This is a genomic window from Stenotrophomonas sp. YJH_SMC_46 (genome assembly GCF_059370315.1).
The window spans coordinates 337730-394220 of record NZ_JCAFTO010000001.1; the positions used below are offsets into that span (position 1 = coordinate 337730).

General features: G+C 66.3%; 52 protein-coding genes and 2 pseudogenes (2 of these 54 cut by a window edge). 23 read left to right on the top strand and 31 right to left on the bottom strand.

Annotation, left to right across the window (positions count from 1 at the left end):
• Positions 1-51: the end of a diflavin oxidoreductase gene (locus AC5P8C_RS01555; RefSeq protein WP_495218268.1), read on the top strand. Its footprint begins 1479 nt before the window's first position; 51 of the gene's 1530 nt are visible here — the last part of the coding sequence; its start codon lies off the left edge, out of view; its stop codon occupies positions 49-51.
• Positions 52-144: 93 nt separating this feature from the next.
• On the opposite strand, the gene AC5P8C_RS01560 is transcribed toward AC5P8C_RS01555, so the two are convergent.
• The 19 genes from AC5P8C_RS01560 to moaA all read right to left on the bottom strand — a co-directional run bounded on the left by AC5P8C_RS01560 (position 145) and on the right by moaA (position 19909).
• Positions 145-813 carry a sulfate/molybdate ABC transporter ATP-binding protein gene (locus AC5P8C_RS01560; protein WP_134729019.1) on the bottom strand — a complete coding sequence of 223 codons (669 nt, stop codon included), beginning with the start codon at positions 811-813 and terminating at the stop codon, positions 145-147.
• Positions 803-1486: a molybdate ABC transporter permease subunit gene (gene modB / locus AC5P8C_RS01565; protein ID WP_019659885.1), complete on the bottom strand. Its 684-nt coding sequence runs from the start codon at positions 1484-1486 to the stop codon at positions 803-805. Before modB ends, AC5P8C_RS01560 begins: the two co-directional genes overlap by 11 nt.
• Before the next feature lie 3 nt (positions 1487-1489).
• Entirely contained in the window at positions 1490-2233 is a 744-nt protein-coding gene (modA, locus tag AC5P8C_RS01570; protein WP_495218269.1) for a molybdate ABC transporter substrate-binding protein, read from the bottom strand.
• Positions 2234-2256: 23 nt separating this feature from the next.
• The gene (locus tag AC5P8C_RS01575; protein ID WP_495218270.1) at positions 2257-3033 is read right to left on the bottom strand and encodes a helix-turn-helix domain-containing protein; all 777 of its coding nucleotides are present in this window, start codon (positions 3031-3033) and stop codon (positions 2257-2259) included.
• An 11-nt stretch (positions 3034-3044) separates the two neighbouring features.
• Complete coding sequence (locus tag AC5P8C_RS01580) at positions 3045-4259, bottom strand: oxygen-independent coproporphyrinogen III oxidase (protein ID WP_010485316.1); 1215 nt, start codon at positions 4257-4259, stop codon at positions 3045-3047.
• A gap of 142 nt (positions 4260-4401) precedes the next feature.
• Positions 4402-5733: an MFS transporter gene (locus AC5P8C_RS01585; RefSeq protein WP_010485315.1), complete on the bottom strand. Its 1332-nt coding sequence runs from the start codon at positions 5731-5733 to the stop codon at positions 4402-4404.
• A gap of 23 nt (positions 5734-5756) precedes the next feature.
• Positions 5757-6656 (bottom strand): peptidylprolyl isomerase, encoded by a 900-nt coding sequence (locus AC5P8C_RS01590; RefSeq protein ID WP_495218271.1) that lies wholly within the window; start codon positions 6654-6656, stop codon positions 5757-5759.
• Between the two features lie 3 nt (positions 6657-6659).
• The gene (narI, locus tag AC5P8C_RS01595) at positions 6660-7367 is read right to left on the bottom strand and encodes a respiratory nitrate reductase subunit gamma (RefSeq protein WP_010485313.1); all 708 of its coding nucleotides are present in this window, start codon (positions 7365-7367) and stop codon (positions 6660-6662) included.
• Positions 7364-8044 carry a nitrate reductase molybdenum cofactor assembly chaperone gene (gene narJ, locus AC5P8C_RS01600; RefSeq protein WP_010485312.1) on the bottom strand — a complete coding sequence of 227 codons (681 nt, stop codon included), beginning with the start codon at positions 8042-8044 and terminating at the stop codon, positions 7364-7366. The genes narI and narJ overlap by 4 nt, the downstream gene beginning before the upstream one ends.
• Positions 8044-9588, bottom strand: a complete 1545-nt coding sequence (gene narH / locus AC5P8C_RS01605) for a nitrate reductase subunit beta (RefSeq protein WP_019659887.1) — start codon at positions 9586-9588, stop codon at positions 8044-8046. The genes narJ and narH overlap by 1 nt, the downstream gene beginning before the upstream one ends.
• Positions 9588-13331 (bottom strand): nitrate reductase subunit alpha, encoded by a 3744-nt coding sequence (locus tag AC5P8C_RS01610; RefSeq protein ID WP_329839574.1) that lies wholly within the window; start codon positions 13329-13331, stop codon positions 9588-9590. Before AC5P8C_RS01610 ends, narH begins: the two co-directional genes overlap by 1 nt.
• Positions 13332-13403: 72 nt before the next feature.
• Positions 13404-14822: a NarK family nitrate/nitrite MFS transporter gene (locus tag AC5P8C_RS01615; RefSeq protein ID WP_495218272.1), complete on the bottom strand. Its 1419-nt coding sequence runs from the start codon at positions 14820-14822 to the stop codon at positions 13404-13406.
• 144 nt (positions 14823-14966) lie between these two features.
• The gene (locus AC5P8C_RS01620) at positions 14967-15332 is read right to left on the bottom strand and encodes a DUF7009 family protein (protein WP_010485308.1); all 366 of its coding nucleotides are present in this window, start codon (positions 15330-15332) and stop codon (positions 14967-14969) included.
• Entirely contained in the window at positions 15329-15871 is a 543-nt protein-coding gene (gene mobA / locus AC5P8C_RS01625; RefSeq protein WP_019659889.1) for a molybdenum cofactor guanylyltransferase, read from the bottom strand. Before mobA ends, AC5P8C_RS01620 begins: the two co-directional genes overlap by 4 nt.
• A gap of 36 nt (positions 15872-15907) precedes the next feature.
• Positions 15908-16408, bottom strand: a complete 501-nt coding sequence (locus tag AC5P8C_RS01630) for a molybdenum cofactor biosynthesis protein MoaE (protein WP_019659890.1) — start codon at positions 16406-16408, stop codon at positions 15908-15910.
• A 3-nt stretch (positions 16409-16411) separates the two neighbouring features.
• The gene (locus AC5P8C_RS01635) at positions 16412-16672 is read right to left on the bottom strand and encodes a MoaD/ThiS family protein (RefSeq protein WP_019659891.1); all 261 of its coding nucleotides are present in this window, start codon (positions 16670-16672) and stop codon (positions 16412-16414) included.
• Positions 16672-17925, bottom strand: coding sequence for a molybdopterin molybdotransferase MoeA (locus AC5P8C_RS01640; protein WP_495218273.1), 1254 nt, complete (start codon positions 17923-17925; stop codon positions 16672-16674). Before AC5P8C_RS01640 ends, AC5P8C_RS01635 begins: the two co-directional genes overlap by 1 nt.
• Entirely contained in the window at positions 17922-18920 is a 999-nt protein-coding gene (gene moaCB, locus AC5P8C_RS01645; protein WP_054171908.1) for a bifunctional molybdenum cofactor biosynthesis protein MoaC/MoaB, read from the bottom strand. The genes AC5P8C_RS01640 and moaCB overlap by 4 nt, the downstream gene beginning before the upstream one ends.
• A gap of 8 nt (positions 18921-18928) precedes the next feature.
• Positions 18929-19909, bottom strand: coding sequence for a GTP 3',8-cyclase MoaA (gene moaA / locus AC5P8C_RS01650; protein WP_010485296.1), 981 nt, complete (start codon positions 19907-19909; stop codon positions 18929-18931).
• A gap of 194 nt (positions 19910-20103) precedes the next feature.
• On the opposite strand from moaA, the gene AC5P8C_RS01655 reads away from it, so the two are divergent.
• Complete coding sequence (locus AC5P8C_RS01655) at positions 20104-20508, top strand: hypothetical protein (RefSeq protein WP_019337817.1); 405 nt, start codon at positions 20104-20106, stop codon at positions 20506-20508.
• Here the strand turns inward: AC5P8C_RS01655 and AC5P8C_RS01660 are convergent.
• A complete protein-coding gene (locus AC5P8C_RS01660; protein ID WP_010485292.1) occupies positions 20502-20831 on the bottom strand; it encodes a hypothetical protein in 330 nt (109 codons plus the stop codon). The genes AC5P8C_RS01655 and AC5P8C_RS01660 overlap by 7 nt on opposite strands.
• Before the next feature lie 603 nt (positions 20832-21434).
• Here AC5P8C_RS01660 and AC5P8C_RS01665 point away from each other — a divergent pair.
• A complete protein-coding gene (locus AC5P8C_RS01665; protein ID WP_233652747.1) occupies positions 21435-21809 on the top strand; it encodes a hypothetical protein in 375 nt (124 codons plus the stop codon).
• Positions 21810-21854: 45 nt separating this feature from the next.
• Here the strand turns inward: AC5P8C_RS01665 and AC5P8C_RS01670 are convergent, their stop codons facing one another.
• Entirely contained in the window at positions 21855-22190 is a 336-nt protein-coding gene (locus AC5P8C_RS01670; RefSeq protein WP_197597706.1) for a DUF6984 family protein, read from the bottom strand.
• Positions 22191-22410: 220 nt separating this feature from the next.
• Here AC5P8C_RS01670 and AC5P8C_RS01675 point away from each other — a divergent pair.
• A pseudogene (locus tag AC5P8C_RS01675) lies at positions 22411-22672 on the top strand (IS3 family transposase); the annotation flags it as partial.
• 37 nt (positions 22673-22709) lie between these two features.
• Here AC5P8C_RS01675 and AC5P8C_RS01680 read toward each other — a convergent pair.
• Both AC5P8C_RS01680 and AC5P8C_RS01685 read right to left on the bottom strand, forming a co-directional pair.
• Positions 22710-23285 (bottom strand): hypothetical protein, encoded by a 576-nt coding sequence (locus AC5P8C_RS01680; protein ID WP_224328223.1) that lies wholly within the window; start codon positions 23283-23285, stop codon positions 22710-22712.
• 4 nt (positions 23286-23289) lie between these two features.
• The gene (locus AC5P8C_RS01685) at positions 23290-28032 is read right to left on the bottom strand and encodes an RHS repeat-associated core domain-containing protein (RefSeq protein ID WP_100445939.1); all 4743 of its coding nucleotides are present in this window, start codon (positions 28030-28032) and stop codon (positions 23290-23292) included.
• A gap of 271 nt (positions 28033-28303) precedes the next feature.
• On the opposite strand from AC5P8C_RS01685, the pseudogene AC5P8C_RS01690 reads away from it, so the two are divergent.
• A pseudogene (locus AC5P8C_RS01690) lies at positions 28304-28438 on the top strand (alpha/beta fold hydrolase); the annotation flags it as partial.
• A 35-nt stretch (positions 28439-28473) separates the two neighbouring features.
• Here the strand turns inward: AC5P8C_RS01690 and AC5P8C_RS01695 are convergent.
• Entirely contained in the window at positions 28474-29268 is a 795-nt protein-coding gene (locus AC5P8C_RS01695) for an AraC family transcriptional regulator (RefSeq protein ID WP_054171912.1), read from the bottom strand.
• Between the two features lie 79 nt (positions 29269-29347).
• Here AC5P8C_RS01695 and AC5P8C_RS01700 point away from each other — a divergent pair, with 79 nt between their 5' ends.
• From AC5P8C_RS01700 to AC5P8C_RS01720, 5 genes are all read left to right on the top strand, one after another.
• The gene (locus AC5P8C_RS01700) at positions 29348-31309 is read left to right on the top strand and encodes an FUSC family protein (protein WP_233652745.1); all 1962 of its coding nucleotides are present in this window, start codon (positions 29348-29350) and stop codon (positions 31307-31309) included.
• A gap of 4 nt (positions 31310-31313) precedes the next feature.
• On the top strand, positions 31314-31523 hold the full coding sequence (locus tag AC5P8C_RS01705; RefSeq protein WP_111098097.1) for a DUF1656 domain-containing protein: 210 nt from the start codon (positions 31314-31316) through the stop codon (positions 31521-31523).
• 1 nt (position 31524) lies between these two features.
• On the top strand, positions 31525-32409 hold the full coding sequence (locus tag AC5P8C_RS01710) for an HlyD family secretion protein (RefSeq protein WP_495218274.1): 885 nt from the start codon (positions 31525-31527) through the stop codon (positions 32407-32409).
• Entirely contained in the window at positions 32406-33842 is a 1437-nt protein-coding gene (locus tag AC5P8C_RS01715; protein WP_010485272.1) for an efflux transporter outer membrane subunit, read from the top strand. Before AC5P8C_RS01710 ends, AC5P8C_RS01715 begins: the two co-directional genes overlap by 4 nt.
• 133 nt (positions 33843-33975) lie before the next feature.
• Positions 33976-34323 carry an RcnB family protein gene (locus AC5P8C_RS01720; protein ID WP_019337825.1) on the top strand — a complete coding sequence of 116 codons (348 nt, stop codon included), beginning with the start codon at positions 33976-33978 and terminating at the stop codon, positions 34321-34323.
• A gap of 49 nt (positions 34324-34372) precedes the next feature.
• Here AC5P8C_RS01720 and AC5P8C_RS01725 read toward each other — a convergent pair whose 3' ends face one another.
• Positions 34373-34690, bottom strand: coding sequence for a hypothetical protein (locus tag AC5P8C_RS01725; RefSeq protein WP_423165906.1), 318 nt, complete (start codon positions 34688-34690; stop codon positions 34373-34375).
• 492 nt (positions 34691-35182) lie between these two features.
• Between AC5P8C_RS01725 and AC5P8C_RS01730 the strand changes: the two genes are divergently transcribed.
• The 7 genes from AC5P8C_RS01730 (at position 35183) to eptA (ending at position 40784) form a co-directional block, all read left to right on the top strand.
• Positions 35183-35377 (top strand): hypothetical protein, encoded by a 195-nt coding sequence (locus AC5P8C_RS01730; RefSeq protein ID WP_191863714.1) that lies wholly within the window; start codon positions 35183-35185, stop codon positions 35375-35377.
• Positions 35370-35816, top strand: a complete 447-nt coding sequence (locus tag AC5P8C_RS01735) for a YbbD-related protein (RefSeq protein WP_191863713.1) — start codon at positions 35370-35372, stop codon at positions 35814-35816. Before AC5P8C_RS01730 ends, AC5P8C_RS01735 begins: the two co-directional genes overlap by 8 nt.
• 35 nt (positions 35817-35851) lie before the next feature.
• Positions 35852-36382 (top strand): nuclear transport factor 2 family protein, encoded by a 531-nt coding sequence (locus AC5P8C_RS01740; RefSeq protein WP_191863712.1) that lies wholly within the window; start codon positions 35852-35854, stop codon positions 36380-36382.
• A gap of 167 nt (positions 36383-36549) precedes the next feature.
• The gene (locus AC5P8C_RS01745; protein WP_143994300.1) at positions 36550-37224 is read left to right on the top strand and encodes a response regulator transcription factor; all 675 of its coding nucleotides are present in this window, start codon (positions 36550-36552) and stop codon (positions 37222-37224) included.
• A complete protein-coding gene (locus AC5P8C_RS01750; RefSeq protein ID WP_423165907.1) occupies positions 37221-38453 on the top strand; it encodes a HAMP domain-containing sensor histidine kinase in 1233 nt (410 codons plus the stop codon). The genes AC5P8C_RS01745 and AC5P8C_RS01750 overlap by 4 nt, the downstream gene beginning before the upstream one ends.
• A gap of 59 nt (positions 38454-38512) precedes the next feature.
• Positions 38513-38899 carry a diacylglycerol kinase gene (locus tag AC5P8C_RS01755; RefSeq protein WP_019659912.1) on the top strand — a complete coding sequence of 129 codons (387 nt, stop codon included), beginning with the start codon at positions 38513-38515 and terminating at the stop codon, positions 38897-38899.
• Positions 38900-38972: 73 nt separating this feature from the next.
• Positions 38973-40784: a phosphoethanolamine transferase EptA gene (eptA, locus tag AC5P8C_RS01760; RefSeq protein ID WP_423165908.1), complete on the top strand. Its 1812-nt coding sequence runs from the start codon at positions 38973-38975 to the stop codon at positions 40782-40784.
• Here eptA and AC5P8C_RS01765 read toward each other — a convergent pair.
• Positions 40688-41608 (bottom strand): M14 family metallopeptidase, encoded by a 921-nt coding sequence (locus AC5P8C_RS01765; RefSeq protein WP_010485250.1) that lies wholly within the window; start codon positions 41606-41608, stop codon positions 40688-40690. The genes eptA and AC5P8C_RS01765 overlap by 97 nt on opposite strands.
• Before the next feature lie 146 nt (positions 41609-41754).
• Here AC5P8C_RS01765 and AC5P8C_RS01770 point away from each other — a divergent pair, with 146 nt between their 5' ends.
• The 6 genes from AC5P8C_RS01770 (at position 41755) to AC5P8C_RS01795 (ending at position 49767) form a co-directional block, all read left to right on the top strand.
• Positions 41755-42408, top strand: a complete 654-nt coding sequence (locus AC5P8C_RS01770; protein WP_010485248.1) for a DUF3348 family protein — start codon at positions 41755-41757, stop codon at positions 42406-42408.
• Between the two features lie 10 nt (positions 42409-42418).
• Positions 42419-44683, top strand: a complete 2265-nt coding sequence (locus tag AC5P8C_RS01775; protein WP_423165911.1) for a DUF802 domain-containing protein — start codon at positions 42419-42421, stop codon at positions 44681-44683.
• Complete coding sequence (locus AC5P8C_RS01780) at positions 44680-45318, top strand: OmpA family protein (protein WP_053443174.1); 639 nt, start codon at positions 44680-44682, stop codon at positions 45316-45318. The genes AC5P8C_RS01775 and AC5P8C_RS01780 overlap by 4 nt, the downstream gene beginning before the upstream one ends.
• On the top strand, positions 45308-45685 hold the full coding sequence (locus AC5P8C_RS01785) for a DUF2894 domain-containing protein (RefSeq protein ID WP_495218275.1): 378 nt from the start codon (positions 45308-45310) through the stop codon (positions 45683-45685). Before AC5P8C_RS01780 ends, AC5P8C_RS01785 begins: the two co-directional genes overlap by 11 nt.
• Before the next feature lie 284 nt (positions 45686-45969).
• On the top strand, positions 45970-48288 hold the full coding sequence (locus tag AC5P8C_RS01790; RefSeq protein ID WP_423165914.1) for a TonB-dependent receptor: 2319 nt from the start codon (positions 45970-45972) through the stop codon (positions 48286-48288).
• 21 nt (positions 48289-48309) lie between these two features.
• Entirely contained in the window at positions 48310-49767 is a 1458-nt protein-coding gene (locus tag AC5P8C_RS01795) for an esterase-like activity of phytase family protein (protein ID WP_495218276.1), read from the top strand.
• A gap of 138 nt (positions 49768-49905) precedes the next feature.
• Here the strand turns inward: AC5P8C_RS01795 and AC5P8C_RS01800 are convergent, their stop codons facing one another.
• The 5 genes in view from AC5P8C_RS01800 to AC5P8C_RS01820 are tightly spaced (each overlapping or abutting the next) and all read right to left on the bottom strand, a layout consistent with a single transcriptional unit that may run on beyond the window.
• Positions 49906-50664, bottom strand: coding sequence for a 2,3-dihydro-2,3-dihydroxybenzoate dehydrogenase (locus tag AC5P8C_RS01800; protein ID WP_049480895.1), 759 nt, complete (start codon positions 50662-50664; stop codon positions 49906-49908).
• Positions 50655-54545, bottom strand: coding sequence for an enterobactin synthase subunit F (locus AC5P8C_RS01805; protein ID WP_423165916.1), 3891 nt, complete (start codon positions 54543-54545; stop codon positions 50655-50657). Before AC5P8C_RS01805 ends, AC5P8C_RS01800 begins: the two co-directional genes overlap by 10 nt.
• Positions 54542-54799, bottom strand: a complete 258-nt coding sequence (locus tag AC5P8C_RS01810) for a phosphopantetheine-binding protein (protein WP_046986169.1) — start codon at positions 54797-54799, stop codon at positions 54542-54544. The genes AC5P8C_RS01805 and AC5P8C_RS01810 overlap by 4 nt, the downstream gene beginning before the upstream one ends.
• Entirely contained in the window at positions 54799-55431 is a 633-nt protein-coding gene (locus AC5P8C_RS01815) for an isochorismatase family protein (protein ID WP_197654706.1), read from the bottom strand. The genes AC5P8C_RS01810 and AC5P8C_RS01815 overlap by 1 nt, the downstream gene beginning before the upstream one ends.
• Positions 55431-56491, bottom strand: partial view of a (2,3-dihydroxybenzoyl)adenylate synthase gene (locus AC5P8C_RS01820; protein ID WP_495218277.1) — the 3' portion only. It continues 592 nt past the right edge of the window; the window shows 1061 of its 1653 coding nt (coding positions 593-1653); the start codon falls outside the window, past its right edge; the stop codon is at positions 55431-55433. The genes AC5P8C_RS01815 and AC5P8C_RS01820 overlap by 1 nt, the downstream gene beginning before the upstream one ends.

Below are 56491 nucleotides of genomic sequence, written 5' to 3' on the forward strand. Positions count from 1 at the left end.
CACTGGGACACACTGCGGGGCGAAGGCCGCACGCACTGCGAATTGTATTGATCCTTTGATCCTGTAGAGCCGAGCCCATGCTCGGCCGCTGTTGGCGGTGTCGCGCAGAGCAGCCGAGCATGGGCTCGGCTCTACAGGCGCCGGTCAATCGCCGACGATGCGGCCGTCCACCACGCGCGCCACCTGCTGGCCGAACATGGCCACATCCTGCGGGTCATGGCTGATCAACAGCAACGGGATGCCGGTCCGGTCCAGCACCGTTTCCAGCTCCTGACGCAGGTGCTGGCGCAGGTCATGGTCCAGTGCGGAGAACGGCTCATCCAGCAGCAGCGCCTGCGGCTGCGTCACCAGGGCGCGCGCCAATGCAGTGCGCTGGCGCTGGCCACCGGAGACCTGCGAGGGCAGCAGATCGCCCACCGTGTCGATGCGGAAGGCGTGCAACCACTGCTCCACCGCATCGAAACGCTGGCCGAGCCCCGGATTCAACCAGCCCTTCTGCAGCCCGAACGCCACGTTCTGGCGCACGCTCAGGTGTGGGAACAGCGCGTAGTCCTGGAACACATAGCCCAGCCGGCGGCGCTGCGGCGGCAGATCCACGCCGGTGGCCGCATCGAACAGGGTCTGCCCCTGCACGCGCACATGACCCTGGCCCGGCCGCAGCAGCCCGGCCACCGCCTTCAAGGTCAGGCTCTTGCCGGCGCCCGAGGGCCCGAACAACACCACTTGGCGCTGCGTGCACTGCAGCGATACGTCCAACACGAAATCCTGGCCGGCCGCCTGCAGGCGACGCTGCACCTGCAGGTCAAGCCACATCGCGCAGCTCCCGGCGACGCCCGCCCACCAGCCGCGCGGCCAGCAACAGGATCACGATGCAGACCACCGAGGTCAGGATCACCAGCGCATTGGCCTTGCCGTCCTGGCCGGCCTGCACCGCCTCGTAGATCGCGATCGACAGGGTCTGCGTGCGGCCCGGAATGCTGCCCGCAACCATCAGCGTGGCGCCGAACTCGCCCATCGCGCGCGCAAACGCCAGCAGCAGGCCGGCGAGGATGCCGCGCCAGGCCAGTGGCAGCGTGATGCGGAAGAAAACCGCCGCTTCGGATACACCCAGGGTGCGTGCGGCCTGCTCCAGCTGACCGTCCACTTCCTCGAACGCCGCGCGTGCCGGCTTGAACACCAGCGGCAACGAGGCCACCGCCGCCGCGATCACCGCAGCCTGCCAGGTGAACACCAGGTTGATGCCGAACCACGATTGCAGCCATGCGCCGACTGGGCCGTTGCGACCGATCAGTACCAGCAGGTAGTAGCCCAGCACCGTCGGCGGCAGCACCATCGGCAAGGTCAGCAGCGAATCCAGCAGCTCACGGCCGGGAAATCGCCGCCGCGCCAGCAATGCGCCCAGTGCCACGCCCAGCACCAGATTGATCGCGGTGGCCCAGCCGGCCACCTTCAGCGACAACCCCAGTGCGCTCCAGTCCAGATCCATGCCTCAGGGCTTGCCGAACCCGTGCCTGGCCAGGATCGCCTGGCCTTGCGGCGAACGCACGAAGGCAGCGAAGCGCCTGGCCTCCACCGGCTGCGTACTGGCCTTGGTCACCACCAGCGGATAGGCGATGCGCCCGGGCACCGGAACCGCGAAGGCACGGCGCACCCGGTCGGGCATTGCCTGTGCATCGGTGGCATAGACGAAGCCGGCATCCACTTCACCGCGCGCCACGTAATCCAGCGACTGGCGCACGTTCTGCGTCGTGATGATCCTGCCCTGCACCGACGGCCACAGGCCCGCCGCTTCCAGCGCACCCTTGGCATAGCGGCCGACCGGCACGCTGTCCGGGTTACCCAGTGCGATGCGCTGCACACCGGCACCGGCCAGGTCCTTCAAGGTACGCGGCGAGGCCTTGGCCTGCGGTGGCACCACCACCCACAGCGCATTCACCGCGAACACCTCGCGGGTACCGGCCGCCAGCAGGTCCTGCTGCTGGGCCTGGTCCATCGTGGTTTCGTCGGCCGAGGCGAACACATCCACCGGCGCGCCGCGGCTGATCTGCTGCAGCAGCACGCCGGACGCGGCGAAGTTGAAATCCACCTTGGTTCCCGGGTGTGCCTTTTCGTAGGCGGTGCCCAGTTCGCGAAAGCTCTCGGTCAGGCTCGATGCCGCCGACACCGTCAGCTCAGCCGCCCAGGCCGGCACTGCAGCCAGCATTCCCAGCACCAACAGCCCCGCTCGCATCATGGGTCGGCCCCTCGCCTGCCTGATCAGTCCAGTCCGGATTCCCGGGTCACGGCCAGTTCCGCCAGCCGCTCGGGTTGCAGCAACAGCATCTCACGTTGGTTCACCGCAATCACACCCTCGTCGCTCAACCGGCGCAGCACCCGGCTCACCGTCTCCGGCGCCATCCGCAGGTAGTTGGCAATCTCGGTACGGGCCATGCTCAGGTTGAAACGGGTGGCCGAGAAACCGCGCCGGGCATAGCGCTCGGAAAGATCCAGCAGGAACGCCGCCATGCGCTCCTCGGTGCGATGGTTGGCAGCCAGCGTGGCCACCTTGCCGATCTCGGCACTGAGCAGGCTGAACAGCCGTGCCTGCAACCCCGGCATGCGGGTGGCCAGCAGGCTCAATCGCGGGAAGGAAATGCGACACAGATAGACCGTGTCCAGCGCCACGGCATTGCAGGGGAAGCGCGCGCCATGGATGGCATTGAGCCCAATCACCTCACCGGGCAGGCTGAAACCCAGCACCTGCTCGTTGCCCTGGCTGTCATCGACGAAGGTCTTGACCATGCCCGCGCGGACCGCTGCGATCGAATCGAACGGATCGCCCGCACGGAAAATATAGTCTCCGGCCTGGAACGGGCCGACGTGGTCGACCAGCACATGAAGCTCGCCCAGCGCAGTCTTGTCGTAGCCCTGCGACATGCAGGCGTCCGAGAACGCACAGGTACTGCAGAAGTGCAGTGCGTCGCCATCATCGGCGGCGGCGGGGTTGGGTGTGGCCCGGCCGAGACGGCCCTGCGAAGGCGGAATTGAAGACATCGGGGCAAGACTCAAGCGATGGCGGCCGCCGGCCGGAAGCATGCGGCCATCATACGCCACAGCAGGCGCCCTTCTTCGGCCAGGCGCAGTACGCGCGCATCCCACTGCGCCCAGCCGCGTGCCAGCAACGGCGACAACGCGGGCAGCTGTTCGGCAAAACATTCCTCGAACGGTTCATCGTTGCGCCACTCGAAGGCAGCCGCATCGAGGGCGTGGTCACAGGCGATGCTCTGCGCCACTTCGGCCACCAACCGCTCGTCCTCGGACAGGATCAACCCGGCAGACACGCCCATGTGCCCGGCCTGCAGCCGCGCACGCCATTCGCCCAGTTCGTCCTCCAGCCGGTAGAACACCTCGCCGATCTGGCTGCAGGCGGACAGCCCAAGGCCGATGAAATCGCTGCGGTCGCGGCGTGGCACACCGGCAAGATCGCAATGGCGCTGGCCATCGCCCGGACCGTGCGGGTTCGGCAGATCGCCGCGCTGATAGTGATCGCCACCGATCGGTTCATAACCCGCAGCGCGCAGCAGGCGCCAGGCCTGCAGCCAATGGACGGCCGAGGGATGTTCCGGCAGCGCACACGGCGCCGGCAGCAGGATGCGCTCCGGCGCCTCGGCCAGCACCTCGTGCAGCCGTTCAATGAAGCCGGCGTCCTCGCTGCCGGGTACCCGCAACTGGTAGTAGCGCGCGGTGAAGCCCACCTGTCGCGCCTGTGCCAGCAGGGTCGGCCCCGGTGCATCGGCACGATCGATCACGTTCAAGCGGGTGCAGCCCACCGCACGCAGCTGCGCCGGCGCCAGCGCGCTGCCTGCGTCCAGCCGCACCTCCACCTGGGGCCGCGCCACGGTGCGCAGGTGCTGCGGCACCGCATCCAGCAGCTGGCCCAGCTGCGGCGGCGGCAACGTCTCGGCCAGCCCCAGCTGCAGCACCATCGCCACCACTTCACGGTCCTCGGCCAGCGCGTCGGCCTGCAGCCGCAGCGCCAGCAGCAGGGTATCCAGATACGCCTGCGGTGGCGCATCGCGTCCGCCACGGCCGGCCTGGAAGCCGAGCGTCAAGCCACGCGGAATCAGGTGCTCGTTGCTGGCGCGCACGGCGGCGCGCCACCCGCTTTCGCCAAAGCCGGTGCTGAACTGGTCAGCCGGCGGAAACAGCACGTGCCGGGGCTGCCGCAGCAATGCCGCCTGCAGCGCAGTGTCCTCGCTCTCGTCAACGTGGAAGCTCATGGCAGACATCTTCGGGCGTTCCTCTTCGCGTGGCCCTGATTGAAATCAAGCGCGGCGCATCTGATGGTGGCTGCCGGCCAGCGGCCGGCACTACCCCTTCACCCACCATTTGGTAGTGCCGGCCGCTGGCCGGCAAACACCTTCACCCGCCGCGCACCCGCTCGGCGGCGGCCGCATCGATGGCTTCGGGCAGATCGGTTTCGCGGTCGATCTGCGGGAAGTGGCGGCGTTCCATGCGACGGATCGCAAAGTGCATCCACGCCAGTGCAGCCGCCACCAGCACGAACAGCAGCATGAAGCAGCTGCTCCAGATGCCCACCGCGTCATTCAGCGCGCCAAACACGATCGGCAGGATGAAGCCACCCAGGCCACCGATCATGCCGACCACGCCGCCCACCGCACCCACGTGCCTGGGGTAGTACACCGGAATATGCTTGTAGACCGCGGCCTTGCCCAACGACATGAAGAAGCCCAGCACGAACACCAGCACGGTGAACATCACCACCCCGATGGCCAGATGGAAGTGGATCGGGCCATGGATGCCCTTCACCACATACTCGGTATCCGGGTAGGCCAGCAGGAAGGTGCAGATGGCCGACACGCCGAAGGTCCAGTACATCACCCGGCGCGCGCCCATCCGGTCCGACATCCAGCCACCGACCACGCGGAACAGGCTGGCCGGGATCGAATAGCACGCCGCCAACATGCCGGCGTGGCCCACGTCCATGCCATAGGCGCCCACCAGGTAGTGCGGCAGCCACAGCGCCAGCGCCACGAAGCCGCCGAACACGAAGAAGTAGTACAGCGAGAACCGCCAGACCTGGAGGTTCTTCAGCGGCGCCATCTGCTCGGCGAACGGGACCGGCTTCACGCCCTCGCGGCGGCGCTGCTCCAGCGACGGGTCTTCCTTGCTGAAGAGGAAGAACAGCACCGCGGTAACTGCCAGCGCAACGGCCCAGACCTTGGCGACCATGGTCCAGCCGGCCGCCACCATCACCAGCGGCGCCAGCAGCTTGGTCACCGCCGAGCCAATGTTGCCGGCACCGAAGATGCCCAGTGCGGTGCCCTGCTTGCTGGCCGGGAACCACTTCGAGACGTAGGCCACGCCCACCGAGAAGTTACCGCCGGCGATGCCCACGCACAGCGCGGCAATCAGGAACTGGGTGTAGGTCTGTGCGTAGGTCAGCATCCAGGTGGCCACTGCGCCACACAGCATCACCAGCACCATCACCTTGCGGCCACCGAACTGGTCGGACCAGATGCCGAGGAAGACGCGGCTGACCGAGCCGGTCAGCACCGGCGTGGCGATCAACAGGCCGAACTGGGTGTCATTCAATCCGAGCTGTTGACTGATCTGGATACCGATGATCGAAAAGATCATCCACACCGCGAAGCACACGGTGAAGGCGAACGTGCTCAGCCACAGCGCACGTTGCTGCTGCCCGGCACTGGCGGGGGCAAGGGCCTGGTTCATGAATTTTCCTCGTTCAAGGGGGTTCAGCCGATATCCGCTTCGGCTTCGATCTCATCCAGCCCGCGCACCGGGTAGCGCTCCTGCAGCTGCAGCAGGTAGGCCTGCACCTCGCGTTGCCGTACCTGTAGCTCCAGGTAGTCACGCAGCTGCGGCAGCACCGTTTCGAACGGCTGCGGGTGGCCTTGCTCGCGGGCATCGACGCAGACCACGTGGTAGCCCCAGCGCGATTCCACCAGGAAACCGGCCAGGCCCTCGCGCAGGCGGAACACCTGGCGGTCGAACTCCGGCGTGGTCTGCCCACGCTGCAACCAGCCCAGGTCGCCGCCCTCGCTGCTGGATGGGCATCGCGAATGGCGCAGGGCGAAATCGGCGAACAGGTGCGGCGACTCCTTCAGCAGCCCGACCAGTCGCTCGCCCTCGGTGCGTGCGGCAAAGCGCCCGGCCACATCATCGGCCGGCGCAGCCAGCAGGATATGGCGCAGGCGCACGCGGTCGGGGGAGCGGAAGCGCTCCGGGTTCTGCTCGAAGTAGCGCCGGCAGTCTTCATCGGTCGGCACGCGGTCTTCGATCGCATCTTCCAGCAGTTGCTGGATCAGCACTTCCTCGTCGCTTACCCGGTTGCCCTCCGGCGCCTGCAGCCCAAGCCGCTGCGCTTCCAGGCGCAGCAGCTCACGCACCACCAGTGCACGTGCCGCTTCAGCACGTGACTGCTCCGGGCGCATCGCCCGGTGGTGCTGCATCTCGCGGGCGATGTCAGCCTCGCTGATCGCGGTCTCGTCCACGAACAGCCGGCACGGTGCCGGCTGCCCGAGCGAGCGCGGCCCCTGCGCTGCCGCGTCATGGTGGTGCGAATGCGCCTCGGCGGGAACCGGCGCAGCGGAGTCGATCACGGTGATCGGCAGGAATTTCGGCAGGCTGCCCATGGCTTACTCCCGCGGACCGTAGCGCAGCGTGGCCTGGCGGCGGCGCACCACCTGGTAGGGCCTCCACAGGTAGCTGATCGGAATGCTCCACACGTGCACCAGGCGGGTGAACGGCGCGATCAGGAACAGGGTCAGGCCCAGGAAGATATGCATCTTGTAGACCCAGCTGACGCCTTCGATGTAATCAGCAGCACCGGCACGGAAGGTCACGATGTGCTGCGCCCACTCGGCCAGCTGCACCATCACCCCGCCGTCCAGGTGCCCGGACGAGATGCGGATGCTGTACAGGCCCAGGCACAGCTGCGCGAACAGCAGCACCAGTACCAGGGTGTCACCGAAGCTGCCGGTGGCCCGCACGCGCGCGTTGAACAGGCGGCGTACCAGCAGGATGCTGATGCCGATGAAGCACAGTGCGCCGAACACACCACCAACCACCATCGCCAGCATCTGCTTCTGCGAGGAGGTGATGAAGTGCTCGTACACCGCGTGCGGGGTCAGCAGGCCGACCAGATGGCCACCGAGGATGGCCAGGATGCCGATGTGGAAGCAGTTGCTGCCGATCCGCATGCCCTTGTCCGACAGCATCTGGCTGGAGCCGGTTCGCCAGGTGTACATGGCCTTGTCATAGCGGGCCCAGCTGCCGATCAGCAGCACCGCCACGGCGATGTACGGGTAGTACTGGAAGGCGAATTGATGCAGGGAGTAACTCATGGCTGGACCTCTCGATGCGAAGGACGGGCCGGCGAACGCACGGGCGGCTTGCAGTCTTCGGCGGGGGCTTCGGCGCCGAAGCGCACCGCCTCCTCCTCCCACAAGCGATCCATGGCCTCGGCGGTATCGTCGCGGACTTCCTCGCTGGCACGCTGGCGCAGCGCCTGCAGATCGGCCTTGCCGTCACCGGCTTCGACCAGGATCTCGAACAGCACCCGGTGCGGCAGCTCACGCTCGGCGGCACGCGCCGCCAGCATCCCGGCGATATGGCCGATGTGGTGCAGCCACTCGCGGGCCTCGCTGCCGGGGCGATGGGCCAGGAACTCCAACAGCAATGGCAGGTAGTCCGGCAGCTCCCGCGCATCCAGTTCGAAGCCGTTGCGGCGGTAGGTTTCGACCAGGTCGACCATGGCCTGGCCGCGGTCGCGCGACTCGCCATGGATGTGTTCGAACAGCAGCAGGCTCATCGAGCGGCCGCGATCGAAACTGGCCAGCCACGCCGCCTGCGCATCCAGCGCATCGGTGGCCAGCAGCTGCTGCACGAAGCTGCGCAGCTGCTGGCGGCGGGCGGCATTCAACGCCGGGGCGTCGCAGGCGGCGAGCAGTTCCTCGCCGTGCTGCCACAGTTCTTCACGGGGGTAGTCCAGCAGCACCCCGACCAGCTTGAGCACGCTCATCACACCACCTCCTTGCGGCGGTGGTTCGGGCCCTTGTCCACCACGAAGGTGGTGGTCTTGCGCTGGCCGAACAGGTCGGCCGGGCTGTCACCATTGCAGCCGTTGCCGAAGGTGAAGCCGCAGCCGCCGCGCTCGCCGAAGGCGTCGTTGGCGTACTCGCGGTGGCCGGTCGGAATCACGAAACGGTCCTCGTAGTTGGCGATGGCCAAGTAGCGGTACATCTCTTCCACCTGGGCGATGCTCAGCCCGGTCTGTTCCAGCACGGCGGTATCTTCCACGCCGTCCACGTTCTTGGCCCGGCGCCAGGCACGCATCGCCATCAGCCGCTCCAGCGCGCGTACCACCGGCGCCTCGTCACCGGCCGTCAGCAGGTTGGCCAGGTAGCGCATCGGAATGCGCAGCGACGCCACGTCCGGCAGCTCGCCGCTCATGCCCACGCGGCCACGCTCGGCGGCGGACTGGATCGGCGACAGCGGCGGCACGTACCAGACCATCGGCAGCGTGCGGTATTCCGGGTGCAGCGGCAGCGCCAGCTTCCAGTCGATCGCCAGCTTGTACACCGGCGACTGCTTGGCCGACTCCAGCCAGCTGTCCGGGATGCCCTCCTTGCGCGCGGCGGCGATCACCGCCGGATCGTTCGGGTCCAGGAAGATGTCCAGGTGGGCCTGGTACAGGTCCTTCTCGGCCGGCACCGAGGCGGCCTCGGCGATGCGATCGGCGTCGTACAGCATCACGCCCAGGTAGCGGATGCGGCCCACGCAGGTTTCCGAGCACACGGTCGGCTCACCCATCTCGATGCGCGGATAGCAGAAGATGCACTTCTCCGACTTGCCGCTCTTCCAGTTGTAGTAGATCTTCTTGTACGGGCAGGCCGACACGCACATGCGCCAGCCACGGCACTTGTCCTGGTCGATCAGCACGATGCCGTCTTCCTCGCGCTTGTAGATCGCGCCTGATGGGCACGCCGACACGCACGCCGGGTTCAGGCAGTGCTCGCACAGACGCGGAAGGTACATCATGAAGGTCTTCTCGAAGGCGCCGTAGATCTCCTTCTGCACCTGGTCGAAGTTGTAGTCGCGCGAGCGCTTGCTGAACTCCGAACCGAGGATCTCCTCCCAGTTGGGGCCCCACTCGATCTTCTGCATGCGCTCGCCACTGATCAGCGAACGCGGCCGCGCGGTCGGCTGGTGCTGGCTGTCCTTGGCGGTGTGCAGGTTCTGGTAGTCGAAGTCGAACGGCTCGTAGTAATCGTCGATCTGCGGCAGGTCCGGGTTGGCGAAGATCTTGGCCAGCATCCGCCAGCGACCGCCAGCGCGTGGCACCAGCTTGCCGCTGCCGGTACGCACCCAGCCGCCGTTCCACTTCTCCTGGTTCTCCCATTCCTTCGGATAGCCGATGCCCGGCTTGGTTTCAACGTTGTTGAACCAGGCGTACTCGACACCCTCGCGCGAGGTCCAGACGTTCTTGCAGGTGATCGAGCAGGTGTGGCAGCCGATGCACTTGTCCAGGTTCAGCACCATCGCGATCTGTGCACGGACCTTCATCACACCACCTCCTTGGCGGCGGCCGGTACGGCCTCGCCATCTAGCCAATCCACCTTGTCCATCTTGCGCACGATCACGAACTCATCGCGGTTGGTACCGCAGGTGCCGTAGTAGTTGAAGCCATAGGCCAGCTGCGCGTAGCCACCGATCATGTGGGTCGGCTTGAGCACGATGCGGGTCACCGAGTTGTGGATACCACCACGGGTGCCGGAAATCTCCGAGCCCGGCACGTTGATGATGCGTTCCTGGGCGTGGTACATCATCGCCATGCCCGGCATCACGCGCTGGCTGACCACCGCACGGGCGGCGATCGCACCGTTGACGTTGAACAGCTCGATCCAGTCGTTGTCGACGATGCCGGCACTGCGCGCGTCGTCCTCGCTGATCCACACGATCGGGCCGCCACGCGACAGTGTCTGCATGATCAGGTTGTCGCTGTAGGTGCTGTGGATGCCCCACTTCTGGTGCGGGGTGATCCAGTTCAGCACGATCTCCTTGTTGCCGTTCGGGCGCTGGTTCAGCAGCGGCTCCACCGTGCGCGTGTTGACCGGCGGCCGGTAGCTCATGAAGGCCTCGCCGAAGTCGATCATCCACTCGTGGTCCTGGTAGAACTGCTGGCGACCGGTCACCGTGCGCCACGGAATCAGCTCGTGCACGTTGGTGTAGCCGGCGTTGTAGCTGACGTTGTCGTCTTCCAGGCCCGACCAGATCGGAGAGGAAATGATCTTGCGCGGCTGTGCCTGGATGTCACGGAAGCGGATCGCCTCGTGCTCCTTGCCCACGGCCAGGTGGGTGTGCTCGCGCCCGGTGAAGGTGCCCAGCGATTCCCACGCCTTCACTGCCACATGGCCGTTGGTTTCCGGCGCCAGGTGCAGGATCACTTCGGCCGCGTCGATCGCGGTCGAGATGGCCGGGCGGCCCTGGCTTACGCCTTCTTCGTGCACGGTGTGGTTCAACTTGCCGAGGAACTCGACCTCGTGCCTGGTATCCCAGCTCATGCCCTTGCCGCCGTTGCCCTGCTTGTCCAGCAGCGGGCCGAGCGAGGTGAACTTGCGGTACAGGTTCGGGTAGTCACGCTCCACCACCGTCATCGACGGCATGGTCTGGCCCGGAATGGCCTCGCACTCGCCCTTCTTCCAGTCGGCCACGCCGAACGGCATGCCCAGCTCGTTGGGGGTGTCGTGCAGGGTCGGCACCAGCACCAGGTCCTTCTCCACGCCCAGCACGCCCGGCGCCATCTCGCTCACGGTGCGGGCCACCTCCTTGAAGATGTCCCAGTCACTGCGCGATTCCCACGCAGGGTCCACCGCCTTGGACAGCGGGTGGATGAAGGGGTGCATGTCCGAGGTATTGAGATCGTCCTTCTCGTACCAGGTCGCGGTCGGCAGCACGATGTCCGAGTACAGCGCGGTGGTGCACATTCGGAAGTCGAGCGTGACCAGCAGGTCCAGCTTGCCTTCCGGCGCCTCGTCGCGCCACTTCACCTCCTGCGGCTTCACTGCGCCCATTTCGCCCAGGTCCTTGCCCTGCAGCCCGTGGCGCGTACCCAGCAGGTGCCGCAGCATGTACTCATGGCCCTTGCCCGAGGAACCGAGCAGGTTCGAGCGCCAGATGAACATCATGCGCGGGTGGTTCTGGCTGGCGTCCGGGTCGGCGAAGGCGAAGTCCAGCGAGCCGTCCTTGAACTTGCCCAGCGCGTAGTCCGCCGGGGCCACGCCGGCCGCTTCGGCCTCGCGTACCAGCTGCAGCGGGTTGCGGTCGAGCTGCGGGGTGCTCGGCAGCCAGCCCATGCGCACCGCGCGCAGGTTCAGGTCAGCCAGGCTGCCGCCGTACTTGCTGGCATCGGCCAGCGGCGACAGCAGCTCGTCCACCTGCAGCTTCTCGTAGCGCCACTGCCCGGTGTTGAAGTAGAAGAACGAGGTGCCGTTCATGTGGCGCGGCGGCTTGCTCCAGTCCAGCCCGAACGCGAGCGGCTGCCAGCCGGTCTGCGGGCGCAGCTTTTCCTGGCCCACGTAATGCGCCCAGCCGCCACCGGTCTGGCCCACGCAACCGCACATGATCAGCATGTTGATCAGGCCGCGGTAGTTCATGTCGTTGTGGAACCAGTGGTTCATGCCCGCGCCGACGATGATCATCGAACGGCCATGGGTCTTGTCGGCGGTACGCGCGAACTCGCGGGCGATCTCGATCACCTCGGCGCGCGACACGCCGGTGATGCGCTCCTGCCACGCCGGCGTGCCCGGCACCATGTCATCGAAGCTCGATGCCACGTTGCCGCCGCCAAAGCCACGGTCCACGCCGTACTGGGCCAGCAGCAGGTCGTAGACCGTGGCCACCAGCGTCTCGCCGCCGTCGACCGTGACCAGCCGGCGCACCGGAATGTTGCGGTCCAGTACGTCTTCGGCCGGCGCGGCAGTCCAGCCGTCGCTTTCAATGCCACCGAAGTACGGGAAGCTCACCGCCTCGATGCCGTCGTTGGCGTCGGACAAGCTCAGGCGCAGGCGTGTGTCGGCGCCATTGCTGGCCTTCTCTTCGATGTTCCAGCGGCCCTTTTCACCCCAGCGGAAACCGATGGAGCCATTGGGCACCACGATCTGGCCACTGTTCTCGTCGTAGGCCAGGGTCTTCCAGTCCGGGTTGTTGGCTTCACCCAGCCCGCCCAGCTCACTGGCACGCAGGAAGCGGCCCGCCACCAGGCGGCCATCGTCGCGGCGCTCAAGGCGCACCAGCATCGGCATGTCCGAGTACTGGCGGCAGTAGTCCTGGAAATACTGCGAGGGCGAATCGACATGGAACTCGCGCAGGATCACATGGCCGAAGGCAAAGGCCAGCGCCGCGTCGGTGCCCTGCTTGGGGTGCAGCCAGTGGTCGGTCAGCTTGGCCAGCTCGGAATAGTCCGGGCAGATCGCCACCGTCTTGGTGCCGTTGTAGCGCGCCTCGGTGAAGAAGTGCGCATCGGGCGTACGCGTCTGCGGCACGTTCGAACCCCAGGCGATGATGTAGCGGCTGTTGTACCAGTCGGCCGACTCGGGCACGTCGGTCTGCTCGCCCCAGATCTGCGGCGAGGCCGGCGGCAGGTCGCAGTACCAGTCGTAGAAGGACAGGCAGGCGCCACCCAGCAGCGACAGGTATCGCGCACCGGCAGCGTAGGACACCATCGACATCGCCGGAATCGGCGAGAACCCGACCACGCGGTCCGGGCCGTACTGCTTCACCGTGTACAGGTTGGAGGCGGCGATGATCTCGTTGGCCTCTTCCCACTGCAGGCGCACGAAGCCACCCATGCCGCGGCGGGTCTTGTACGAGCGCGCCTTCTCCTTGTCCTCCACGATGCTGGCCCAGGCATCGACCGGGGCCTTGCTCTTGCGGGCTTCGCGCCACAGGCGCAGCAGCGTGCCGCGGATCAGCGGGTACTTCAGCCGGTTGGCGCTGTACAGGTACCAGGAATAGCTGGCGCCACGCGGGCAGCCACGTGGTTCATGGTTGGGCAGGTCCGGGCGCGTGCGCGGGTAATCGGTCTGCTGGGTTTCCCAGGTGACCAGGCCGTTCTTGACGTAGATCTTCCAGCTGCAGGAGCCGGTGCAGTTCACGCCGTGTGTGGAACGTACGATCTTGTCGTACTGCCAGCGGGCGCGGTAACTGCTTTCCCAGTCGCGGCCCTCGCTCTTGGCAAAACCATGGCCATCGGCAAAGGTCTGGGGGTCACGCTTGAAGAACTGCAAGCGATCGAGGAAATAACTCATCGGGGATCTCCCTTTGCGGACATCGGCATCGTGGCTGTGTGTGTCATCTGGCTGCGGTGCGTTTTCATGTCGTCAGCAGGGTGTCTCGGCACCGCGCCGGTAGTACCACCACCAGGTCACGGCCAGGCAGGTGACATAGAAAACAACGAATCCGTACAGCGCCATGTCGGGGCTGCCGGTCAACGTAATGGACGAGCCGTAGCTCTTGGGAATGAAGAAACCGCCGTAGGCACCGATCGCACCGGAGAAACCGACCACCGCGGCCGACTCGATGCTGGCCTGGTGTGCGGCCGTGGCCTTGCCCTCGGCGTTGTCGTTGGCCGACCAGCGCTCATGCAGGGTGCGGGAGATCACCGGGATCATGCGGAAGGTGGTGCCGTTGCCGATGCCACTGAGCACGAACAGCGCCATGAAGCTGAGCAGGAAGCCATGGAAGTTGCCGCCCTGGCCATGGCTGGGCAGGAAGTGCAGCACGCCGAACACCGCCGCGATCATCAGCGCGAACACCCAGAAGGTCAGGCGGGCGCCACCCCAGCGGTCGGCCATGCTGCCGCCCACCGAACGCATCAGCGCGCCCAGCAGCGGGCCGATGAAGGCGTAGGCCAGCGGGTTCACGTCCGGGAACTGGCTCTTCACCAGCATCGGGAAGCCGGCCGAGAAACCGATGTAGGAACCGAAGGTGCCGATGTACAACCAGCACATCAGCCAGTTGTGCTTGCGGCGGAAGATCACCGCCTGCTCGGAGAACGACGAGCGGGCGCTGGTCAGGTCGTTCATGCCGAACCAGGCCGCGATGGCGCACAGCGCGATGGCCGGCACCCAGATGAAGCCGGCGTTCTGCAGGAACAGCGGTGCCCCACCCTCCACCGCGGGCTGCGGTGCACCACCCAGCGCACCGAACACGCCTACGGTGATGACCAGCGGGATCACCGCCTGCGCCACCGACACGCCCACATTGCCCAGGCCGGCGTTCAGGCCCAGCGCCAGGCCCTGCTTCTGCTTGGGGTAGAAGAAGGAGATGTTGGACATCGACGACGAGAAGTTCGCGCCGCCGAAGCCACACAGGATCGCGATGGCCACGAACACCCAGTACGGCGTGGCCGGGTCCTGCACCGCAAAGCCGAGCCAGAGCGTCGGCGCCAGCAGCGACGCGGTGGACAGCGCGGTCCAGCGGCGGCCGCCGAAGATCGGGATCACGAACGAATAGAAGATGCGCAGGGTTGCGCCGGACAGGCTGGGCAGCGCCACCAGCCAGAACAGCTGGTCGGTACTGAAGTTGAAGCCGATCTTCGGCAGGCTGATCGACACCGCCGAGAACAGCACCCAGACCGAGAAGGCCAGCAGCAGCGAGGGGATCGAAATGACCAGGTTGCGGGTGGCAACCCGCTTGCCGGTGCGCTCCCAATAGCCGGGGTCCTCCGGCGTCCAGTCGCTGATGACGCGACCCGGACGGGCAGTGCTGCGGACAACAGGATCGCTACCGACGGTCATACATGGCTCCAAGGCTGTGGAATGACGTGGGTATTGCTTTCAAGTTGTGACCCGTCGTCATGCAGCCATTAGGCCGTGCAGCAACTACGACGGGGTTGATCTGGATCAATCAGGAGCCGGTTTCCACCCTGCCCCTGACAAATGTCAAATCGATGAAGCGGTATTGCGGCGCGTGACTCCGCGCTGGCGCACGCTATCGCGCACGTCTACATCGAACTGCAGCTGAAGCTGGCTGCCATCTTCCAGGGCAATGTCGAATGGCAGGCCATCCCGGCACGGCAGCCGTGCCGCCAAGGCCTCAACTGCCGAGCGCGGCAGTACCAGGCGGCAGAAGGTGCCACCATCGAGCAGTACCGGTTGATCGCCGCCATGCAGCGACACCGCCATGCCCCAGCCCTCGATACCGCCGAAGCGGGTCATGTTCTCGACCGATTCACCGGCCAGCAGGCGCGCCAGTTCGGCCTCATCCAGGCGAAGCCGTACCGATTGGTCCTGCAACTGCACTTTCATGACGCAACATCCTCCCATTGTTCGGGGGTATTGCAGTTGACCAGGCAGGCTTCGTCAACGCTTTCAAGCGCCAGCACGTGCATCTGCAGGCGACGCTGGAACGCCTGTACAGAGCGCGGCCCTTCCGCATCATCCAGCATCGCGGCCAGCACGCTACGAGTGGCATTGTCCACATTCAACAGCATGGGAAAGGGATGCCCGTCAAAGATCGTGCACGCGCCCCGCCCCTCGGCAGCCAGCCGTTGCAGCAGCCGTGGCGCCAGCAACGGCGTATCCACCGCTACCACCCAGGCCGGGCTGTCGGGCATCTGCTGCATCACGCTGTGCAACCCTCCCAGTGGGCCGCAGCGCGCAACCTGATCGGGGATGCCACCGAAGGTCGGATAGTCACCGCTTACCCATACCCGTTCGGCGCCAGCCTGCATCAACAGGCCACGCATGTGTTCCAGCAGCGTGCGGCCCTGCCACGGCAGCAGTGCCTTGTCGCGACCCATCCGGCTGGACAGGCCACCGGCCAGTACGATGCCGTTGATGCTCATCGCAGTAGAGCCACGCCATGCGTGGCTGCGTCGGCATCAATGTTGATGATCATGCGCATGGTCATCGGCATGTCCGGGTTCGCTGTCCACGTGACACAGGCTGCAACCCTCGCTCCACGCGCTGTCGCCGTCCTCGTAATGCTCCTGCTTCCAGATCGGGCACTGGTGCTTGACCACCTCGATCAACTGCCGGCAGGCGCGGAACGCCTCGTCCCGGTGCGGGCTGCCGGCGGCCACCACCACCGCCACATCACCAATGCCCAACCGGCCCTTGGCATGGGCCACATACAGTATCAGCTTCGGGCCAAACGTCGCCTCGACCTCGGCGGCCAACCGCTTGAACTCGTTCAACACCAGCGGCTCGAACAGGTCGTAGGTGATCCCGGTCACCGGCCGGCCGATGTTGACGTCGCGCACCTTGCCGATGAACACATCGATGCCACCGAAGCCCGGATCGGATACCGCCGCGATGCCTTCGGCCGGATCGATCGCCGCCTGCGCGCGGTCCACCACCTTCGCGATGATCTTCTCGCTCATCGCTCAGCCCCCGCTCACCGGGGGCAGGATCGCCACACGGCCATCCTCGGGCAGCGCCTCGTGGTCGCGCAGCACGCGTTGCTGGTCGGCGAACGCCGAATAATCCAGCAGGCCGGCACGGAATCCCGGCCAACGCAGCGGCAGCAGCTCGCGCAGCGCCTGGCGCAGATCGGCCACGGTGCCACCGGCCACATCCACGGCAATCTCGCGGCTGGCATCCAGATCGGAAAATGCACCGAACAACTGCAGATTCACCTGTTTCATCATGACTCCTGGCTCACCAGCTGCACCGGTTCGTGGTGACCCCAGCCCTGCACGCGCACGTAGGTGCCGGCGCTGGCCAGGTCACCCTCAGCCTCCAGCACCACCCAGGCGTTGGCCTGCAGCATGGACATCAAACGGAACGACTCCTGCCCGGCCAGCACGCGCGCACTCAGGCGACCCTGCGCATCCGCTTCCACCCGCGCCCGCGCGTGGAAGCGCAGGCCCGGCGGCGTGCGCACGTCGGCCTGCAGCGGCAACGTCAGCACCGGCTCCGGTGCCAGCCCCAGCAGGCGGCGCAGCACTGGCTCGATGAAGAAGCGCTGGCCCACGGCAGCGGAGACCGGATTGCCCGGCAGGCCGAAATACAGCGCGCCGTTGGGCAGCACTGCAAACAGCAACGGCTTGCCCGGGCGGATTGCCACCTTGTGGAACACGATGCGCGCACCCCGGCCGCGAAGCGCGTCGGGAATGAAATCGTAGCGGCCGGCCGACACCGCGCCTGTGCTGATCAACAGCTGCGCACCCGCTTCCAGCGCTTCATCCAGGACCGCGTTGAACGCCGCCACCTCATCGCCCACCGTGCCCTGCCAGACCACCTCGGCACCGGCGGCCTGCAGGCGGCCGACCAGATACGGCCGGTTGCTGTCACGAATCTGCCCGGATGCCAGCGGCTGCGCCGCCTCGGTCACCAGCTCCTTGCCGGTAGCAATCACCGCCGCCTTTGGCCGCGCCACCACCGCCACCTCGCCCACGCCGATCGCATGCAGCAAGGCGCGCGCGTTGATGTCCAGCACCTGCCCGGCCTGCAGCACGCGCTCGCCGTCGCTCACATCCTCGCCACGCAGGCGCACATTCTGGCCCGGCTTTACCGTGCCCTTCAGGGCAATGCGGGTCGGGCGACCATCCTCGCTGGCGAGGATCTCCACATTCTCGACCGGCACCACCGTATCCAGCCCGACCGGCATGCGCGCACCGGTCATGATTTCCCAGGCACCCTCGCCGCCTTCGGCGCCGGCATCGCCTGCTGCCTGCCAGCCCTGCACAGCGAACTCGGTACCAGCTTCGAACGTCGCGCCGTTGGCGCGCAGCGCGAAGCCGTCCATCGCCGAATTGTCGAACGGCGGCAACGACTGCCCGCTGTGGATGTCACGGGCCACCGTGCGGCCCGCGGCCTCATGCAGCGGCAGATGCTCGGCCGGCAGCGGCGTGGCCGCGTCCAGCAAGTGCTGCAGGGCTTCGCTGTAGGGGATCATGCGTGGCCATCCCCCTCGACCATCGCCAGGGCGTGGCCCAGTACCGGCGCCAGGATGTCCAGGCACTGCGCCGCCGCCTTCGGGCTGCCGGGCAGCGCGAACACCAGCATGTTGCCCAGCTGCACCACCTCGGCGCGGCTCAGCCAGGCCATCGGCGTGTGCTGTGCACTCAGTGCCCGCACCATCTGCGCCAGGCCATGTACCGGCCGCGCGTTTAGGGAACGCAGCGCCTCCGGGGTCAGGTCACGCGGGCCCAGCCCGGTACCACCGGTACACAGGCACAGGCGCACGCCCTCGGCGGCCAAGGCCTGCAGGCGGCCCGCCAATGGCTCGATGCCATCGGGCAACACCTCAGCGGCCACCACCTCGCCGCCCAGCTTTTTCAGGCCGGTCACCAGGGTCGGGCCAGAGATATCCTCATAGGTACCGTCGCTGGCGCGATCGCTCAGCGTGATCACCGCGCAGGCCGCGCCCTCCAGGCCCTTCGGCGCACGCGGCTTGAAACGCGTGCGCTCGGCATCGTCCATGCCGTCGGGGTGCAGCCAGACACCGCGCTTGCCGCCTTCCTTGAACAGCAGGCGGATGCCTTCGATGCGCAGGGCCGGTTCCACCGGCTTGCTCAGGTCGTACAGGGTAAGCAGCGCCGCGTTGACGCCGGCCAGTGCCTCCATCTCCACGCCGGTGCGCGCCTCGCTGGCGCACTCGCACCACACGCGGATCGCCTGCCGTTCCGGTACCGGCGCGCAGAACACCTGCACCAGTTCCAGCGGCAGCGGATGGCACAGCGGCATCAGCATCGAGGCCATCTTGGCGCCCTGCAGGCCGGCAATCTCGGCCATCACCAGCGCATCGCCCTTGGGCAGGCGGCGCTCGACGATCAGCGGATAGGCCACTGGACCGGCATGCAGCTCGCCCACCGCCACCGCACGTCGGCGGGTGATGCGCTTGTTGCGGACATCGGCCATATGGAAGGCCGCATTCAATTCCCCACTCATCGTGTTGCTCATCCTCCGATGGAGGCCAGGTGCGGGGTCAGCCCGGTCTGGCCCTGGTGCAGTCCATGCCCGGCCGCTTTCAGGCCAAGCTGTGTGGTGATGCGTGCCAGCAGTGCGTCATGGTCATCGTCGCTCTGCAGCAGCGGGCGCAGCGGCACGCCGAACTCGCCGAACAGGCACAGCCGCAGGTCGCCCTTGGCGGTCACCCGCAGGCGGTTGCAGCCCTTGCAGAAGTCGCGTGAATACGGGGCGATGATGCCGATGCTGCCGCGATGGTCAGGGTGGCCGAACTCGCGCGCCGGACCGGCATCGGCGGCGCGCGGCCGTTCGTGCCAGCCAGCCGCCAGCAGCTGCTCGATCACCACGTCGGCGCGCAGGTGGTGGCGCTGGAAATAGGCTTCGTTGTCGCCGGTGCGCATCAGTTCGATGAAGCGCACGCTGAAGGGACGATCGCGCAGGTAGTCCATCCACTGCGGCAGCTCGTCGTCGTTCAGGCCACGCAGCAGCACCGCGTTGAGCTTGATCGCCGGCAGGCCCAGCGCCTGCGCCAAGGCCAGGCCCTGTTCGATCTCCGGCAGGCGGTCATGCCCGGTGATGGTCCTGAAGCGTTCGCGCTGCAGGCTGTCCATGCTCACGTTCAGCGCGGTCAGGCCGGCGCGGTGCCACCCCGGCAGGCGCCGCGGCAGCAGCGTGCCGTTGGTGGTGATGGCCACCTTGCGGATGCCCGGCACCGCCGCCACGGTGGCGATGATCTCATCCAGGTCCTTGCGCAGGCTGGGCTCGCCACCCGTCAGGCGGATCTTGCTCATGCCCAGCGCGGCAAACGCACGCACCAGACGCGCGATTTCATCCACCTGCAGGAAGCGCGGGCGGCCATCGGCCTGGTAACCGTTGGGCAGGCAGTAGCTGCAACGGAAGTTGCAGGCTTCGGTCAACGACAGGCGCAGGTACGGAAAGCTGCGTCCGAAACCGTCGGTGAGTTGGCTCATGGCTGGTCCACCTTGTTGCTCCACCGTCTTGCCTGTGCCCGGAACGGCCCGGATACCCTCGCCTGCTGGAACGATTGCCAGAGTACGCGGCCTTCAGTTCCATGGGCATGACTTAAATCAATCGTCTTCGGCCCCGCGCGGCAGGCGTTATGGCAGCATGCGGCTTTCCGTGCAGCGGGCGTGTGACAACCCTCATGATGATGAACGATTTCCAGCAACTGCTGCATGCCGCCGGCCAGCAGGCTGAACCGCAACGCTTGCTGTTCGTATTCGTGCGCGCCGAGCTGCCCGAATCGCCCACCGGTGACCAGCGCGACCGGCATGACCGCCGCGAGGGCGGCACCCTGTCGCCGGTGCTGTGCGTGGACAAGCTGCCGGACGAGGTGCCCAGCTTCCAGGCGCTGGCGGCCGAGTCGACCACCACCGGCATCGACTGGGACCTGGTGTTCGTGGCGGCACTGGATGGCAGAGGTGGTTTCGCACCCAACAGCGACGAAGCCGCGCGCCCGCTGAAGCTGATGGTCAACGCCATCCACGACGGTCAGATCGGCCGCTTCGCCGCCTTCGACCGGGGCGGCGAGCCTGTTCAGTTCTATTGAGCCACCAGCTGCAGGGTCAGAAAGAAGATCACCAGCACAGTGTTCAGCCCCCAGGCCACGGTCAGCCCGCGCGCCGCCACGCCCAGGTTGGGGTTGTGCGCGGCGGGCGCCGCCCGCCAGACCGCCGGGATGATCCAGCCGGTATAGAGCAGCAGCACGGCAAATACCCCCAGCAGCAGCGGGGTGCGCTGGTTGGCCAGGGCCCAGAGGGCCACCGCCCACAGAATATTGCTGGGAATGACGCCCTGCAGCCAGAAAACACTCCAAAGGCGGGAACGGCCCTGAGTGTCGGGGGTTGGGTGCAGCGAAGCGGTCGCGGTCATAAGTCTCCTTCTGTTTAGGAAACGTGCTGAACAAGCCTGCGCTTGGTGGCTGGGAACGTCAAGGAACAACGGAATCGGTAGCGCCGGGCCATGCCCGGCGGAATCCTCCATGTTCATGCGCCGTCGGCTCGCCGGGCGTGGCCCGGCGCTACCGGTCCTGTTATCCCTGTCGCCATCGCCCCTCCCCACCCGCCCCCTTCCTCCTTCCAACCTCGACACCTGTCGCAGATTGCACGGTGCGGGCGGATCACCGCGCCAGCCTGTGCTGGCAGTGCTTAACAGCGTGGGAGAATGCCGAAAGCGTCTCCAATCGAGTGATCTTTGCAACTCTTCTGATTGGCATTGCACAGCGCCACGGGCTCAGATGGCGTGCCACCGGAAAAGGGTGGCCGGGCTTCGAATCCCGTGTTGGCTTTGAGTAAGTGCGCTTGCCAGCCGGCGTCACCATGCGTGGCGCCGGCTGGCAATCCGTCTGCCGGCTATGGCGGGCGGTGCGTTGGGGGCGTTCGCGCCCGCCGGCTTGAGGCCAACCCGGATTCGAACCACGTACCGCCCGCCACCTTTCGGGTGGCGGCTACCGATTGCCCTGCACGGAGCCTCGCCATGAACGAATCGGACTTCCCGCATCTGCACGCCTACCGCAGCACCGCCGGCGACGACGGTTCGCCACAGGCTGCGCCTGCGGTGGACAGGAACACCTTCATTGCCAATCTCCACCGCATCGGCTCCGGTGCGGCGGCCGACGGACAGCCCTGGCCGGAGCGGCATCAACTGCCCGGCCGCTGCCTGGCCCTGGCCGATGCCGATTGCGCGTTGAACGGGTTGCGGGTGGTGCTGGAAATGCTACTGGCGGCGGAACGCACCCGGCAGAACGGCGAACCGGAAGAGTACGTGGGCGACCGGGTGATGGAGGGATTGGTCAAGGCCTGCCAGTCGTTGTGCGCGCAGGCGGTGGGGCGGTTGCAGCCCGAAGGGTGAGCGCGATGCGCAACGCCCTTAAGCGAGGAACGCTTTCAGCAGGCGTCAATGCTCGCTGAAAGCGCCCCTCAGATCGACGCCGATGATCGGTGAGAAGTCCGCCTTCCACAGCTCCAGCTCGAAGAGCTGATCGTGATTGTCCAGGCACAGGGTGACTCTCACCGGCACGCCGTCGGCATCGGCAAGCATCGCCGTGGCAATGTCACTTCCGAAGACCTGGGTCGTGCTGGACAGGAACACTACACCCCCAAATCCGACGACCTCCACGTCCTCCACCTGGGCTAGCGCCAGATCCTTCAACAACCGTTCGGACAGCTCGGTCGCCCCAGGCAGCAGCCTGTGGATGAGGGAGACCTCGTCGGGGGTGAGGAATCTGGGCACGGGATGTCCTTCAGAGCACCGCGCCCGCCATCAGCAGATGCTCGATCCGCCATGTCTTGGCGTAGATGAGAATGACGCTTCCGGTCGAGCGGGTCTCGATACGGAAACACTTCAGGCCGGACAGCGGATAGCCGACCGCTTTCCAACGATCAAGAAGATCAGCAAGTCCCGGCTCGTTATCGTCAACCCTGGCGAACTCAATTCGCTCTTCACCCAGTAAAACTGGCAGAGCGTTCTGCGCGAGCAGACATCCTGTGCAGCATGAGCCGGATAGGAAACAGCCATGACAACGCATCGATGGAGAACTTCTTCCAGCGACAGTAGCGGGAACATACAAAGCAGAGGATCTAAAGCAATCACGACGAGACACGCGCAAACGTCGCCCTGCACATCGAGATGTTCTAGAACCCAAGACAGCGCCACCGCTCCAGCGACGAGCCGCCCCGATAAAGTTCGAGACGCAGCAGGCACTTGGCGGCTGATGGCTACCCGGGAAACACTGGACGATTAACCTTTGGATCAGGCGCCGCCCAGCTTCTTAACATTCTTCTCCTTCACCACGTCCAGCATCGATTTGACCGCCTCAACTCCAAGATTCAGGGCCACTATTAGAGAATCGCAAAGTTTCAGATCATGATCATCCAACGCCGGGACTAGTTCCTTCAGCAACTTCAGCGCTAGATCCGTCTTCCCCAATAGCGCCAATGCAGTTGCATGATTGATATGAGCGTGAGCACCTCTCAAGCCCCGCGTCTCGAGAAATGATGCAAATTCCATCAAGGTCATTGAAGACTTCGCTTCAATAACGTTTCGCAGCTCGATCGATGAAAGAATGCTCTCAACCACATCATCGTCTGCCATTTGATCCCTTCCGATAAACGGCCGATCCGCGATTCGGCTGCTGTAGGAAAGATGCGGCCCAAAGGAGTCAAACAATGGAAATACAAAATTCCATACATAGAGCCCCCTTGGGACGAACTCCAGAACAATTCCTTGTGCCACATAGTCATAGTCACTTCGGAAAAAATATCCGCTTGACCCGCCGATCAGGCCGGACCTTTTCCGCAGAAGGCTGCAAATGTATCGCTTGTTCATCTTATCAACGGCCTTCAGGCTTAAGTTCCACCACGAGAGTTCCCTCGGGGAGATTCTTGACGTACTTATTGTACTGATCCCAGGAGATGTAAGCCCAACCAGTCTTCAGATCGAAGATGGCTTGAGGTGCATCAACTGGGCCGTACACAGCGTCCGCCCGTGAGGACCCCGGGTACCCATACCTAACAACCCTACGGCCAGCGTAGCTCACCTCAGTCGCATACTGAGACGTCGGGCATGTGGTATCCACCAGGCGCTTGAACTCACTATGGATGAGCGTTCCGCGTATCCAAGGCAGTGAGCAACGCCATCCACAGGTGGCGTCGATGGTGGACGCTGCTTGGTTTGCCAGCCTCTGGAGCCGATTTCCGACCGCCTGCAACTCCGGTGAAACAGGTACGGCCTGAGGTATGTATTTTTTATCGGCCAAGCCTAGCGAATCGACACGGCCAGTGGGATCTCCGCTTCCATACGCGAACGAGTTCAGTCCACCCATCAACCCAATCGGATCGCTCTGGGTATACCGCCCCACTGCCGGGTCGTATTCCCTCCGATAGTTGTAGAACAGCCCACTCGCATCCGTCGCCTGCTGCCCGGCGAAGCGCAGCGCCAACTCGAACGCCACACCATCGCCATCCGGATCAAGACTCGGAATCTGGTTGCCGAACACCTCGCTCTTGTTGCTCCACTCCCATATCGAGACATTCCGCACCGGGTCGATCACCACGCGCGGCGTGCCCAGATGATCCGGCTGCACGTAGGCCAGCTCCGGCACGCCGGTAGCCGGCGTGTTGATCAGCGCCACCGGATAGTTGTCCAGCCAGATGGCCTGCTGCTGCGCCTGGCCCGTGGCCGAGTAGTTACCGAGCCACTGCCCGGCCTCGTCGTACAGGGTGATCTGAGCCGCACCACCGGCTGGGGTGCGCAGCACGCGCTCGCCGCGGTGGTTGTAGGCATAACTTTCCAGCACGGCATCGCCCTGCTTCACGGCGTTCATGCGGTTGGCATCGTTGTAGGTGAACGTCTTGCCGCCGATGCTGGTGGTGTTGCCCACCGCGTCATGGTTGCGCGCCTCGCCATCCACGGCGGTCAGCCGGTGGCTGGTTGCGGGATAGGTGTAGCTGGCGGTGCCTGCTGAGGTGGTCAGCGCAGTGCGATTGCCGGTGGCGTCATAGGCATAGGTTTCAATCGGCGTGCCGGTCGCGCCGTCCTGGGTCTGGGTCAGTCGGCCCAGCGTGTCGTAGGCGTACTTGGCCAGCACCGTCGAGCCTGCGCCATTCTTCAGCTCAGTGATCGAGCCGACCGGATCATAGCCATAGCCCAGCGACAGGCCGCCTGCAGCCGGGTCATGCACCGCTTGCGGGCGATAGTCCAGGTCCAGCGGACGCTGCAGCTGGCGGCCATTGCCATAGGTCCAGCCGGTCGCCGGGCCGAAGGCCGCATAGGTCACGTTGTTCACCACGATCTGGCGCGCCTGGCCGGGGCGGGTCAGGCCGATCTGGCTGATGCGGCCCTGGGTATCGCGCACGTAGTCGGCCACGCTGCCGTCGGGGTAGGTCAACGCGGTCAAGCGACCCGTCTTGCTGTAGGCATAGCGCAGGGTGCTGGCCACACCATTGACGGTCTGCACCTTGCGGGTGACCTGGCCGAAGCGGTCATGGCAGTACTGGGTGCTGCCATTGGCGTGCAGCACCTGCCCCAGGCGGCCCTTGGCAAAGCGCTCGTCGGCGGCACAGGCGGCCGGCGCCACGTCATAGCTGTAGCCCACGTCCAGATTGGGGTCCGGGTAGGCGATGCCGATCAGGCGGTTGAGTGCATCGTAGTGATAGGTGGCAGTGATGCCGCGTGCATCGGTGGCCGTCTTGCGGTTGCCGGCGGCGTCCACGGTGAAGCTGCTGGCGCCACTGTCCGGGCTGACCTGCCCGGTCAGGTCACCGAATCCGTTGTAGGCGTAGGTGGTATGCAGGCCCTTCGGGTCAGTGACCTGGGTGACCTGGTCCAGCGCGTTGTACTGGCTGCGGATCTCGGCGGCCACGCCACCCACGTCCTGCAAGGTCTGGGCCAGGCGGTTCAGCGGGTCGTACTGCTGGCTGGTCACGCGCTGCAGGGCGTCGGTCACGGTCTGCGGGTTGCCGTTAGCATCGTAGGCAAAGCCGGTAGCGTGGTTGCCTGCGTCCTTCAGTGCGGTCAGCTGGCCGAGTGTGTTGAACGTCCGTGCGAGGGTACGGCGCAGGGTACCGCCTGCATCGAGCGTGTCTTCCTTGAGGCGATTGCCGGCATTGTCCAGCGTGTAGTGAATCGTGTTGCCCGCGTTGTCCTCGATATCGGTCAAGCGCAGCGCCGCATCGTAGACATAGGAAACGCTGCTGCCGTCGGGCTCGGTGATCTGTTGCACCTGGCCGGTCGGCCAGTAGCTGATCTGGGTGACCCGATTCTCGGCAGTGGTCGCGCCACGTACGGTGACCGAGGTTGGCCAGCCGCGAGCATGGTAGGTGTAGTCGGTGACCACGCCGTTGGCATCCTTGACCGACAACGGCCGTCCGAAAGCGTCGTAGGCCAGAGTCTCGACCGTCTGGCCCAGCGCATTGGTCACGCTGCGCAGGTCGCCCTTGCGATAGGTGCAGGCACCTCCCGTCGCGCACCCTGCATCATCCGCCGAGTAATAGGCATAGGTAACGGCATCGGCCACATCCGTGCGCGGGCCATCCACACTCTTCAGCAGCCCCTCCACCGGGCAGCTGCCTGCCGCTGCCACATCAGCGGCTTCGCAGTACGTGTAGTTGGTGATGCGCGTCTGACCGGAAGCGGTGTCGGTCACGGTGTTGGCCGTCGGCTGGCGTCGGGAATTGAAGGCCGTGCGGGTTTCGCGGCTACCGATCCGGGTGGTCAGTACCGCATTGGTTTCGACGTCGCGCGCCGTGGTCACCACACGCTGCTCGGGAAAGCCGACCGCTTCGGTCACGGTATGGATGCTGACGGCACGACCGCTCACCGGATCGGTGCCCTGCGCATAGGTGTGCTTGGTCTGGATGCCGCGGCGATCGGTGTAGGTATTCAGACGCCGGCGGAAGTCGACACTCTGGTCGTAGTAGGTTCGGCTGACGGTTCCCTGCGAATCCGTCAGGCCGGTCACCTTGCGCGACGGAGCGCTATCGCCTCCGGGTGTCAGGGTGTAGTCGGTTTGCCGCCCCAGCGCGTCGGTCACCACCGCACCGCCATTGGGGCTGTAGGCCAGCGTCACGCCATCGGCACCGCCGGCATGCTGACTGGAGATCACACGACCGATGGAATCGTAGGTGAAGGTGCTGTAGCGGCGACCGTCCTCGGCGGTGATGCCGGTCAGGTGCTGGGGGAAGTCCTGGTTCTCGTAGTGATACGTCCGCACACCACCACCCGCATAGGTCACCGTGGCGACCTGGTTCTGCGGCGTGTAGGTATAAGTGGCGAGCGGAATGCCTTCGACCAGCACCGAACTGATCAGCGCCTCATAGTCGTTGGACTGGTAAACGAACTCTAGCGTGCGGCCACTGCTGTGGGTGACGGCTGCAAGGCGGTCGCTGTCGTCATAGATGTAGGTCAGCGACGTGCCATCCGCGAAGCGCTTGGCGGCAAGACGCCCGTCCGCGCCGAAGGTAGAGATGGAATCGGCCGTGTACAGTGTCCAGTTGCCGTTCTGGACCAGACGATCGCCACTGTCGTCGTCCGCCTCATAGGCTTGCCCGATCTTCTTGAATGCACGCTGGAAACCAGTGCTTTCAATGATGCCCACACTGTCAACGCCATCCAGTGCCAGGTGGGCGCCCAGCGAATGGGTCCAGCCATAACCGAAGCCACCGGATGAGGTGGAGATGCCGGAGTGATAGAAGCGCGTCAGCGCGATCCAGCCCAGATCGAAGTCCGGCGCGATCTCGTACTTCTCGCCCGTTTTGACATCACATGGGTTGCCGACATTGCCGTCGCAGGTACCGCCGTTGGAGGCCGGGTCCTTGTCGGGAATCGGACTCATGTTCGCCGCTGCATCGTTGCGGGACATGGGGCAGCTACCGTTGCCGCCGTCCTTGTCGCACTTCTGCGACTTCGAGGTAATGGTTGCAACGAATTCTTCGCTGACGCAGGCGTTGTGTGTGTTGGACCACTGCGTGAAGGGGATCGGGCAGTTCAAGCGTCGCATGCGAGCAAGCCCTGTCGTTCCTGCGTCGAAGGGCACGCACGGAGACTCCGCCGAATTGCTGCCCAGCATGCCGGTGACCCGGTACTCCCTGACCTCCGAAATTCCGTCCATCCCTGGAGCAGTTGGGCCCCATTCTCCTTCCGGCACAGCAGTTTCCCCAGGACACTGGGGATTGATGTCCTGCAAGTCTGCAATGAGCGCTTCCAGCACTTCCTCTTCGGACAAGAAGCCACCATCACCCGCGCCGTAGTAAGTCCAGTCAGGGTCGGAGGGCTGCGTCTTTCCCATCCAGTAGGTAATCGACGTATTTCCGTTCAAGTCCACGACTTTCGACTTGATCTTGTCGACGTACTGCCAGCCGAACTGGAACTCCGGCGGGAAGGGGCTGGGCGCCGGCAGATTCTTGATGCCGGCCACCGCCGCCTGCTGGGTTTTGTACTGGGTCGCGTCGCCGCCGGGCTGGGAAATACGCCAGGTGATCTTGCTTTCCTGCGCCTGTACAACAGCCGGCGCAATGCAGCCAACGGCAACAATCGCCAGCACGGCACACGAAATGGTCTTCAGTCGTTCCAACATCCCTGTTCTCCTTCCTGGACGAACACAGCGCCGGCGGGAACGAGAACGCGAAGGTGTTCCCCGCGTCATGCTTCGGATCGTCCCTGGTCCGGTATGCGGCAGTGCTACATGCCGCCTTTATCGTTGAAGACGCTTGCACGTTCAAGTGTGGAGCCGCGTAACCGGTCACAGATTCAAGCATCCGTGGCCATTCAGCGGCCTACGCCGGGCTCCCATGACTTCTTCTACAGGGAGTCCGTGTTCATAGCTCACATCACTACCAGCACAATCTGCCGCACGCGCCCTGCTCTTCTCGGGATTCACGCGCGGCTCGCACCGCTACCTGGCAACCGGCCACACCCTCCAGCGCGAGGATCCTGCTGCGGTGGTGGCCGCGATTCCATCGGTCTCCGACACCTCGAAGTAGCCGTTCCAGGCAACGGCTTCCCCCGTTGTTCCCCGCTACTGCCCGCGCAGCCGCACGGCAAAGTACCGCGCCGGGGAAAGGCCAAGCGCCTTCTTGAACATCGTGATGAAGGCCGTCACCGACTCATAGCCCAGCGTCTCGGAAACGCGTTGTACCGGTGCACCCGCGGCGAGTTCACGAATGGCGATGAGCAGATGCAACTGCTGCCGCCAGCGCCCGAAGGACAATCCCGTTTCGCGTTCGATGAGCCGGGTCAACGTCCGCTCGCCCAGGGCGAGGCGCATGGCCCACTGGCTGATGGTGCTGCGGTCTGCCGGATCCGCCGACAGCGCCGCCGCCAGCGCACGCACCTTCGGGTGATGGCTGACCGGCAGCGACAGATGCTCGGCCGGCATCCGTACCAGCTCGTCCAGCAACACCCGCGCCAGCCGGTCGGTGTGGCTGCCATGCGGGTAGTCCAGCGGCGCGTCGGCCAGGTGCAGGATCATCTCGCGCAGCATCGGGGAGATCGCCAGCGTCACGCATTGCATGGGCAGATCGACGATGCCGGGCTCGACGAACAGGTAGCACAGGCGCGCGTTGGCGGTGGCGCGGTTGCTGTGCGGCATGCCACCCGGAATCCAGACGCCACACTGGGGCGGCACGATCCACAACGCATTGGCCACTTCGCAGGTCACCGCCCCATGCAGCGCAAGAATGAGCTGACCCTTTCGATGCTCATGCACCGGAATTTCCGCGTCGTGCTCGGCCACCTGCAGGCGGCTGGCAACCGCCGGGCGATCGGTCTCGTCCGGGTCCAGGTCAAAGCCGGGGAGCGAAATGCGAGCCATTCTCACATTGACCGGTTTTAGCGATTGACTGTCATTGTAGCGAAATTCGCCAGTGCGGCCGATCACTAGCATGAGCCGCATGCACTCCCCCACCCCGTTCCGCCCCTACATGCGCCAGGCATTTGCCCGGTTGAAAAACCCTGCCCTCAGGACCGATCAGGAAGCGCTGCTGTTCTCGCTCAAATGCCTGCTCGCCGCGTCGCTGGGGCTGTATGTCTCTCTGAGGGTCGGCCTGAATCGCCCGTTCTGGGTGATCGGCACGGTCTATCTGGTGTCACAGCCCCTTTCCGGGGCAACGCTCAGCCGCGGCCTGTTCCGCCTGCTCGGTACCGTGGCCGGGGCCGTCGCCACCGTCGTGCTGGTGCCACGTTTCGCCAATGCCCCCCTGGTGCTGAGTGCCGCACTCGCCACGTGGATGGCGCTGTGCCTGTATCTGGCGATGCTCGACCGCACGCCACGTGCCTATGCGTTCCTGCTGGCCGGCTATACCACCAGCCTGATTGGATTTCCTGCGGTGATGGTGCCGGGAGACGTGTTCACCATTGCCATCACACGGGTGCAGGAAATCGCCATCGGCATCCTGGCCGCAACGCTGGTACATGCGCTGGTGCTGCCGCGCCGGGTCTCGATGCGCGTGCACGTACGGGTTGCTGCCGTGCTGGATGATGCGGAACGATGGACACGGGACATGCGCGCCGGTGCATCGGACACGGTACTGGCGACGGACCGCTCGAAAGTGGCCGCCGACCTGCTCGAGCTGCATGTGCTGTCGATCCACCTGCCCTACGACAGCGCCCACGGCGTGGCGCAGGTGCAGATCCTGCGCGCCCTGCACGACCGGATGCTGGACGTCCTGATGCTGTCCAGCGCGGTGGAAGATTCCATCGACCGGCTGCGTTCACCACAGGCCGGCGCGATGGATGCAACGGGCTGGCGCGATCTGCTGCAGGCCGGCCTCGCCGCGCAACAGACCGAGCTCGACCTCGCCCACGCCGACTGCCGCGTGCTGCAGGCGCAACTGCACACTGCCCGTCCCGACTGGCGTCGGCATGTGCCTGCCCGCCTTGCGCGACATGTGCAGGGTGCGGTACTTCACCGGGATCATCGGCTTGCCCTGCGCAGCGCGCTGGGCGCGTTCGCCGGCATCCTGCTGAGCTGCGTTCTGTGGATCGTCACCGGCTGGTCGGAGGGCGCCACGGCGGTATCCATCATCGGCACGGCGTGCGTGCTGTTCGGCACGATCGAAGCGCCGGCACCGCATGTCATGCGCTACCTGGTGGGATCGTGCATCGGCGTGGCCGTCGGCCTGCTCTACGGTCTACTGATCTTCCCCGCGTTGTCCGATATCACCGGCCTGATTGCCGCGCTCGCGCCGGTGCTGCTGCTGTGCGGATCGTTCCTGGCCCGGCCGCCCTTCATCATGGCCGCCCTGGGCGTGGTACTGACCTTCCCGATCATCGCAGGCCTGGGCGCGACCAATTCGGTCAACATCGTCGGCGCACTCAACAACAGCGTTGCGCTGTTCGTGGGTACGACGGTGGCACTGTGCAGCATGCAGCTGTTCCAAACCGCCGACGCGGTCCGCAACCGCGCTCGGCTGGAGCGGTCGATCCGTCGGGACATCGCACGCTACGCCGCCGGACAAGGCGGTGCGAGCCGCGCGTGGCTCAGCCGCATGCTGGATCGAATAGGGCTGCTCGCTCCCAGGCTGCAGGGCCGTTCCAGCGCCGCGCACGACCTGCGGGCATTGTTTGCGGACGTGCGTGCGGCACGTGCATCCAGCCAACTCCGCGCGCTGGAAAAGCGGCTGCACAACCCGCAGGTTCGGACGCTTCATGCGGCGCTGGTCGAACGCATCGCTGCACATTTCGGGGTTCGCGTCCACTCGGCACGCAGTGTCGACATCCATCTTCTGGTACTGCTGGACCGCATGCGCGAGGCAGCTGCGGCCAGCAGCGGGGTCGATCGAGAGCATCTGCTGCACCTGCTCTGCGGGTTGCGCTGCGACCTGCTCGTACCTCCGCTCACCCACCGGCGCTGACCTCATGCTTCCTGATCTTTCGATTGATGGCGTGCTGATTCCCGGCCTGCTTGCGGTGGCCATCGCCGCGCTGGCGCTGTCGGTACTGACCTCACGTTTCCTCGCCAGCCTCGGTCTGTACCGGTTGTTCGCCGCGTGGCCGCTGGTGGGCCTGTCCCTGTTCGTGATCCTGGCGGAGCTGATGATCCGGCTCTCGCCCCTGCTCGAGAAATGAAATGAAAGACCTGCTTGCTGTCATCGGGCGCTGGAGCGCAACGCTGGGCGTGTGTGCGCTTGCCGCCATTGCCGCGCTCTCCCTCTGGAATCGTTACGAAATGCGCCCGTGGACGCGGGATGGGCGGGTGCGCGCCGATGTGGTGCGCGTTGCGTCGGACATGGGGGGGCTGGTCACCCAGGTGCTGGTGCACGACAACCAGCGGGTCAGTGCCGGCCAGCTGCTGCTGGTGCTCGATCAGCCACGCTTCGCCGCCACGCTGGAGAAGGCAGACGCGGCGGTCAGGAGCGCGCGTGCCACGCTGGCGCTGGCCCGCCGCGAATCGGCGCGGGACAACGCACTTGGCAACCTGGTCGCTTCGGAAACCCGCGAACGCAATGCCGCCAAGGTCGATACCGAGCTGGCCGCGCTGGCGCAGGCACGGGCCGAACAGCGCGTTGCCCAGCTCAACGTGCAACGCACCGAGGTGCGCGCAACCACCGATGGCATCATCACCAACCTCGACCTGCACGCGGGCGACTACCTGCAACCCGGTGCGCAGGCACTGGCGCTGATCGACACCGGCAGCCTGCGTATCGAGGGCTACTTCGAGGAAACCAAACTGGCCTGCATCACCGAGGGCGATGCCGCCGTGGCCCGGCTGATGGGCGACAACCACGACGTCCGCGGACACGTGGATACCATCGCCGCCGGCATTGCCGACGATCAGCGCTCAAGCACACACAACCTGCTGCCCGCCGTGGCGCCAACTTATACCTGGGTGAGGCTGGCGCAGCGCATCCCGGTACGCATCCGCATCGATGATGCGCCGTCGGATACCCGCCTGATCGTGGGTCGCACTGCGAGTGTGACCATCACACCCTCGGCACCGGGAGCCTGCAAGTGAGCGTGCGAACACTACGCGGTGGGCTGCTTGCCCTGCTGCTGCCCATGACGGCCTGCGTATCCGGCCCCGACTATCACCTGCCTGCGAATGCGGTCGCGGCCTCCCCCCAGGTGGCGCGGGCGTTCGTCTCGGGCCAGGAGGCATCGTTCAGCCAGGACGCGCCACCAGATCAATGGTGGCACCTGTATGGCGACCCCCGGCTTGACGCCTACGTACGCGAAGCACTGGCGGCCAATACCGACCTGCGCGCCGCCGATGCCAACCTTCGGCGCGCCAGCGCAACCGTGCTGGAGTACCGCGCGCGCGGTGCCGTGCAAGCCGACGTGGATGCATCGGGCACGCTCACCCATACAGGTGGTTACGCCCAAGCGTCGGCCGCGCCGCAGTCGTATGCGCTGGGCCTTCACCTCTCCTATCCACTGGATCTTGCAGGCGGCATCCGCCGCGGCATCGAAGCCGCCAACGCGGACGCCGAGGCCGTCGCTGCGGCACGCGACCAGGTCCGCGTGGTCGTCGCTGCTGCCGTCACGCGTGCCTATCTCCAGGTGTGCACCCGCAATCACACGCTCGCCGCAACCCGGCAGGTGCTGGCGATCCAGCACGCCACGCTGGAGGCAACCCGCCGCCTCGCCGCAGGCGGTCGAGGAACGGACTTCGATGTCAGCCGTGCCGGTGCCGCCGTCAACCGCAGCGCGGCGGGGATACCGCACCTGCTGGCCGAACGTCAGGCCGCACTGTTCGAACTGGCCGCATTGATGGGCAGGGTGCCGGCAGACTATCCGAGGGAGGCGGAAGCATGCCCGCGCCCCCCGGAGCTGGAGCAGGCGCTGCCGGTCGGTGAGGGCTGGCAGCTGCTCCAGCGGCGCCCTGACATACGTGCCGCCGAGCGGAGCCTTGCCGCGGCCACGGCGATGATCGGCGTAGAGACCGCGGAACTTTATCCGCGGGTCACCCTGGGCGCATCCCTGGGCACAGCAGGCACGCGAGGGCAGCTGCTTTCGGCCGACGGTTTCGGGGCGAGCGTCGGGCCGCTGCTCTCATGGCACTGGCCCAACCGCCGCGTGGCCAAGGCCCGCATCGCGGCGGCCGGCGCCAATGTGGATGCCGCTCTTGCTTCCTTTGACGGCATCGTGCTGCAGGCACTGCGCCAGACCGAGACCGCGCTTTCTGCCTGCACGCAGGAGCTTGAACGCGAGCGCAGCCTGGCGCAGGCGCGCGGGGACGCGGCGCGCGCAGCCGGACAGGCACAGCAGCTCTACCGCTTCGGCAGGATCGATTTTCTCGACGTGCTTTCGGCCCAGGCCGCGCTGGCAGATGCGGAGTCCGCACTGGCGGCCTCCCGCGCGGAGCGGGTCGACCGTCAGATGGATGTGTTCCTGTCACTGGGTGGCGGTTGGGCTGCAGGGGCCGTCGCCATTGGTGCGGCCCGCTGACGTCGTCTTCGCAGCAGCAGCCGCTACCCGATCTGTTCATGAAAGCCCTGTCCACATCCGTATTCATTCACACGGCCTGCCCTATATTCGCGCTCACAGCGCCGCATATCGCGGCCATGACGGAGGCATCCCGATGACATCCATACGTCTTCTTGCCATTGCCGTGGGCTCGGCCGCAGCACTCGCCGTAGCGCCCGCCTTCGCCGATCCGCCGCACCACGCCCGCGGCAACGGCCCGCCACCGCATGCGGGCGGCCCGCATAACCGTGATGCGCCGCCGCCGGGCTGGCAGAAGAAGGCCTGGCGACGTGGCGAGCGCCTGCCGTGGGCCGAAGTGGACCGCCGCTACTGGGTAGACGATTACGCGCGCTATGACCTGCGCGAGCCGGGCCGCGACCGGCGTTGGGTGCGCCAGTCCGACAACGAGTACCTGTTGGTGGAGATCGCCACCGGGCTGATCATCGACGCCCTGCATCGCTGAAGCGACCTGCAGCGTCCCACATGGAGCGATTTACCCCGGTGCAGACACCCTACGACCGGGGTCGCTCCGGTCGGGGGTGTTTGCGCCCACCGCGCCCCACCTGCCTCCGCTGCCGCCCGGCATGCATGCCCTCCCGCAGTGCGATATGCCCGACCATCAGCGCCGCGGCAACGAGCCCCATCGCAACCAGTATTTCGAATCCCCGATCACCAAAGAGCAGGCGGATGGAGATCTCCAGTGAGCACAGCCTGCCGCAGCTCAGGCCGTGCTCGTTGAAGCCATAAATGAGCACCATTACGCCCATCAGCCCGCACAACGCCATCAGGGCCAAGCTTGCGATGAAGATGAAAGGTCGATGGATACGCATGCGCTCGTCGCGGTCTTCTACAGTGATGTCAAGCGCGACGTTGCGAGCACGTGATCGGAAGCAGCCAACTCCACCGACCAGGCTTGGGTATCCAGGCCCAGCCGGTTCTCATACCACCATCGCTGCGCACAGCGACCCCGCATCCACTGCTGGCATAGCGGGTAAAGGGAGCACCGGCATGCTCCACCACGTCAGGTTGCCCCAGAACCCGCAGTACCTCGGCCCTGCTCGCCCCGACCGGGACCGAGGCAAGCGCGTGGGAATGCCACGCTGAGATCGCCGAGCAACTGGCAACGTACGCCACGAACAGGCCGGCAAGCCCCTCCATCAGTGTCCTCATTGACAGACCCCCTCCTGCGCCTCGCGCCCGCGCATCATCCGCGCAGACCTTCTTCAACGTCAAACCTCGACAAGCTGGCCTGTTGCAGCGCCCGGCATCCGTGCTAGCGTGCGCCGACCGATGATTCAGGATGAACACAGGGACGCCCGTCGATGGCAGGCAAGCGCCGGAAGGACAGGATCGCGCAGAAGATCGGCCTGTTCATGCAGCAGTACGCGCGCAAGGCGCAGCGCCATACCGAACCCAACGACCGGCCGTACGATCGGAAACTGGAAGCGCGGCTCAAGCGCTTGCCACCGGAAGAACTGGGTAGGCTGCTTTCCGGAGAAGAGGACGACGATGACTAGCCCCGCCGGAATGGCCAGGCGCGCCATCGTCGTGACATTCTGTAGCGCGCTCGGCGCCTGCGGACTGGTGATGGACAGTTCGTTCGACACTCTGTGCGAGGCGCTTGACGCCGACATGGTGAACAAGGGATGGATTCCCGATTGGGTACCCCACGAGGCGACCGGCCTGCGCGAGGTACACGACCTCGACTCGAACACCAGCGCGCTGGCCTTCACCAAGCCCCCTGCGATACCACTGCAGCTGCCTGCGGATTGCCAGGCAACCACATTCAACGACCGCGATCCTGTTGCGTTCAATCGACACTGGTGGCCTGGCGACGCGACGCTCAGCGCGTCGTACCGCGTCTTTCGCTGCGCACCTGAATCCGGAAAATCGGTCTTCGTCGCCATCAACAGGACCGAAGACCGCGTGCTCTTCTGGCGAACCTACGCACGGTGATGCGCCCGCACCGTCGCCCCTCTTCTCAGGAACCCATGATGCCCAACGCGCGTGCACGCTTCGTCGCCCTCGCCCTCTCTTTCGCGGCGTGCCTGCCGGCCTACGCCGCGGAGAACGCCCCCGCCGACATCGAAGCGATCGAACAGGTTGTCGAATCCTTCCGGACCTCGCTGATCAACAAGGACAAGCCGACCTACATGGACCTGTTCTTTTCGGACAAGCCGGAAGACATCGGCTGGCAGTATGTTTCCGAGGACGTGCGCCTGCAGGACATCCGCAAGGCCAAGCCCGATGCGATCAAGGCGCGGCAGATTCCCGCCAACAACTTCATCGCGCTGATCGATGGAGCGGTGGCCTCGCCGAAGCCGAAGGAGGAGAAGTTCTCCAACACGAAGATCGAGACAGACGGCGACGTGGCCTCGGTGTCGTTCGACTACAGCTTCCACGACGATGGGGGGGAGACCAACTGGGGCAAGGAAATGTGGCAGCTGGTCCGCACCGAACAGGGCTGGAAGATCTTTTCGGTGATCTATTCGATCCGCGACTCACGCAGCCCGGCCGATTGAACGTCGCTTGAGGACGCTGAGCGCCGATTGCCGATTGCCGATTGCCGATTGCCGATTGCCGATTGCCGATTGCCGATTGCCGATTGCCGATTGCGATCCATTCAGCCAGGGCATTGGCATCCGGCAAGAGATCGGGCAGAGTTCGGCCACGCGCAAGGACGCACGCCATGACCCGCCTGCTGATCATCGAAGACAACCCCGAGCTGGTTGCCAATCTGTATGCCTTCTTTGAACCGCTGGGCTACGTCCTGGACGACGCCCGCGACGGCGCCAGCGGACTGCGCCGGGCCACACAGCACGACTACGACGCCATCCTGCTGGACCTGATGCTGCCGCGGCTGGACGGCATGACGCTGTGCCAGAAGCTGCGCCAGGAGTTCCAGAACCCGGTACCGATCCTGATGCTGACCGCGCGCGATCCGGTCGAAGACCGCGTGCAGGGCCTGGCCCTGGGCGCGGATGACTACCTGGTCAAACCGTTTTCGCTGACGGAACTGGATGCGCGGATCAAGGCGCTGGTACGACGCGCCCAGGGCCGCCAGGTCCAGAGCGTGCTGGCGTGGAAGGATCTGCAGGTGGACACGCGCTCGCCGCAGGCCTGGCGGCAAGGCCGCCGCATTGCGCTGACACCCACGTCGCACAAGCTGCTGATGTGCCTGGTGCGCGCGGCGCCCGCTGTGGTCCGCAAGCAGGAGATGGAATACCTGGTCTGGGGCGACGAGCCACCGGACAGCGGCGCGCTGCGAACACACATCCATGAGCTGCGCCTGCAGGTGGACCGCAGCTTCGACGCCGCGCTGATCACCACGGTGCACAGCGTCGGCTGGCGCATGCAGGCGTGAGCCCTGCCTCCCTCTACCGCCGCCTGAGCTTGCGTGCCCGCATCACGATCTCGTTCGTGCTGTTGATGGCCGGTGCCATGGGTTTCATCGTTCTGGCCGAACAGGTCGACTACGACCAGGTCCGGGCTGCTGTCGTCGCGCGGACCCAGCACGGTGAAGTGGAAAGGCTGCAGGCCGCGCTGGCTCGTGGCCAACGCCCCGCCCTGCCACCGGGGACCCAGCTGTTCGATGCCCATGACGCGCCTGTCGTGCTGCGCCAGTACGGCCCGGGCCATCACGGCGAAGAGGCGCCCAACGAGTGGCACCTGAGCGTCTTCAACAACGGCGACCAGCGCTACTACCTGCTGCAGGATGCGGCGCACTATGGCTATCTGGAACACCTGATCAACGCCTTTGCGGCACTGGTCATTTCGATCTGCGTGCTCGGCGCCTTCCTGATCGGCCGCAAGGTAGCGACGCACGTCATCGCACCCATCACGCGATTGGCGGACGCGGTGCAGGACGGCCAGAAGCCTTTTCCCTACCAGGACGCGCGCGATGAGATCGGTGTACTCGCCCGCGCCTTCGCCCGACACAGTGACGAGCTCGAACGGTTCCTGCATCGCGAACAGTGCTTCAGCGGCGATGCCAGCCACGAGCTGCGCACGCCGCTGGCCATCATCGGCGGCGCTGCGGAGACGCTCGCCTGCCAGCTTCCGGCCGACAGCCACCTGGTTCCCAGCGCGGAGCGCATCCTGCGCACCACCCAGGAGATGCAGCGCCAGCTGACCTGCCTGCTGCTGCTCTCACGCGCCCCCAGTACCGTGCCGCGCAACAAGGTGGCCCTGCGCCCGCTGATCGAATCCTGCATGGAGCGCTGCCAGCCGTGGATTTCCGGCAAGCCGGTGATCGTTGCGTTTGATGCCCGGCATGACGCCGTGCTGGACACCAACGCAGATCTGGCGCACAGCGTGATCTGGAACCTGCTGCGCAACGCCTGCCAGTACACCGAAAGGGGCGAAGTGAGGATCACCCTCCACGACACCGCACTCACCGTCGCCGACACCGGACCCGGCCTGCCCTCAAGTATCGACCCACAGCAGTTCCAGCGCTTCGTGCCCGGCAGCCCGCACAATGGCGAGGGACTGGGGCTGTCCATCGTGCAGCGCATCGTCGAACACCTGGGCTGGAGGATGACGGTGCACTCCTCGCAGCAGGGATGCCGGTTCAGCCTGGAATGGCCCGCCTGACGGTTTCCTGACACGCGCGTGCACATGCTGGGGATTGCTCACTTCACGGCGGAAACGGCATGCAGCACCCCAAGGACAGCGGCAAGTACCCGCATGGCAAGACCGGCCTGGGCCGCATCTTCCACACCCTGATCCATTCGCGAGACGGATTCATCGCTACCTTTCGTGGCGAGGCTGCTTTTCGCCAGCTGCTGCTCCTGCACGCGCTGTTGATCACTGCAGCGTTCGTACTGGACATCAGCAAGCTCGAACGGGCGCTGGTGCTGGCGGTCTGCTTCATCAGCCTGGTGGTGGAACTGCTCAACTCGGCGATCGAAGCAGTGGTCGATCGCATCTCACTGGAACAGCATCCACTGTCCAAGAACGCCAAGGACATGGGCAGCGCCGCGCAGACCACCGCACTGTTGATGGTGGGCGCGGTGTGGGGCGTGATCCTGCTGGGCTAGTCCGCCCAACCTGACAACTTCCTGATAAAGCGGTTTCGATACTGCGCGCACTCCCGCTCCACGGAACCTGCTCGTGCGTCAACGCCGCCGTTTTCCACGGCCCCATCCGATCGTTCTGGTCTGGGCCACCGCACTGTTCTTCACCACGATTGGAAACATCGCCCTCTGGAAGACGCTGTGGGGGCTGATCGACCTCAACAGCCTGCGCAGCATGCTGTTCCTGGCCAGCTTGCCGGTGGTGCTTTTCTGCCTGTTCAACCTGATGCTGACGCCACTGCTGGCACTGCCGTTCCTGCGCAGGCCGCTGCTGGTGCTGCTCGTTGTCGTCAGCGCCGCCTGCAGCTACTTCATGCTGCACTACAACGTGCTGATCGATCGCAGCATGGTGCAGAACGTGTTCGAGACCAACCAGGCCGAGCTGAACGCCTATCTCTCGCTGCCACTGCTGTTGACCCTGCTGGCGCTGGGCGTGCTGCCTGCTGCCGGGCTGGCCCTGGTGCGCACCACCAGCGGGGCGGGCTCGATACGTTCGTTCCTGGTGTGGCCAGTCAACGTCCTGGTATCCATGATGGTGCTGCTGGCGATCGGCTTTGCGTTCTACAAGGACTATTCGTCATTGCTTCGCAACAACCGCTACATCCGCGACCAGGTGCTGCCGTTGAACGTGGTGCGGCATACCCACGGTTACCTGAAGAGCCTCTACAGCACCCGCCAGCAACCGCTGCGCGCGATTGGCATGGACGCACGGCGCGCGCCGGGCCCGCGCCCGAAGCTGGTGATCCTGGTCGTCGGCGAGACCGCGCGATCACAGAACTTCCAGCTCAACGGCTACCCACGCGCGACCAATCCCCGGCTCTCGCGCAAGGAAGGCGTCATCAGCTTCAATGATGTCTCCTCATGCGGGACCGCCACGGCCATCTCGGTGCCGTGCATGTTCTCGCAGATGACCCGAGGCCAGTACGACGACGTGCGCGCCGCAACCGAGGAGAACGTGCTCGACATCCTGCAGCGCACCGGCATCAGCGTGCTCTGGCGCAACAACAACAACGGCGGCTGCAAGGGCGTGTGCGAACGCGTACCGACCGAGGACATGCCTGCGCTGAAGGTGGCCGGCCAGTGCGTCAACGCCGACGGCACCTGCTACGACGACGTGCTGCTGCACCAGTTGGGCGCACGCATCGATGCCATCAACGGCGACGCCCTGATCGTGCTGCATCAGCTCGGCAGTCATGGGCCGACCTACTTTGAACGGTATCCCGCAGCGTCGCGGGCTTTCAGCCCGACCTGCGACAGCAACCAGATCCAGCATTGCAGCAACGAGGCGCTGGTCAACACCTACGACAACACTCTGGTCCACACCGACCACCTGCTGGGCAAGGCCATCGACCTGCTGCAGGGCTATGCGGACCAGCGTGATGTCGCACTGATCTATGTGTCCGACCATGGCGAGTCGCTGGGCGAACGCGGGATGTACCTGCACGGCACGCCCTACTTCATCGCCCCGCGCGAGCAGACCCAGGTGCCGATGGTGATGTGGTTCTCACCGGAATTCAGCCGCAACGCAGGCCTGGACCTGGCCTGCCTGCACCAGAATGCCCTGCACCGGGCGCACAGCCACGACAACCTCTTCCACTCGCTGCTGGGCCTGTTCGCGGTCAACAGCGGGGTGTACCAGCACGATCTGGATGTGTTCGCAGGTTGCCGCGCGTCGGCTTCGCCGGCTGTGGCCACCTCACCGGCCAAAGAAAGGCGCCGGCTGATGCCGGTCGCTGCCCGGAACGTGGCGCGCTACTGCGCCGCCAGGGCGAAATCCAGGCCCGCACACACCGCCGCCACCTGGGCGTCGTTGCATTCCTGCGGGTTGGTGCGCGGGCTGTCCGGGTAGACCTCGGTGGTGGTGGCAAAGCGCGCGTCGGTGAAGCCGGCGCAGGCGCCGATCGAACGCGATTCACCCCAGACCACGCCCGGCGACTGCAGCGGCAGGCCGACCAGGTTGCCTTCGGCATCGGCCGGGGCGATATGGGTGACCGGGGCCACGGCGGTGATCAATGCCTTCTGGAACTCGGCCTGCGGATCTTCGCTGTTGCCGATCACGTAGAAACCATCCGGAATGGTGTCGCGCTCGAATGGCTTGCCGTCGCGGGCACAACGCGCCGGATCGAACTCGTGCAGGTCGCTGTCGGTGGTCTCGTGCAGGTCCAGGTGCACCAGCAGGTTCGGCTTGCGCTCGGCCACCCAGGCCATCAGGGCGGCGGCTTCCACGATCTGGCCGCCGTCACGGAAGCTGCGGTTGGGGTCGATGGCGTCCGGGTTCCAGCGCTGGATGCGCTCGTAGCCCCACGGGCTGACGCACGGCGCCACGATCAGGTTCAGCCGGCCCAGGTAACGCTCCGCCTGCTGCTCCAGGAACTGCAGGGCACCGTGCACGCCGCTGGTCTCGTAGCCATGCACGCCACCGGTGATCAGCGCGGTCGGCAGCGCCGGGTTCCAGTCGTGGTTGACCACGGCGAACAGCGGGTAATGGTCCGGCGCATAGTCCAGCTGGCCGTACTGGATCACATCGAAGCTGTCGTCCAGGCGCTCGAGCGCGGCCACCACGTCGTCGTGGTAGCTGCGCCGGCGCTGCTGGCGGGCCCGCCACTGTGCGCGTTCCGCGTCGCCCCAGGGCTGTCCGGGGGTGCCGATCGGGTAGAACTGCGCAACGGTCATTGGGGAACTCCAGGGGTCGAACGGGATGGGTGCAGCCGGACATTCTAAGCCTTGTCGCGCCTGCGGGCGCCCCCGCCCCGCCCCGCCTTCATCCAGCCGGGGTCATCTGGTTGTAAAATCAATGGTTTTTGGCCCCTCACCCCTTGATGGCGAACGCAGCGCAGCCGGTCCTGGGTGGACCGGAGTTCCTCCGCCTGCTCGCCCGTCTCAGCGACGGCGCGATGCCGGCCACCAGTCCCGCCCTGACCGATCGCCTCGGCCAGTGGGTGGACTGGAGCCGTGCCGTGGCCCTGTCCGGGGCGCTCGGCGGACGCCTGCCCGAGCCCGGTGAAGCCGCCGAAGCGGTCGAGGATGTACTGGCCGACTGCGCCCAGGCGCACGCCAGCCTGCTCGCCTCGATCAGTGAGGATGCCGAGGCCGAGCGCCTGCTGGACCTGGCCGAAGCTGCCGCCGCACCCAACTTCGCCTCGCTGCGCCAGCGCTACCGGGTACTGCAGCAGGCCATCCAGACCGCCACGGGCCGCCTGCGCGGCCGCCTGCGCGACCAGCTGGTGCAGGTTTCGCCCGAGCTGGCGCGGCTGGCCGAGGTCGATGCGGTGATGGAACAGACCCTCACCCCGCGCGAGCACAGCCTGCTGGCCACTGCGCCGGCCGTGCTCGGCGCCCGATTTGAACGCGTGCACGGCCAGCCCGGCTGGCGCACGGCCTTCCGCCATGACATGCGCACGCTGCTGCTCGCCGAGCTGCAGCTGCGCTTCCACCCGATCGAAGGGCTGCAAGACGCCCTGCGCTCCCACTGACCGGAACACCATGTCCAGAACTGCTTTCCATGTCGTTGTCTTCCTTGTCGGCCTGCTGGCCGTGTGCTGGATCGGCATTGGCTACGTTTCGGTGCATCCGCTGGGTGCAGCGGTGGCGGCGATCATCGCGGCCTGCTACATCGCCGGTGGCGTGGAGCTGTACCGCTACCGCAAGGCCAGCAACGGCCTGCGCGCCGCACTGAACGACCTGTCCAGCGCGAAGGAAAGCCTCGCCCCCTGGCTGGAGCGCGTGCCGGTAGGCCTGCGCAACGCCGTGCGCCTGCGCGTGGAGGGCGAGCGCACCGCCCTGCCCGCACCGGTGCTGACCCCTTACCTGGTCGGCCTGCTGGTGCTGCTGGGCATGCTCGGTACCCTGCTGGGCATGATGGACACGCTGCGTGGCACCGGACTGGCCCTGCAGAGCGCGACCGACATGGCCGCCATCCGCGGCTCGCTGGCCTCGCCGGTGCAGGGCCTGGCGGTGGCATTCGGTACCTCGATCGCCGGTGTGGCCAGCTCGGCCATGCTCGGCCTGCTGGCGGCGCTGCTGCGTCGGGATCGGCTGCAGGCCGTGCAGCAGCTGGACCGGGCCATTGCAGGCGACCTGCATCCCTACTCGCAGGCCTGGCAGCGCGCCGAGTCGCTGCGCCTGCTGCAGGCACAGTCCGCCGCGCTGCCGGCACTGGTCGACCGCCTACAGGCGATGACACAGACCTTTGAACAGCACAGCACGGCCGCCAACGAGCGCCTGCTGGCCGGCCAGGCCGAATTCCTGACCCAGAGCCAGGCGCTGCAGGAGCGTCTGGCGGTCTCGCTGCAGCAGTCGCTGCGCGAAGGCGCCGAAGCCAGCGCCGCCGCCATCGGCGGTGCGCTGCAGCCGATGGCCGAGACCACGCTGGCTGGCCTGGCCCGTCACAGCGAAGCACTGCACGCCCGCGTCGAGCAGGCCGTGCAGCAGCAGCTGGCTGGCCTGAGCGACGGTTTCGAGCGCAGCCGCGTTGCGACCGAAGCCAGCTGGGCCAAGGTCGTGAGTGAACAGAGCCAGGCACAGCAGGCCCTGGTGGACGATCTGCGCCAGCACCTGCAGGCCTTCAGCGATGGCCAGGGCACGCAGGCCGAAGCACTGGTCGCGCGCATCGGCGAGCGCCTGCAGGTCGATGCCAACGGCAACGCCGAGGCCTGGCGCGCCGCCATCGAGCAGCAGCAGGCACTGAACAGCGCGCTGGTCGAGCGCCAGCAGCAGGCGCTGCTGGCGGCCGGCCAGCAGCTGGACGAGCATGCGCAGGCATTGCTGCGGGCACTGGAGCAGCGTCACGACGCCAGCCAGTCGTTGCTGCAGGACCACGAACAGCAGCGCTCGCAGCAGTGGCAGGCCGCCCAGGCTGCCGCCGCAGCTGCGCACGCCGAACTGCAGGCCTGCCTGGACACTCGCGAACAGCAGCGCCAGGCGCGCTGGGACGCGGTCAGCGCCGAACTGCAGCAAGCCCACGCCGCGCTGCATGCGCAGCTGCAGGCCGGCGACGAACAGCGCCTGCAGCGCTGGAGCGATGCCTTGCAGCACGTTTCCACCGACCTGGCCGAGCGCCTGCGGGCCAACGGCGAGCGCCTGGCTGCGCAGCAGCAGCAGGTCTGCGACACGCTGGCGGCGACCGCACAGCAGATCGGCGAGAACGGTCGTGCACAGGCCAGCGCAACGCTGGCCGAAGTCTCCACCCTGCTGCAGACCGCGGCAGCCGCGCCGAAGGCCGCTGCCGACGTCATCAACGAACTGCGCAGCACGCTCTCTGAAAGCCTGGTGCGTGACAACGCAATGCTGGAAGAACGCGGTCGCCTGCTGGCCACCGTGCAGACCCTGCTCGATGCGATCAACCATGCCTCGCACGAACAGCGCACCGCCGTGGACGCGCTGGTTGGCGGATCGGCCGAGCTGCTGGAGCGCGTCGGCAACCGCTTCACCGACCATATCGCCGCCGAGACCGGGAAGCTGGACGGCATCGCCGCAGCGCTCAACGGCAGCGCCGGTGAAGTGGGCCAGTTGGCCAGCACCTTTGGTGAAGCGGTCGCGCAGTTCGGCAGTGCCTCCACCGAGCTTTCCGGCCGCCTGGAACAGATTGGCGGCGCACTGGATGCCTCGCTGGCCCGCAGCGATGAGCAGCTGGCCTACTACGTGGCGCAGGCGCGCGAGGTGGTCGACCTCAGCCTGCTGTCGCAGAAGCAGGTGATGGAAGAACTGCAGCAGCTGGCCACGCGCCGCGGCAAGGCCGGCAGCGCATGAGCGACGAGCTGGAGGTCGATGGCGGCTCACACGCCCCGATCTGGGCCGCCTTCGGCGACCTGATGTCGGTGCTGCTGGGTGCGTTCGTGCTGATCCTGGTGGGTGTGGTCGCGGTGCAGCTGGAGCTGTCGCAGCGGTTGGACCAGGAAGTGAAGCAGCGCCAGGCCGAAGCCAAGCGCCTGCAGACGCTCGAACAGGCACTGGCTGGCCCGCTGGCTGCCGGTCGCGTGACGCTGGTTGACGGCCGCATCGGCATCAGCGGCAGCGTGTTGTTCGCGCTCAACTCCGACCAGCTGCAGCCGGAAGGCCAGGAGCTGCTGCGCAGCCTGGCGGCACCGCTGGCCGCCTATCTGGGCAGTCGCGAAGAAATCCTCATGGTCAGCGGCTTCACCGATGATGCGCCGGTGCGCGAAGGCAACCGCCGCTTCGCCGACAACTGGGAGCTGTCCGCGCAACGTTCGCTGACCGTGACCCGTACCCTGATTGCCGATGGCGTACCGGCTGACGCCGTGTTCGCCGCCGCGTTCGGCAGCGAGCAGCCGGTCAGTTCCAATGCCAATGAGGAAGGACGCGCACGCAACCGTCGCGTGGAGATCGCGCCGATTCCCAAGCCCAAGGCCCCATATGCCAAGTAAGCCGCCCGCACTGGAGGGACTGCGCGCACTGGTGCGCGACCTCGATGCGGGGTCGCGCTCGCTGCCGCATTACCCGCGGGTGCCGATGCTGCAGCAGGTACAGCGCGAGTGGTCGGAACTGCGCAGCGAACTGCAGGTGCGCCGCTCGCTGCGCGCCGAGGCTCCGGCTGACGGCGGCCCGCTGAACTCGGCGGTGCTGGTGCAGCGCATGCTGGACACGATGCAGGCCGCCAGCCCAGGTTACCTGCGCCGTTTCATCGACTACGTGGACACCCTGTCCTGGCTGCAGGCGCTGCAGGACGGTGCCGTGAGCAGTGGTGACACCGCAAAGCCGAAGCGCACGCGCAAGCCGCGCAACGCGGGTTGATCGCACAGTGACGCCGACCTCGTTCGGCGCCCCCGTAGACGCCAACCTTGGTTGGCGTTCCACCAACGACGCCGCGCATGCCAACCAAGGTTGGCATATATCAATGCATGCTCCGGCATGCCACGCGTGTAGCGGTGTCACCAGACAGTCATCTGTCTAGCGCACCATTTTCACGTGGGCCCACGGCGCGTGCAGCGCCTGCAGTCGCATCGCTTGTCTCCCCTTTTCAATTCCATGAGCTCCGCGCCAGCGCGGTGGCTCGTGCCTGCCTGAGTGTCTGCAACATGACGAAGACTTTGTTGGCCGCCGCGCTGTCGATCGCGCTTGCTCCCGCGGCCTGGGCGCAGGATGCTGCCCCGACCTCCCATGGCACGTCCGCCACCGACCTCGATGCGGTTTCGGTGATCGGCAGCGGTGAAGCGCGCCAGGTGCAGCGCATCACCCGCGAGAACCTCGACATCCTGCCGCCGGGTACCAGCCTGCAGAAGACCCTGAACCTGCTGCCGGGCGTCAACGCGCAGTCGGCCGATGCGCTGGGCACCAACGAGCAGTCGATGACCCTCAGCCTGCGTGGCTTCAACTCCACCCGCCTCGGCTACACGCTGGATGGCGTGCCGCTGGGCGATGGCGCGTACAACAACTACAACGGCCTGACCATCAACCGTGCGCTGATCAGCGAGAACATGGCCGGCGCCGAACTGGCCGTCGGTATCGGCAGCCTCGGCACGCCGTCCACCAGCAACCTCGGTGGCACCATCTCGTACACCTCCGACCGCCCGGCCCAGGAACTCGGCGGCCGCGTGGTGCAGACCTTCGGCAGCGATGCCAACCGCCGCACCTTCGTGCGTGTGGACAGCGGCGAGTACAACGGTTTCTCCGGCTATATCTCCGGCATGAATGCCGTCTCCGATCTGTGGAACGACCAGACCGCCTACAACAGATCCACCACCAAGCAGTTCAACGCCAAGGGCGTGTGGAACTTTGGCCGCGGCCAGATCACCGGCTTCGTCGATACCTCGCGCACTACCCAGGCGGACTACTTCTACCTGTCCAAGGACGAGATGTCGCGCGGGCTGGGCTGGGACTGGGGCGGCTATGCGCCGGACTGGAGCAAGGCCGTGGCCAAGGCCTACTGCAATACCGCCAGCTTCAACGCGAAGAAGTGCGACAGCAGCGGCCCGGACAAGGATGCCGACGGTGCGTTCACCGCCGGGCAGATCCTGCGCGATGACAACCTGTACTACCTGGCCGGCGATTTCTTCCTGGCCGATGGTTTCAGCCTGCGTGCCCTGGCCTACCACCACGACGACCGCGGCGAAGGCCACAACTGGAACAGCGGAGCGTGGTCGAACAAGGGCACCGCGCAGGAAATCCCGATCATCTTCCGCAACACGATCTATACCATCGACCGCGATGGCGGCACGCTGTCGTTCGATTGGGAACTGGGCGCGCACCGCATCGAGGGCGGCGTCTGGTACGAGCGCAACACCAGCAGCGCCGAGCGCTACCAGACCGCCGTGGACGGCCCGCGCGACCTGAGTGGCATGAACACCTTGCCCTCCGATGTCGGTGTGTTCGCCCAGCGCACGCGCTGGAAGACCCACCAGTTCTTCCTGAAGGACACCTGGCGCCTGCTCTATGATCGCCTGACACTGGAGTTCGGCGCCAAGAGCCCGCATGCCACCTCCGATGCGCAGGCCCTGCCGGGCGACGCGAAGGCGCCGATCTCGCCGACCTCCAACAACCAGTTCGCCACCGGCTCACTGAAGGCCAGCAAGAACTTCCTGCCCAGCATCGGCGCCAACTTCCGCCTGGCCGAGCATCACGAAGTGTTCGCCAGCTACGCCGAGAACATCGCCATGTTCCAGGGCGGCTTCAAGCTGGGCCCGCAGGCAGTCAGCCAGGCCACCTGGAACGCGCAGGGCAACCTGAAGCCGGAAGAATCCCGCTCGCTGGAGGCCGGCTACCGCTTCGTCACCGATACCCTGCAGGCCTCGGTCGCGGCCTACAGCGTGCGCTTCGACAACCGCCTGCTGCAGTACAACCCCTGCGACTCGCGGCAGCCGGTCGGCCCGACCTGCGGCAACCGCTTCTACAACGTGGGCGGCGTCGACAGCCGTGGTGCCGAGCTGACCGTGCTGTGGACCCCGAACGAGCACTTCAGCTGGTACACCTCGGCCTCGCTGAACCGCTCGACCTATGCGTCGAATTACGTGCAGGCCGGCGTCGAGCAGCAGATCAAGGGCAAGATCCAGACCGATACACCCAAGCAGCTGCTGGCCACCGAGATCACCTGGCGCGACAACGGCTGGTTCGCCAGCCTGCGCGGCAAGTACACCGGCGAACGCTTCTACACCTACACCAACGACCAGGGCTTCGGCGGCTTTACCGTGTTCGATCTGGCCGGTGGCTATGACTTCGGCCAGGTCGGCTTCGCCAAGGGCATGCGCGTGTCGTTCAACGTGACCAACCTGACCAACAAGCGCTATGCCAGCAACCTGGATTCGAGCGTGTTCGCCCCGAGCGACCCGGCCGGCAAACTGTACGTGTTCCATGCCTCGGCACCACGCCAGGTGTTCGGTACGATCGACCTTCGCTTCTGATTGACCGCCCGGAGTCCACCGATGCTCACGACCGCCCTGCTGCTGGCCACTCTCTCCGCCAGCGGATACTCCACTCCGCATGAGGCAACGGGCGCAGCGCCGCGTACCCTGCAGCTGGGCGGTCGCAGCTATGTGGACAAAGGCCTGGTCGCCGCCGGGCGGCTGTCGGCGGGCACGGTGGACTTCCTTGGCGACACGCTGGGATCGTTCTCGTCGCTGGCGGTGCAGCCCGGCACCTGGAAGCGCACTGCCAACGGCTACGAAGGCGTGTTGTGGACCCTGCCCGACCGCGGCCGCAACGATCCCGGGGCTGGCCTGTTCTACGACTACAACGGCCGCGTCGAGCGCATGCAGCTGCGCATCGACGTTTCCCCGGGCAAGCCCGAGCTTGGCACGCTGACGATGGCGCCTGACAAGGGCGTGGTACTGAAGGATTTCAACGGGCAGCCGTTCACCGGTGCCGACCCGGGCGACCACACGGTCACCCAGCGCCAGGTGGTGCTGCCTTCGCCGGCCAGCGGCGCCGGTGCGGGCAAGGTCTCGCTGGATGCTGAGTCACTACAGTTCACCGCAGATGGCCACTTCTATATCGGCGACGAGTACACCGCCAACGTCTACTACTTCGATGCGCAGGGCCAGGTGCAGGGTGTGATCGTGGCACCGCCCGCGATCCGTCCGCAGCGCGACGGCAAGCCGGCGTTCGGTTCGCTGGCGCCACCGCAGACCGGCCGACGCAACAACCAGGGCGTGGAAGGCATGGGCCTGTCACCCGACGGCAGCCGCCTGTTCGTCGCCCTGCAGAGCGCGACGCTGCAGGACAGCGCGCAGGGCAACGCGGCGGGCCGCATCAACACCCGCGTGCTGGTCTACGACGTGACGGCCTCGCCAACGCCACAGCAGCCGATCGGCCATTACGTGATGGCTTTGCCTGCCTACGCGCACGACGGCAAGGGCAAGCTGGACCGAACCGCGGCGCAGAGCGAGCTGCGCGCGCTGGACGCCCATCGCTTTCTGCTGCTGGCCCGCGACGGAAACGGGCTGGGCAAGGACGGCGACGACCCGATCGTCTACAAGTCGGTGCTGCTGGTCGATGTGGCCGATGCCACCAACCTGGCCGAAAGTGCTTATGAAACCGGCACGGCCTCGGTTCTGGCCGACCCGACCGACACCGCGCTGAAGCCGGAGATCATGCCAGCACGCAGCGACGAACTGCTGAACCTGCTGGACCGCCCGCAGTTGGCCCGTGCCGGGCTGGACCTGGACACAAAGCGCGGCCCACATGCCGGACTGCTGTCAGAGAAGTGGGAAGCCATGGACGTGCTGCCGGCGCTGGACCCGCAGCACCCGAACGACGTACTGCTGCTGATCGGCAACGACAACGACTTCATCGCCCGCCACTGCCGCATGCAGGGCCAGGCCTGCGACAGCCCGTACGACAACGACAACCGCGTGCTGGTGTACCGCCTGACCCTGCCTTGAATCGTCGCCGGGCTTGGCCCGCCGCTACCGGATCAACCCGCTGTTTGTTGTAGGGCCGAGCCCATGCTCGGCTGCTTTTCCTTCAGGCATCCGTATCTCTGAAGGAACAGCCGAGCATGGGTTCGGCTCTACAAAAGCTCACCCACGCAGGGTGGCGCCGCCGTCCACATACAGGTCGCTCATCGCCACATGCCCGGCCTGTTCGGAGAGCAGGAACATCACCGAGTGCGCGATGTCCTCCGGGGTGGCCAGCTTGCGCAGCGGAATGCCGGCCTTGTAGGTTTCAAGGTTGCCGGCGATCACCCGCTCGGCACCATGCTCGTCCAGCCACATGCCGGTCTGCATCGGGGTCAGTGTTGAACCCGGGGCAACGATGTTGCAGCGGATGCCCAGCGGCGCCAGTTCCAGCCCGAGGCAGCGAGAAAACATCGTGGCGGCGGCCTTGGAGGCCGCATAGGCCGCCATGCCGTGCCTTGGTACACCGGCCGCATTCGAGCTGACGGTAACGATCGCGCCCTGCCGACGCGGTGACATCACCCGCGCCAACGCCCTTCCGACATGGAACACGCCATCGGCATTGACTGCAAACACCCGGCGCCAGTCGTCGTCGGTGGTCCCGGTGACGCCGCCCACATGCAGTACGCCGGCCACGCTGGCGGCCAGCATGATCGGCCCGATGCTGGACTCGACCTGATCCACCAAGGCGTCCACGGCGGCGCTGTCGGTTACATCGAGTGCGAGCGACTTCACCCGGGTATCGGCCACGCGCGGCGTCTCGCGATCGGTCGCCACCACCGTGCAGCCGGCCTCGGCCAACAGCCGTACCAACGCCTCGCCGATGCCGCCGGATGCACCCGTAACCAACGCCACGCGGCCGTCGAAACCGGTCAACTGCATGTTGCGATCTCCTGTTGCTCATCCCAGTGGCGCAGCCGCGCCGACAACCACGGCGCCAGCTGCGCCACCGCATCGCGGCCGGTCAGTTCGGCGTGCAGGAACGGCAGTTCCAGCGCCTGCACCCTGCGCGCGTGGGTCCGCCACAACGTCGATTGCAGCTGTGGCCGCGCCTGATGATCCCGACCAGCACGGACGTGCACCAGCGTGCCGTCGAACGGTTGATGAATATGTTCGCGGATCAGTCGATTGGTGCCGGTCACCGCGCGCACCACGCCATCGAGCACCACATCCGGCAGGCTGCCGAGTGCACTGCCGCCACGGCGCAGGAACCCCAGAATGCGTTCACGGCTGTCGAGTTCCGGATGCGCATCCGGATCGTGGCCGGCAATCGCCAGCAATGCCCGCAATGCAGCGATGGGATCGGGTTCCGGTTCGGCCCGCCAGCACTCGCTGGGATACGCGTCCAGCAGCACCAGCTCGCCGACGTCGCGGCCGATTTCATGCAGGCGCACCGCCATCGCCTGGGCGAGGATGCCACCTACCGACCACCCCAGCAGATGCACTGGCCCCTTCGGCTGTAGTGCGACCACGCGCTGCACGTAGTCGTTGGCCATCGCCTCGATGCTGCTCGGCAGCGGCTGCCGGGCGTCCAGTGCCGGCGACTGCAGGCCGTACACCGGGCGTGCCGGCTGCAGTGCCCGGGCCAGGGTGCGGTAGTTCCAGGCGATCCCCCCGGCCGGATGCAGCACGAACAGCGGCGTGGGCCCGGCGGCGTCGGTTGCGGCCAATGCGATCACCGGCCCCAGTGCGTGATCGGCCAGCCCGGGAGGCTCGGCAATACGAACCGCCAGCGCGGCCACGGTGGGCTGCGCAAACAAGGCACCCAGACCCAGATCGCAGCGCCAGCGCTGCTCGATCGCCAGCAGCAGGTGCACCGCCGACAGCGAATCACCGCCGAGACTGAAGAAATCTGCATCCACTGCCACCGGCGCCTCACGCCCAAGCGCCTGGGCGAACAACAACGCCAGCTCCTGTTCCAACGGCGTGCGCGGCGCCAAGCCGGCAACTTCAAGTTGCGGTGGCTTCGGCAACGCGTTGCGGTCGAGCTTGCCGTTGGCGGTCACCGGCCAGTGGTCCACGCCGACAAACGCCGAGGGCACCATATAGTCCGGCACGCGCGTGGCCAGGTGGCTGCGCAGCATTACGGCATCGGCAAGCGCGGTTGGCACATAGGCCACCAGCCGGGCATCGCCGGGCGCGTCCTGGCGCAGCAGCACTTCCACGCGCTCCACGCCAGGCAGTTCGCGCAGTGCCGCCTCGATCTCGCCCAGTTCGATGCGCAGGCCGCGCAGTTTCACCTGGTGGTCGCTGCGGCCGAGATACTCGACCGCACCATCGCGGCGCCAGCGTGCTACGTCGCCGGTGCGGTAGATGCGCTCGCCCGTCAGGAAGGGATCGGCAAGGAAGCGCTCGGTGGTCAGATCATCGCGACCGAGATAGCCACGCGCCAGCTGGACGCCACCCAGGTACAGGTCACCGGGCACGCCCACCGGCACCGGCTGCATCCGGGCGTCCAGCACGTACAGGCGGGTGTTCCAGACCGGGAACCCGATCGGCACCGGCCGCGAACGATCCTGCGCCGACGCCGGCCAGTAGCTGACATCCACCGCAGCTTCGGTCGGGCCATACAGGTTGTGCAGCTCGGCGTGCACACGCGCGTGGAAGCGGTCGCGGGACGAAGCATCCAGCGCCTCGCCACTGGTGAACACCCGTCGCAGCTGCAGCCCTTCGGAGGCCGGTGCAGCGAGGAAGGCATCCAACATCGATGGCACGAAATGCGCCGTGGTGATGCCATGCTCGCGGATCAGCCGCGCCAGTTCAGTGGGATCGCGATGCGCGTCCGGCCCGGCGACCACCAGCGTGGCCCCGCACAGCAGCGGCAGGAAGAACTCCCAGACCGAGACGTCGAAGGTGGCCGGGGTCTTCTGCAGCACGCGGTCATCGGCGCGGATGTCGTAGTGCTCGCGCATCCACAGCAGGCGGTTGACGATGGCACGGTGTTCGATGACCACGCCCTTGGGCTCGCCAGTCGAGCCGGAGGTATAGATCACGTAGGCCGCATCGTCAGGTGCCGGATCGGCCCACGGTGCGGCAAAACTCAGCGCAGTCCACTGCTCCGGCGCAAGCACTGGCACGCCGGCCATGCGTGCCGCCACGTCCGCCGCAGCCAGAACGCACACCGGCTGTGCCGAGGCGAGAATACGCGCCAGGCGCTCGTCCGGATGAGCAAGGTCCAACGGCAGGTAGGCGGCTCCGGCACGCAGCACCGCCAGCAGCGCGATCACCAGCTCCAGCGAGCGCGGCAATGCCACCGCCACCACGCTGCCCGGGCCGACATCCATCGCCCGCAGCTGTGCCGCCAGCGCGAAACTGCGCGCTTCCAGCGTTACGTAGTCCAGCGTAGTGTCGCCGAACACCAGCGCTGGAGTGTGCGGATCCCGATCCATGCCCTGCTGCAGCAATTCAACCAGTGTGGTCTCAGGAAGCGCGTGCGCGGTGGCATTGAAACCGTGCAGCACCTGCTGCACCTCGTCGGTCGTCGCCAGAGGTACGGCTGCGATATCGTCAGCCTGCAGTGCCGCCGACACAAAATGCAGCAACCGCGCCGCGTGCGCCTCGACATCCTCGCGACTGTACAGCGCGGGATTGGCCTCGATCTCCAGATCCAGCAGCGCCTGGCCATCGCCACGGAAGCCCAGCGTCAGATCATCCACCGGCCCGGTGCAGAGCACCTCCAGCGTCGCCTGCACGCCCGTCAGCGCCAGCGGCTTGTAGAACGGCTGCACATTCACCAGGGGGCCGTGCAGGCGCTGCTGCGCGCCGACCAGGCCCAAGTCCCGGCGCAGTTGCTCGCCGCGGTAGCGGCCGTGCTTGCGGCCCTGGCTGAGCTGCCGGCCCAGGCTGCGGGTAAAGGTTTCGACGCTGCCCTCGCCGGCGGCCACGCGCAGCGGCAACACATTCATCACCATCGCCGGTACCCGTGCCGACGCATTGCCGAGCCGGCCCATGTAGGGCACGCCCAGCACCACTTCATCGGCCGCGCTTATCCGCCGCAGGTATTCGGCCGACAACGCGGCCAGCACGTCCGGCCAGGGCTGCAACCAACGTACCGATGCCTGCAGCAACTGCTCACGGAATGCCGCATCGAGCGGCTGCACCCAGCGCAGCGCGTCGTCACTGGCCGCGAGCGTACCGGCCAGGCCGACGCCCGCCGGTGCCCCCTGCATGTGCTCGCGCCACCACTGCCCGGCCTGCGTGCGGCGCGGGTCGGCACGATAGGCGGCATCATCGGCCAGCACGCCAGTCAGCCCCGGCAGTGGCTCACCGGTACGACCGGCATACAACGCGCACACGCGATCAGTGAACAGCGCCATGCCGTATCCGTCGGCCGCCAGGTGATGCACGCGCAGGTACCAGACCCAGCGCTGCCCGCCCAGCTCAAGCAGCACCTGCTGACTGATCCGGTCGCGGGTGGGATCGACCGGGCTCAGACGGTCGGCGTGCATCAGGTTGCGTGCCGCAGCGGCGGGATCCGTCTCGGTGGACACATCACGCACCGAAAGCAACGGCACGTGTGCGGGGTCATGCCACTGCAGCGGCTGGCCATCGGCCCCTTCGGCAAAGCGCAGTGCTAAGGCCTGGGCCTCGCCTGCAGCCTGGTCTGCCGCTGCGACGAACGCGGCCACGTCCAGCGGGCCATCGATCCACACCGCGTGCGCGGTATTGAATGACGGGTTGTCCGGTGCCAGCCGCTGTGCGAACCACAGTCCCGCCTGGGCCTCGGTCAATGCCACCGGCGTGGCCAGCGCGGCGGCGTTCATGCGTTCTGCGCGGCCTGCAGCGTCTGCACCACGTTCCACCACTGGCGCAGCGTGGTGTGTTCGGCCAACTGCGAGAACTCCAGCGGCAGGCCGGTGTTGCCCCAGGCCAGGACCAGGCCGAGCATGCGCATCGAATCCAGGTCCAGGTCGATCAGGTTGTCGTCGTCACCGATCTCTGCCGGTGTGCACTCCAGCACGCGCGCCACATCGGCACGCATCCGCTCCAGATCCAGCACCTCACCCGTGGCAGCCATCACAGCACCTCCAGCAGCTGGTCGGTGGTCATCGGCACCCCGCTGGTGCGTGCGATCCAGTGCAGCGCCTGATCGTGATCGGCACGCGAGAAGTCCGCCACCGCGTCAGCGGCGATGAAGGCCTCGATGTCACGCTGGAAGGCCTCGACCACGGTCGCGGTACAGCCGATATGGGCGTACACGCCGGTCACCAGCAGCTGGTCGCGCCCACGTACCCGCATCAGCGTCTCCAGGTTGCTGCGCTGGAAGGCGCTGTAGCGGTGCTTCACCAGCACGTGCTCGCCTGGCTGCGGTGCCAGCGCCTCGATGATCGGTTCGTGGTCGGCGCTGCGGCGCATGCCCGGTCCCCACAGGTCGGCCTGCAGGCCACGGTCACGGCGGTCCTGGTCGCCATGCTGGGCGGTGTAGAACACCGGAATGCCGTGCGCGCGGCAATGAGCCAGCAGCCGTGCGATGTTGTCCACCGCCGGCCGCAAGGGCGTGCTGCCGGCGTCGAATGCCGCCAGGAAGTAGCGCTGCATGTCGTGCACCAGCAAAGCCACACGATCGCGCTGCGGGCGCCACGGGCCACGCGCCTGCGGCAGTTCGGCGGCGGTCGGCAAGGGATAGTCGGTAATACGGGGCAGCGCCATCAGCGCGTTCCTCCTGTCTGTTGCAGATGACGCGCACGCAATTGCGCGCGCAGTTCGCGGCGGCTGATCTTGCCGACCGCAGTGGTATCGAAACTGTCGACGAACACGACCTGGTCGGGCACCTTGAACGCCGCCAGGCCGCGCCCGCGCATCCAGGCCTTCAGTGCCGGGGCCTTGAACGGTTCGCCCTGCGCGATCACGAACGCACAGCTGCGCTCGCCCAGATACTCATCGGGAATGGAGACCACGGCGGCGTCGAACACACCCGGGTGCGCCAGCAGGTGGTCCTCGATCTCCTCAGCGGAGATCTTCTCGCCAGCGCGGTTGATGTGGTCACCCGCACGGCCCTGTACCACCAGATAGCCACCGGGCAGCTGCTGCACACGGTCGCCGGTGCGATAGAAGCCGTCGTCGGTGAACGAGCGCGCATTGGCCACCGCATCGTTGTGGTAGCCACGGATGGTGTACGGGCCACGGGTGAGTAGATGCCCCACCTCGCCCTCGGCCACCGGCTGGTCATGGTCATCGACCACGCGCACTTCATCATCCGGACTGATCGGTCGCCCCTGGCAGGCCACGATCAGTTCTTCCGGATCATCCAGGCGGGTGTAGTTCACCAGCCCTTCGGCCATGCCGAATACCTGCTGCAAGGTACAGCCGAGGCCGTCGATCACCCGCCGCGCGGCTTCCGGCACCAGCTTGGCGCCGCCCACCTGCAGTACCTGCAGGCTGGACAGGTCATGCCTGCTGGTGGCGGCGGCCTGCGCCCACAGCAACGCCAGCGGCGGCACCAGGCCACAGCAGGTCACCCGCTCCCGTGCGATCAGCGGGAAGGCCGCATCCGGTCCGGGGCCGGGGCTGAGCACCACGCGGGCACCGGCGTACAGCGCGCCGAAGAAGCCGGGCGAGCTCATCGGGAAGTTGTGCGCAGCCGGCAGCGCGACCAGGTAGACGCTGTCGCGGTCGATGCCGCAGAGGTCATTGCTGGCGCGGAACGAGTAGATGTAGTCGTCGTGGGTACGCGGAATCAGCTTGGACAGCCCGGTGCTGCCTCCGGAAA

Bases quoted from the DNA above. Each gene is read 5' to 3' on its own strand.
- AC5P8C_RS01560 (WP_134729019.1), bottom strand. From the start codon at position 813: ATGTGGCTTGACCTGCAGGTGCAGCGTCGCCTGCAGGCGGCCGGCCAG.
- modB (WP_019659885.1), bottom strand. From the start codon at position 1,486: ATGGATCTGGACTGGAGCGCACTGGGGTTGTCGCTGAAGGTGGCCGGC.
- modA (WP_495218269.1), bottom strand. From the start codon at position 2,233: ATGATGCGAGCGGGGCTGTTGGTGCTGGGAATGCTGGCTGCAGTGCCG.
- AC5P8C_RS01575 (WP_495218270.1), bottom strand. From the start codon at position 3,033: ATGTCTTCAATTCCGCCTTCGCAGGGCCGTCTCGGCCGGGCCACACCC.
- AC5P8C_RS01580 (WP_010485316.1), bottom strand. From the start codon at position 4,259: ATGAGCTTCCACGTTGACGAGAGCGAGGACACTGCGCTGCAGGCGGCA.
- AC5P8C_RS01585 (WP_010485315.1), bottom strand. From the start codon at position 5,733: ATGAACCAGGCCCTTGCCCCCGCCAGTGCCGGGCAGCAGCAACGTGCG.
- AC5P8C_RS01590 (WP_495218271.1), bottom strand. From the start codon at position 6,656: ATGGGCAGCCTGCCGAAATTCCTGCCGATCACCGTGATCGACTCCGCT.
- narI (WP_010485313.1), bottom strand. From the start codon at position 7,367: ATGAGTTACTCCCTGCATCAATTCGCCTTCCAGTACTACCCGTACATC.
- narJ (WP_010485312.1), bottom strand. From the start codon at position 8,044: ATGAGCGTGCTCAAGCTGGTCGGGGTGCTGCTGGACTACCCCCGTGAA.
- narH (WP_019659887.1), bottom strand. From the start codon at position 9,588: ATGAAGGTCCGTGCACAGATCGCGATGGTGCTGAACCTGGACAAGTGC.
- AC5P8C_RS01610 (WP_329839574.1), bottom strand. From the start codon at position 13,331: ATGAGTTATTTCCTCGATCGCTTGCAGTTCTTCAAGCGTGACCCCCAG.
- AC5P8C_RS01615 (WP_495218272.1), bottom strand. From the start codon at position 14,822: ATGACCGTCGGTAGCGATCCTGTTGTCCGCAGCACTGCCCGTCCGGGT.
- AC5P8C_RS01620 (WP_010485308.1), bottom strand. From the start codon at position 15,332: ATGAAAGTGCAGTTGCAGGACCAATCGGTACGGCTTCGCCTGGATGAG.
- mobA (WP_019659889.1), bottom strand. From the start codon at position 15,871: ATGAGCATCAACGGCATCGTACTGGCCGGTGGCCTGTCCAGCCGGATG.
- AC5P8C_RS01630 (WP_019659890.1), bottom strand. From the start codon at position 16,408: ATGAGCGAGAAGATCATCGCGAAGGTGGTGGACCGCGCGCAGGCGGCG.
- AC5P8C_RS01635 (WP_019659891.1), bottom strand. From the start codon at position 16,672: ATGAAACAGGTGAATCTGCAGTTGTTCGGTGCATTTTCCGATCTGGAT.
- AC5P8C_RS01640 (WP_495218273.1), bottom strand. From the start codon at position 17,925: ATGATCCCCTACAGCGAAGCCCTGCAGCACTTGCTGGACGCGGCCACG.
- moaCB (WP_054171908.1), bottom strand. From the start codon at position 18,920: ATGAGTGGGGAATTGAATGCGGCCTTCCATATGGCCGATGTCCGCAAC.
- moaA (WP_010485296.1), bottom strand. From the start codon at position 19,909: ATGAGCCAACTCACCGACGGTTTCGGACGCAGCTTTCCGTACCTGCGC.
- AC5P8C_RS01655 (WP_019337817.1), top strand. From the start codon at position 20,104: ATGATGATGAACGATTTCCAGCAACTGCTGCATGCCGCCGGCCAGCAG.
- AC5P8C_RS01660 (WP_010485292.1), bottom strand. From the start codon at position 20,831: ATGACCGCGACCGCTTCGCTGCACCCAACCCCCGACACTCAGGGCCGT.
- AC5P8C_RS01665 (WP_233652747.1), top strand. From the start codon at position 21,435: ATGAACGAATCGGACTTCCCGCATCTGCACGCCTACCGCAGCACCGCC.
- AC5P8C_RS01680 (WP_224328223.1), bottom strand. From the start codon at position 23,285: ATGAACAAGCGATACATTTGCAGCCTTCTGCGGAAAAGGTCCGGCCTG.
- AC5P8C_RS01685 (WP_100445939.1), bottom strand. From the start codon at position 28,032: ATGTTGGAACGACTGAAGACCATTTCGTGTGCCGTGCTGGCGATTGTT.
- AC5P8C_RS01695 (WP_054171912.1), bottom strand. From the start codon at position 29,268: ATGGCTCGCATTTCGCTCCCCGGCTTTGACCTGGACCCGGACGAGACC.
- AC5P8C_RS01700 (WP_233652745.1), top strand. From the start codon at position 29,348: ATGCACTCCCCCACCCCGTTCCGCCCCTACATGCGCCAGGCATTTGCC.
- AC5P8C_RS01705 (WP_111098097.1), top strand. From the start codon at position 31,314: ATGCTTCCTGATCTTTCGATTGATGGCGTGCTGATTCCCGGCCTGCTT.
- AC5P8C_RS01710 (WP_495218274.1), top strand. From the start codon at position 31,525: ATGAAAGACCTGCTTGCTGTCATCGGGCGCTGGAGCGCAACGCTGGGC.
- AC5P8C_RS01720 (WP_019337825.1), top strand. From the start codon at position 33,976: ATGACATCCATACGTCTTCTTGCCATTGCCGTGGGCTCGGCCGCAGCA.
- AC5P8C_RS01725 (WP_423165906.1), bottom strand. From the start codon at position 34,690: ATGCGTATCCATCGACCTTTCATCTTCATCGCAAGCTTGGCCCTGATG.
- AC5P8C_RS01730 (WP_191863714.1), top strand. From the start codon at position 35,183: ATGGCAGGCAAGCGCCGGAAGGACAGGATCGCGCAGAAGATCGGCCTG.
- AC5P8C_RS01735 (WP_191863713.1), top strand. From the start codon at position 35,370: ATGACTAGCCCCGCCGGAATGGCCAGGCGCGCCATCGTCGTGACATTC.
- AC5P8C_RS01740 (WP_191863712.1), top strand. From the start codon at position 35,852: ATGATGCCCAACGCGCGTGCACGCTTCGTCGCCCTCGCCCTCTCTTTC.
- AC5P8C_RS01745 (WP_143994300.1), top strand. From the start codon at position 36,550: ATGACCCGCCTGCTGATCATCGAAGACAACCCCGAGCTGGTTGCCAAT.
- AC5P8C_RS01755 (WP_019659912.1), top strand. From the start codon at position 38,513: ATGCAGCACCCCAAGGACAGCGGCAAGTACCCGCATGGCAAGACCGGC.
- AC5P8C_RS01765 (WP_010485250.1), bottom strand. From the start codon at position 41,608: ATGACCGTTGCGCAGTTCTACCCGATCGGCACCCCCGGACAGCCCTGG.
- AC5P8C_RS01770 (WP_010485248.1), top strand. From the start codon at position 41,755: ATGGCGAACGCAGCGCAGCCGGTCCTGGGTGGACCGGAGTTCCTCCGC.
- AC5P8C_RS01775 (WP_423165911.1), top strand. From the start codon at position 42,419: ATGTCCAGAACTGCTTTCCATGTCGTTGTCTTCCTTGTCGGCCTGCTG.
- AC5P8C_RS01780 (WP_053443174.1), top strand. From the start codon at position 44,680: ATGAGCGACGAGCTGGAGGTCGATGGCGGCTCACACGCCCCGATCTGG.
- AC5P8C_RS01785 (WP_495218275.1), top strand. From the start codon at position 45,308: ATGCCAAGTAAGCCGCCCGCACTGGAGGGACTGCGCGCACTGGTGCGC.
- AC5P8C_RS01790 (WP_423165914.1), top strand. From the start codon at position 45,970: ATGACGAAGACTTTGTTGGCCGCCGCGCTGTCGATCGCGCTTGCTCCC.
- AC5P8C_RS01795 (WP_495218276.1), top strand. From the start codon at position 48,310: ATGCTCACGACCGCCCTGCTGCTGGCCACTCTCTCCGCCAGCGGATAC.
- AC5P8C_RS01800 (WP_049480895.1), bottom strand. From the start codon at position 50,664: ATGCAGTTGACCGGTTTCGACGGCCGCGTGGCGTTGGTTACGGGTGCA.
- AC5P8C_RS01805 (WP_423165916.1), bottom strand. From the start codon at position 54,545: ATGAACGCCGCCGCGCTGGCCACGCCGGTGGCATTGACCGAGGCCCAG.
- AC5P8C_RS01810 (WP_046986169.1), bottom strand. From the start codon at position 54,799: ATGGCTGCCACGGGTGAGGTGCTGGATCTGGAGCGGATGCGTGCCGAT.
- AC5P8C_RS01815 (WP_197654706.1), bottom strand. From the start codon at position 55,431: ATGGCGCTGCCCCGTATTACCGACTATCCCTTGCCGACCGCCGCCGAA.